The sequence below is a fragment of the Trujillonella humicola genome (genome assembly GCF_046233715.1).
GTDB classification, from domain to species: Bacteria; Actinomycetota; Actinomycetes; order Mycobacteriales; family Geodermatophilaceae; genus Trujillonella; species Trujillonella humicola.
Window position 1 is genome coordinate 1 of sequence record NZ_JBJNRJ010000048.1, and the last position, 41,137, is coordinate 41,137.

A 41,137-nucleotide genomic window follows, 5' to 3' on the forward strand; every position below is an offset into this window, starting at 1 on the left:
CCGCCTGACCCCACACTCCAGCCGACCTCGCCGACTGCCGCCGAGGTCCGCTGCAGCGCGTCCGTCGAGTTCCAGTGCGGGTGACTATTTTCCGGTCAGCCGCTGAGCGCGTTCCGCGACGGGGTGCCCTGGCCGCCGTGCGGCTCCAGCTGATCGGTGGCGGGAGTGGGGACGCGGTGCAGCAGCGCGTCCTGGTGCTCGCCGTACTGGCCGGTCTGCACCAGCGGCGGCGAGTAGGCGTGGATGGTGACCGTCGGGCCGCAGCCGGGTTCCCAGCGCATCCGGTGGATGGCGGTCTCGTCGAAGGCGAACCCCTCCCCGGCCGGCACCGCGCGGCCCTCGGGCCGGGCGCCGAGGCGCAGGTGCTCGTGCCGGATGGCCCCCTCCGCGACGTGCACCGCCCCGCAGGCGCGGTCGTGGTCGTGGAAGCCGGTGTCGTGGTCGGGTCGCATCCACGAGATCGCCCACACGCCGAGGTGCTCGTCGGTGTAGACCTCGTGGTAGGTGCGCTGCGTCCGTTGCCGGTCGAGGCGGGCGCGCCACAGCACGGGGCGCTCGGCCACCGCGCGGGCGATGGAGGCCAGCCGGTCCGGGCCGACCGGCCGCCCGGGGGGATCGAAGGGCACGTGGTCGGCCCGTGTCGGACCGTCGGGAGAGGGGGGCACGGCGACTCCACATCGGAGGGCGGGCCTCGGCTCGGCCACCGATTCCGTACCCGGGCCGGCGTCCGGTCACCCGCCGCGCGGGTCGGGCAGGACCGCCTCGGACCCGGTGCGGCAGGGAGGGCGGCCGGAGGGCCGCGACGATCGCCGGCAGGTCGGCCCGGACGGCGCCCGCGCCGCCGCGTCAGGCCGTGCCGGAGACCAGCGCGAGCAGGCCGGCCTCGTCGAGCAGGTCGACCGGTCGGACCGTCAGGTTGGCCGCGACGTGGTGGAAGCCGGCGCTGACCCGCTCGACCGGGACGCCGGTCAGCCGTGACCAGCCCAGCCGGTAGGCGGCCAGCTGCACCCCCACCGCCGCGAGCTCCGCGCCGCGCGGCGGTGGGCCGGTCTTCCAGTCGATGACCTCGTAGTTCCCCGCCTCGTCGGCGAAGACGGCGTCGATCCGCCCGCGCAGCGTCAGCGGGCCCAGCGGCGTCTCGAACGGGACCTCGACCTCGACCGGCTGCCGGTCGGCCCACTCGCCGGCCAGGAACGCCTCCTGCAGGTCGGCCAGGGAGCTGTCGGGAACGGCGAGCTCGTCTCCGGAGCCGGGCAGCTCGTCGAGGTCGAGCAGCCGGGAGGCGCCGAAGCGCTCCTCCAGCCAGGCGTGGAAGGCGGTGCCCCGGCGGGCCTGCGGGGCCGGTGCGGCCGGCATCGGCCGGCGCAGCCGCCGGGCCAGCTCGGCGGGGTCGCGGCGCAGCGTGACCAGCGCGGAGACCGACAGGTGGGAGGGCAGCGGGACCTCGACCTGCGGGCGGTCGGTGCGAGCCCGCTCGCGCAGCAGCAGGTCGGCGTCGCGCACCCAGGCGTCGACCAGCGGGTCGTCGGCGCCCAGGCGCTCGACCTCCAGCGGGTGCGGTTCGGAGGCGTCGACCAGCTGCGCGGCCGCGGTCAGCGCCCGCCGGCGGGGTTCGGACAGCGGGTCGGCCGGCCAGATGCCGACCGGCCACTCCTCCAGCGCCGGGTTGGTCGCGCCCTCGTCCGGCGGCTCGGCCCAGTGGACGACGACCCCGGCCCCGGCGGCACAGGCGCGGCGGGCGGTGTCCAGCAGCACCGAGGGACCGCAGGGCTTCACGCCGTCGCGCCACCAGCTGCCCGAGCACAGCAGCAGGTGCCGGGCCCGGGTGACCGCGACGTAGCCGATCCGGATCTCCTCGGCGAGGCCGAACTCCTTCCACTCGGCCACGTAGTCCTCGAGCGCGGCCCGGACGACGGCCTGGTCGCCCGAGCCGGGCACCGGCAGCCTCAGGCGGGGCAGCTCGTCGCGGTCGGTGAGCCGCAGGTCGACCGGGAGGGCGCCCGGGTCCTTGATCCAGGAGTCGCTGCTGTCGGTGCGGGCGGGGAACTGGTCGGCGGTCATCCCCGGGACGGCGACGACGTCCCACTCCAGACCCTTCGCCGAGTGCCCGGTGAGCAGCTGGACCGCCTCGGGGTTGACGGCCACCTCGCCGGGCTCGAGGCCGCGCTCGCGCTCCTCGGCGTCGCGCAGGTAGCCCAGGAACGCCGGCAGCGAGGGCAGCTCCGCCAGATCGGTGAACTCGGCGGCCACGGTGTGCAGCGCGTCGAGGTGGGCCCGCGCGCCGGCCGGGCTCACGCCGGGAGCGCTGGCCAGCTCGGTCTCCAGGCCGAGGGTGCGGGCGACCTCGTCGACCAGGTCGGGCAGCGAGTCGGGGAGCCGGCCGCGCAGCCGGTCCAGCTCGGCCCCGAGCCGGCGCAGCCGTCGCCAGGCCGCGGCGGAGTAGGCGGAGGGGTCGCCGAGGTCGTCGAGGGCCTCGACGATGCTGCCGCGCTCGCTCGGCGGCTCCGGCCGCTGCCCCGTGTCCGCGTCCTCGGCAGGGCGCTGCGGCGTGCGGGCGTGCACCAGCGCGCGGGCGCGGGCCTCGAGTGCGGCGAGGTCGCGGGGGCCGATCCGCCAGCGGGCGCCGGTGAGCAGCCGGCCCAGGGCGTCACCGGCGGCGGGGTCGACGAGCACCGTGAGCGTGGCGACGACGTCGGACACCTCCGGCACCTCGAGCAGCCCGCCCAGGCCGACGACCTCCACGGGCAGGTCCCGCTCGCGCAGCGCGGCCGCGATCGCCGGGAGCTGCTTGCGGGTGCGCACCAGGACGGCGACGGTGGGTCGGCCGCCGTCCGGCCGGGGCGGGAACTGCGGGTCGGTGCCGTGCCAGCAGGCGGCGAGCCGGTCGGCCAGCGCGGCGTTCTCCTCGGCCACGGTCTCGTACAGCCCGACGCCGACCGCGCCCGGGCCCGCGGTGGGCGACGGCGCCAGGTCCGGCAGCTCCTGCGGCGGCGGGGGCAGCAGGCCGGAGACCGCGTTGGCGACGGCGAGCACCGCCTCGTCGTTGCGCCAGCTGGTGGCCAGGGTCAGCCGCTGCGCCGGCCGGCCGCGGGCGCCGGGGAAGGTGCGGGCGAAGCGCTCGATGGTGCCGGCCGACGCCCCGCGCCAGCCGTAGATGGACTGCCGGGGATCGCCCACGGCCAGTACCGGGTGGCCGGTGGCGCGCCCGAACAGCGCCTCGAGCATCCGCAGCTGGCCGACGCTGGTGTCCTGGTACTCGTCGAGCAGCACCACCTGCCAGCGGGTGCGCTCGCGCCGGCCGACCTCGGGGGCGGCGACGGCGATGCGCGCCGCGTGGCTCACCTGGTCGGCGTAGTCGATCGCCCCCGCCGCGCGCTTGCGGGCCTCGAAGGCCTCGACCAGCGGCAGCAGCGCGACCCGCGCCCGCTGCCGGGTCAGCACCTCGAGCACCGGGGCGTAGGGCCCCTTCTTGCGCGGCGCGTCCGGGTAGCCGGCGACCCGGTGCTCCAGCGTGGCCGTCCAGGCGCGCAGCGCCGCCGGGGTGACGTCGTGCTCGCCGAGCTCGGCGGCCAGGGCCAGCACGTCCTCGACGGTGGACACCAGCCCGAGGGGGACGTCGTCCATGTCGCCGGTGTAGCCGGTGACGACCGTGGCGGCCTGCCCCCAGCACATGGCCGGCCCGAGCACGCCGGCGCCGGGCTCGACGCCGATCCGCAGCCCGTGCTCGGCGACCAGCGCGGCGGCGTAGCCGTGGTAGGTGGAGACCGTGGGCATGGCGATGGACAGCCGCTCGCGCAGCTCCGGCTCGGTCTCCGGGTGGCGGGCCAGGGCACCCAGCCGCAGCCTGATGCGCTCGTTGAGCTCACTGGCGGCCTTGCGGGTGAAGGTCAGGCCGAGGATCGTCTCGGGCTCGACGACGCGGTTGGCGACCAGCCAGGACACCCGCGCCGCCATCGTCTCGGTCTTGCCCGACCCGGCGCCGGCGACGACGACGAGCGGCCGGTCGGCGGGCGCGGCGACGACGTGGGCCTGCTCGTCGGACGGCGCGTACGACAGGCCGCAGCGGGTGGCGACCTCGGCCGGGGTGAGCACCCGCCGGGGCGCCGGAGCCGGCTCGGGGGCGCCGCCGAACAGGTCGTCGAACGACAGCTGCTCCTCGGGGGCGCTCTGCCGGGACCTCACGACGTCACCTGCCGGCCGCGCTCCTGCAGCGGGCAGGTGCGGCGGGCCGGGCAGCGCGCGCAGTGGCTGCCGGTGCGCACCTCGAACGTCGCCGCGCCCATGCCCTCCCCCACCCGCGCCAGCAGCTCCCCGGCCCAGGTCTGCTCCACCGGGACGCCGGCCGGCAGCGGCTCCTGGTGCTGCTCCTTGGCCTTCGCGCCCGAGCCGACCTGCAGCAGCGCCGCCCCGCCGGGGTCGCTGCCGTGCCCGCCGAACGCCCCGGCGGCGATGGCGACCTGGTAGGCCGCCAGCTGACCGTGGGTCTCGATCTCCCGTGCCGCGCTCTTCCCGGTCTTGAGGTCGACGACGACCAGCCGGCCCTCCCCGTCGCGCTCCAGCCGGTCGACCTGCCCCCGGATGCGCGCCCGGCCGAGGACGACGTCGAAGTCGGCCTCGGCGGCCAGCAGCTCCCGGCGGTTGGCGGCGTGCCAGCGCAGGAACCGGTCGAGCATGTCGTGCGCGGCCACCCGCTGGCGCTGGTCGGACCAGCCCGGCCCCAGGTCCAGCAGGTCGAGCTCGGCGGCCAGCGCGTCCCTCGCCTCGGTGGCCGGCAGCCCGTCGGCCACCCGCTGCGCCACGGCGTGCACCGCCGAGCCGACCGTGCGCGTGGCGTCGGGCGAGGCCTCCGCGCCCACCGCGCCGAGCACCCACCGGAGCGGGCAGCGCTGGAAGGTCTCGATGGCCGAGGGCCGCACACGCACGGTCAGCTCCTCGGGCACCAGCGGGGCGTCGTCGGACAGCGGGGCCAGCCCCCACCAGTCGTCCGGCGAGGCGCCGGGAACCCCCTCCTCGGCCAGCCGCCGCAGCACGGCGGCCGCCGCGGCCCGGCGCGCCGGCGGGGTCTGCGGGTCGGCGACCGCCCGGCGCAGCTCGGCCACCAGCGCGGGGAGGGTGAGCGAGCGCGGCAGCGGGGTCAGCGGCCTGCCGTCCTCCGGCGGCGGGGCGACCAGGTCCAGGAAGCGGGAGGCGGTCGCGCCGGCGTCCGCCCCGTCCAGGGCACCCTCGACCGCGGTGACCAGCAGCCGGCGGCGGGCGCGGGTGCAGGCGACGTAGAACAGCCGGCGTTCCTCGGCCAGCGCGAGCGTGCGCCGGTCGACCGCGGTGCCGTCGATGCCCGCGGCGCGCTCCACCAGGAGCTCGGTGCCCAGCAGCGAGCCGCGGTCGCGCAGGTCGGGCCACAGCCCCTCCTGCACGCCGGCCACGCAGACGACGTCCCACTCCAGCCCCTTGCTGGCGTGCGCGGTGAGCACCCGGACCGCCTGCGGGGTGGCGGCCCGGGCCGCGCCGGTGTCGCCCGGCAGCTCCTGGGCGGCGAGGTGCTCCACGAAGGCGCGCACGTCCGCCGACGGGAGCCGGTCGACGAAGCCGGCGGCGGCGTCGAACAGCGCGACGACCGCGTCCAGGTCGCGGTCGGCCACCGCACCGGCGGCCCCGCCGGCGGCGCTGGCCCGCGACCACCGCCCGGCCAGCCCGCTGCGCTGCCACATCGCCCAGAGGACGTCCTCGGCAGTACCGCCGCCGGCCAGCGACGCCCGGCCGGCGGCGAGCACGCCGGCCACCCGGGCCGCCGGACGGGCCACGTGCTCGGGCAGCTCGGCGAGGAGGAACTCGTCGGTGAGGACGGTGGCCAGGGGCGTTCCCCGCTCGGCGGCGTCCACCCCGCGCCGCGCCAGCGCGATGCGCACCGCACGGCGCAGGCGGCGCAGGTCGAGCACGGTGGCGCCGCCCAGCGGCGAGGCCAGCAGGGCCTCGGCGGCGGGCTCGTCGAGCGGCAGCTCCCCCGCGGGGACGCCGGGCCGCGGCAGGAGCACGGTGAGCGCGCCGAGGAACGGGGCGACCGCCGGCTGCGCGTGCAGCGGCAGGTCGTCGGTCGAGACCGCGACCGGCACCCCGGCGGCGGTCAGCGCGCGCCGCAGCGGGCCCAGCGCGAGCGCCGTGCGCACCACGACCGCCATCTCCGACCACGGGACGCCGTCGAGCAGGTGCGCGCGCCGCAGGGCGTCGGCGACGTACGCCGCCTCGACCGCCGTCGAGCCGAACACGTGCACCTCGGCCGCGCCCGGGGCGGTGCCCCCGCCGGACCGGGGCGTCGTGTCCTCGGCCGGTTGCAGGCGCCGGTGCTCCCAGGGCCCGGGCAGTCCCTCGGCCACCCGGCGGCCGATCGCCAGCAGCTCGGCGCCGGAGCGGCGGCACACGCCCAGCGACAGGCGGGCGGCGGGCCGGCCGTCGGCGTGCCGGAACCGCTCGGGGAACTCGACGATCCCGCGCGGCTCGGCCCCCCGGAAGGCGTAGATGGCCTGGTCGGGGTCGCCGACGGCGACCAGGTCGCCGCCGCCCCCGGCCAGCAGCCCGAGCAGCTCGACCTGCGCGGGGTCGGTGTCCTGGTACTCGTCGACGAACAACCAGCGGGCGCGCTCCCGCTCGGCGCGCAGCAGGTCGGGGTCGGCGGCGAGCTCGGCGATCGCGGCGCGGACCAGCTCGGCCGGGTCGTAACCGGAGGCGTCACCGCGGCCGGCGGTGGAGAAGGCGGTGACCGCCTCGTACTGCTCCTGGAAGGCGGCGGCGTGCACCCACGCGTCGTGGCCGAGCTCCCGCCCCCACGCGGCCAGCACGTCGGCGCCGACGCCGCGCTCGGTCGCGCGCAGCAGCAGCTCGCGCAGCTCGGTGCGGAAGCCCGTCGTGGTGAGCGCCGGGGTCAGCGACTCCGGCCAGCGGACCGCGCCCTCCCCGGCGAGGTCACCGCGCAGCAGCTCGGCGACGACGGCGTCCTGCTCGGCGGCGGTGAGCAGCCGCGGCGGCGCCTCCCCGCGCAGCAGCGCCGCCCGGCGCAGCACCCCGTAGGCGTAGGAGTGGAAGGTGCGGGCCAGCGGCTCGCGGATGGTGCGCCCGACCCGGGCGGTGATGCGGGTGCGGAGCTCGGCGGCGGCCTTGCGGCTGAAGGTCAGGACGAGGATCTGCTCGGGGTCCACGCCGCGGTCGATGCGCGCGGCGACCGCCTCGACGATCGTCGTCGTCTTCCCGGTACCCGGCCCGGCGAGGACGAGCAGCGGGCCGCCGGGGTGGTCGACGACCGCCTGCTGGGTGGGGTCCAGCCGCGGCGGGGCCGCCGGCGGCCCGTCGGCCTGCACGAGCCGGTAGACCGGCTCGACGTCCCCCCGCACTGCCACGTCCCCATGGGACCACGGGGTACCGACGGTTCCCGGGACGCACGGCTCACCCGCCGAGCAGGCCCCACGGCGCGGCGGCGACCTCGTCGGCCTCCGCGCGGGTGAGCACGCCGACGTCCACGAGCCGGTCGAGCACGTGCGCCTGGCGGGCGGCCGCCCGCTCGGGGTGCACCAGCGGGTCGTAGGCGCTCGGCGCCTGCAGGAGGCCGGCCAGCATGCTCGCCTGCGGCCACGAGAGCTGGTCCGGCGCCAGGCCGAAGTAGCCCTGGCTCGCGGCGGTGACCCCCCAGAACCCGTGGCCGAAGTAGGCGGCGTCGAGGTACATCCGCAGCAGCTCCTCCTTGCTCCAGTGCGCGTCCAGCTTCACCGCGAGGACGACGGACCGGACGCGGGCGGGCGGGTCGTTGGCGCCACCCTCGTAGAGGTTCTTGGCCAGCTGCTGCGGCAGCGTCGACCCGCCCAGGTCGCGGCCGGTCACCACCCCCCAGGGGGCCCGCAGCGCACCGCGCCAGTCGACGCCGATGTGCCCGGCGAACCGGCTGTCCTCGGTGGCGAGGACCGCGAGGGTGACCCGCTCCGGCAGCTCGCCGGTCAGGGCCGGGGCCGCGTGCCCGGCCAGCAGCGCGTCGACCCGGTCCCGGGCGTCGCCGACCCCGGGCGTGGCCAGCCACGCGGCGCAGGCCAGGAGCAGCGAGACCAGGAGGCCGGCCAGCGCGGTCGCCCCGGTCCGGCGCAGCAGTCGCCTCCCCCGCGATCGGTGGCTGACGACGGGCGGCTCGAGGAGGGTCGCGTGCATGGCCCCAGTCCATCTCCGCAGGTCACCTCGGCGCGTCGGCCTCCGGGACGATCATCTCCGGCCCGGCGTCAGCCCCCGGGACGACGGTCCGTCAGTCCGGCCAGCCGACCGCGGCCAGGTCCACCCGACCGCCGCGCACCGGCACCCCCTCTCCGGCCAGCAGCTCCAGCTGGCGGGCGCGGACCGGCTCGGCGGCCGTGCCGTCGGCGCGGACCACCCGGAACCAGGGCACCGCGCCCCCGCCGGAGCTCAGCGCGCGGGCCACCCGCCGCGGGCCGACGCCGACGAGCCGGCCGATCGCCCCGTAGGTGCTCACCCGGCCGGTCGGGATGGCCTCGACCGCGTCGTAGACCGCCTCGTCGACGTCGGCGGGGTCGAGGCCCACGGTGCGCGGCCGTCAGCCGTGGAGGTCGGCGGAGAAGCCGGCCACCCGGCCGGCCTCGTCGAACGAGAAGAAGCTCACGCCCTGCTCGTTCAGCGGCAGCCGCTCGGCGCCGTCGGTGCCGAGGGCGACGTGCACCTTCTGGGTGCTCCACTTGGTCACGTCGAGGCAGAGCTCGGCCAGCTCCTCCGCGCCGAGCTGCCCGTGCACGCCGGCGACCACCTCCGCGGTGAGGCCCGAGGGCAGCAGGACGACGGCGTCGGCCACGCGGAGCGCGGCCTTGCTGCGCTCGGCGAGGTCGCTGCTCTCGTACCGGTCGACGGCGGCGGTCATGGCGTCGTCCACGCCGGCCTCGCGGGCGTCGGCGAGCCGCAGGGTCTGGCAGATCCGGCAGCCGTGGGTGCGCGCGCAGCGCAGCCGGACGAGCTCGGTGAGCACCGGGTCGAGGGCCCGCCCCCGGACGGCGGCGTCCTGGAAGTCGGTCGTCGCCGCACGCAGCGCGGTGGAGGGATCGCCGTCGGGCCCGGCGGGCCCCGGTGACCCGGCGAGCAGCGGGCCGTCGAACAGCCGCGCCGACGCCAGCTCGAGGCGGAGCCCGTACTCGACCACGTGGAAGGCCCGCACCAGGTCGGTCAGGGCGGGTCCGCCGAGGTGCCGCCGCAGGCGCTCCCGCTGGACCTCGCCCACCCCGGCGACGTCCAGCACGAACTGCTCGGCGAACTCGACGCAGTCGGCGACCACCGGGTCGTCGGACCGGACCCGCCGGCCGGCCGGGTGCCCCAGCAGAGCGGCCGCCCGGTCCCGCATCGCGGCCAGCGTCGTGCGATCGGCGGCGTCCCAGGCCCGCGCGACCGCCAGGTCGAACAGCGCGGTCGCCTCCGCCCGCAGCGCCCGCAGCGGCGCGGCCAGGCGCACCGCCGCCCCGGGGGGAGTGCTCACACCGCCACCTCCTCGGCTGCAGCCTAGGGGGTGCGGTCAGGCCCGGCGGCCGAAGCGGGCGAGCACCCGCGCCTGCTCCGGAGCACCGGCCGGCACCTGCAGCGGCGGGTCGAACAGCCCGGGCCAGCCCTCGGCCGGCAGCCGGTCGCCCACCACCGCCGCCGCGCGCAGCAGCGCCGGGTCGATCCGCTCGTCACCGCCGGTGGCGCGGGCGAGGTCCCAGCCGTGCACGACGAGGTCGGCGGTCAGCTCCTCGACGTACTCCCGGATCGGCGTCGGGCCGCGGTACAGGTGCACGGTGCCGTGCAGGTCGGTCGCGGCCAGCGCCGCCAGCGCGGCGTCGGCGGCGGTCTCCCAGGCGGTCAGCGGATCGTCGCCGAGCAGGTCGGCGGTCGCGTGGGAGAAGCGGGGCTCGACCAGCTCGACGGGGTCGCCGGCGAGCAGGTCCGGCATCCAGCGGTTCTCGTCGACGAGGTGGGCGACCAGGTCGGCCACGGTCCAGCCGGGCAGGGCCGCGACGTCCCACCGCCCCGACTCGACGGCGTCGACCCGGTCGGTGAACGCGTTCTGCGCGCGCTGGAACAGCTCGAGGAGGGCGGCGTCGTCGGCGGGCACGCCCCCAGTGAACCGCGTACCGCCGACACGACGGAGGGCCCGGCCTTCCCTCGCGGGGAGCCCGGGCCCTCGTGCCGCGCCGGCGCGGCCCCCGTCGTCAGTACGTGGGCAGCGCCTTGTCGATGCGGGTCGCCCAGGCCGTCACGCCACCCTGGACGTGGACGGCGTCGGAGAACCCGGCGTTCTTGACCGCGGCCAGCACCTCGGCGGAGCGGACGCCGGTCTTGCAGTGCAGCACGATCGGCCGGTCCTGCGGCAGCTGCGCCAGCGCGCGGCCCGACAGCAGCTCGTCCTTGGGGATGAGCTTCGCGCCGGGGATCGACACGATCTCGTACTCGTTGGGCTCGCGGACGTCGATGAGCTCGAAGTCCTTGCCGGCGTCCATCATGTCCTTGAGCTCGTCGACGGTGATCGTCGCGCCGGCCGCGGCCTCCTGGGCCTCGGTGGAGACGACGCCGCAGAAGGTCTCGTAGTCGATCAGGCCGGTGATCGGCTCGCCCTCGGGGTCCTTGCGCACCTTGATCGTGCGGAAGGTCATCTCCAGGGCGTCGTAGACCATCAGGCGGCCCAGCAGCGTCTCGCCGATGCCGGTGATGAGCTTGACCGCCTCGGTGGCCTGGATGGCGCCGACGGTCGCGCACAGGACACCGAGCACGCCTCCCTCGGCGCAGCTGGGCACCATGCCGGGCGGCGGCGGCACCGGGTAGAGGTCGCGGTAGTTGGGTCCGTGCTCGTCCCAGAAGACCGACACCTGGCCGTCGAACCGGTAGATCGAGCCCCAGACGTAGGGCTTGCCCAGCAGCACGCAGGCGTCGTTGACCAGGTAGCGCGTGGCGAAGTTGTCGGTGCCGTCGACGATCAGGTCGTACTGGCCGAAGATCTCCAGCACGTTGTCGCTGTCCAGCCGCGTCTCGTGCAGCCGGACGTCGACGTGCGGGTTGATCTCCTCGATGGAGTCCCGCGCGCTCTCGGCCTTGGACCGGCCGACGTCGGAGGCGCCGTGGATGATCTGCCGCTGCAGGTTCGACTCGTCGACCACGTCGAACTCGACGATCCCCAGCGTGCCGACCCCCGCGGCGGCCAGGTACATCAGCACCGGCGAGCCGAGGCCACCCGCGCCGACGGCGAGGACCTTGGCGTTCTTCAGGCGCTTCTGCCCGTCCATGCCGACGTCGGGGATGATCAGGTGCCGGCTGTACCGGCGGACCTCGTCGATCGACAGGTCGGCGGCGGGCTCCACCAGGGGTGGCAGGGACACGCGTGCTCCTCGGGTTCGCGGACAGCGGTCCCTCCCGGGACCGACGTTCCTCCGCACAACAGCGTCCCAGCGGCGGTTCTTCCCGCGGTCGCCGGCGTCCGTGCTGTCAGGGATACGGCCAGGGGTTCTTGACGCAGCCCTGCAGCCCCAGCGTCTGCTGCTGCATCACCGGCGCGAGCTGGCCGGGACCGGGGCAGGGCTGGTGGCCGTTGCCGAGCGCGTGACCGACCTCGTGGTTCACCACGTAGAGGCGGTAGGTGGCGACGTCGCCCTCGTAGTCGGGGACGGCGGTCTCCCACCGGGCGAGGTTGATGACCGCGCGGTCGCCGTACCGGCAGGAGGTGTACCCGCCGGTGCCCACGCCGGGGCAGTACCGCTCCATGCTGCCGGGGCTGATCAGCGTGACCTTGAAGTCGTACGCCCCCGCGGCGGCCTCCTCGACGCCGACGCGCTGGAACGACAGCCGGCCGCCGCTGCCCCAGCCGCGGGGGTCGGCGAGGGTCGCCTCGACCGCGGCGGCGAAGCCGGCGCCCTCCACCTCGATCCCGTCCTCCACCTCGACCACGAAGCGGCGCAGCGGGCCGGACCCGTACACCTGCGAGGAGCCGGGCACGACGGTGACCGTGCCCGCACCCAGCTCGACGTAGGTGCCCACCGCCGGGGGCTCGGCACTCGGCGGGGCCTCCCCCTCGGCCGGTCCGCTCGGGCTCGGCGTCCCCGGCCCGACGGCGGCGGCCGCGGGCGGTGCCGGTGCCTCCGCCGGCGACGAGGCTGCCGCCGGCCCCCCGGCCGACGCCTCCTCCGGCCGGGTCCCCTGGCGGGCGAGGTCGACGAGGGTGAGCAGGGTCGCGACGGTGAGCAGCGGGATCGCGTAGGCCCGCCAGCCGTACCGCCGGACGAAGCGGCGGAGTCGGCCCGGCGGGCGGCCGCCGCGCCGGGCCGGGGCGGCGGGCTCCGGGCGGGCACCGGGGCCCCGGCTGCCGGGGAAGCGGTCCTCGACGCCCGGCACGCGCGGGCGCGCGCCGGCCGGGCGCGCCCTCGGCGGCGGGGGCGGCGGACGGCGTCCGGCGTGCGGCGGGACCCGCGGTGCGCGACGGTCCGTGTCGTCGGCGCCGCGCCGGCTCCCGGACCTGCCGCCGGCCGGCGGTGCTGCCACGGCACGCCCTCCCGCACGTCGTCCGGTCTGCCGGCCGGATACCGGCCACTCACCAGGCTCTCACGATCACCGCCCGTGAGCACCGGGCGCGCGGGACGGTCAGGCGTGTCGGGGACGCGCGTCGCCGGGCCCGGCTGCTCGGTCCCCGGCCGCGGCCCGCGCGGTGTCCTCGGTGGTGTCGCGGGTGGGGCCCCCCGTCGTGTCCTCGATCAGGGCGAGGACGGCGCGGGCGGTCACCTCCGGCGCCTCCAGCATGGCCACGTGACCGACGCCGGGCAGCAGGAGCAGCCGCCCGTCGGGCACCGTGCGGGCCAGGCGCGGGGCGAGCGCCGGATCGACGAGCCGGTCCCGGTCGCCCCAGACCACGAGCGTCGGGACGCGCAGCGCCCGGGCCATCCGCCACGCGTTGGCCGCACCCACGCGCAGGTAGGAGGTCATGAGCCCGCGCATGCTCCGGGCCAGCGCCTGGTGGGCCCAGGCCTGCTCGGTGCGCTCGCGCATCTCGGCCAGGGCCTGCTCGAGGCGCCGCGGCGGGATCCGCGAGGGGTCGCCGAAGCACATCGTGACCATGCCCCGGACCTGCTGCTCGGGCGTCACGCCGGCCAGCCGGCGCTCGGCCACCGACGGCATGCCCGGCAGCAGCAGGAGCAGCAGGGCCGGGCTGAACGCCCGGGGCACCCGGTAGACAGGCATCGCCGGGGAGACCAGCGTCAGCGTGGCCACGAGGTCGGGACGGCGGGCGGCGACCACCAGGGCGACCAGGCCGCCGAGGGAGTTGCCCATCAGGTGCACCGGGCGCCCGGCCCCCTCCCCCGGCTCGGCGACGACGCGCTCCAGCACGTCGACCACCGCCTGCACGTGCCCGCGGATGGAGTACGAGCCGCGCGGCGGGCGGCTGCGGCCGAACCCGGGGAGGTCGACCGCCCACCCCTCGCAGCGGACGGCGAGCAGGCCGGCCAGGTCGGTCCAGTTGGTCGAGGCGCCGCCGAGCCCGTGCACGTAGACGGCGCGCTCGCGCGGCGCGCCGTCGTCCGTGCCGCCACCGGGACCGCTCCACCGGGTGCGACGCACGAAGACCTCGCCGCCCCGCACCGGTACGTGCTCCCCCGGCCACGGCGGCGACTCGCCGTCCAGCGGCGGCAGGGCGGCGGCGGACAGCCGCGCGGACGTCGTCGGGAGGGGGCCGGCGGGTCGGGGCACCGGGGAACGGTATGCCGCCCCACGCCGCGACGCGCACCGGAGTGACCCGTCGGTAACATCCCCCGCGCCATGTCACTGTCGCGCCCGTCACCCGTCCCGGTCCGCCGCACCTCCCGCCTGCCGCGGGGCGCGCGCCGCCTGCAGCTGCTCCAGGCGGCGCAGGAGGTGTTCGTGGCGCAGGGGTTCCACGCCGCCGCGATGGACGACATCGCCGACCGCGCCGGGGTCAGCAAGCCGGTCCTCTACCAGCACTTCCCGGGCAAGCGGGAGCTGTACCTGGCGCTGCTCGAGCTGCAGGTGACCGAGCTGACCGAGCGGGTGCGCCGGGCCATGTCGGGCACGGCCGACAACCGGGAGCGCGTCGACGGCGCGGTGGGCGCCTACTTCGACTTCATCGACGCCGACGGCGAGGCCTTCCGCCTGGTGTTCGAGTCCGACCTGCGCAACGACGAGGACGTCCGGACGCTGGTCGACCGGGGCACCCACGCCTGCGTCGAGGCGATCGCCGAGGTCATCGCCTCCGAGACAGGGGCCGACCGGGAGCGCGCCATGCTGCTGGCCTCCGGGCTGACCGGGCTGGCCGAGACCAGCGCCCGCTGGTGGCTGGCCAGCAAGGGATCGGTCGACCGCGACGAGGCCGTGGCCTTCATGTCCGCGCTGGCCTGGCGCGGCATGTCCGGATTCCCGCGGGTCGAGCCCGGGACCTGATCGCCGGCGGCGCCCGCCGTTCGCTGACGGCGCAGCTGCGGGGCCGGTCGCGTCCGCGGCGCTGGACTAGCGTGGACCGCAGCAGTGCAACTCGAGGAGGCATCCGCGTGGAAGTCAAGATCGGTGTCCAACACTCCCCCCGGGAGCTGGTCATCGACAGCCCCAAGACCCCCGACGAGATCGCTGCCGACGTGGCCGCGGCCATGAGCGGCGCCACGAAGGACGGGCTGCTCACGCTGGTCGACGAGCGCGGCCGCCGCGTCGTCGTCCCGGTCGACCGGATCGCCTACGTGGAGATCGCCCCGGCCGACAAGCCGCGGGTGGGGTTCATCGCCGGCACCAGCGCCTGACGGCGGACCCGCTGCCCCGACGACGCCCGCTCGCCGCGGGCCCGGCAGCGGGGTGCTCACGGGGCGTCCTCTCCTGACGGAGGGGGCGCCCCGTCGGCGTCCCGGCGGGCCCGGAGCCCCGCCCTCAGCGGCCGGCGACCTCGGCCGAGAGCTCCGAGCGCAACGCCACCGCCCGGGCCGGGTGGTTCGTCGTCACCAGCCAGGCGCGGTCGTCGACCAGCCACCGGCGCAGTTCGCGGGGGTTGTCGACGGTCCACACCAGCAGCGGCAGGTCGTGCCGCCGCGCCCAGCGCGCGCCCCACAGCCGGGCCTGGGTCCGGTGGCAGACGGCGAGGTCGGCGTCGCTGGCGCGCAGCCGCCGACCGGGCAGGACCTCCCCCAGCCGCCCGGTGAGCACCTTGCGCAGCCCGCCGGGGCCGACGTCGCGGCTGAGCGACAACCCCACGAGCAGCTGCGGGCAGTGGACGCGCGACCACGCCCGCACCGCCGCGACGGCCTCGTCCTGCAGCCCGGTGACGACGACGTCGTCCGCGCCCATCACGTCGACCACGTGCCGGACGAGGGCGACCTCGTGCTCGGGCGGCACCGGGTCGCCGGCCTCGGGACGGGCCAGCGGCTCGAGGTCCAGGTGCACCTTCGCGCGCCCGCGCAGCGCCGCCGGGGTGTTCTCGCGCTCCCGGTCGTCCCCCGCGCCACCGCGGTGCGCCGAGATCAGGGCGGCGTCCGGCTGCTGGCGGGCTGCTCCGGGCGCACGGCGTGCTCGTGTGCCCGGGCGGCGGCCGGTGACACGGACCTCAGGGGTTCAGGCCGAGGGTGCGCATGCGCTCGGTATGGGTCGAGGTGATGCGCTCGATCAGCCGGCCGATCCCGGACAGGTCACCGGTGCCCTCCATGATCAGCCTGGCCAGCTCGTCGCGCTCGGCGATGACGGCCTGCGACTGGGTGATCGCCTCCCCGACCAGCCGCCGGCCCCACAGCGCCAGCCGGCCGGCGACGGTGCGGTTGGTCGCGATGGCCGCGCGCACCTCCCGGACGGCGAAGTCCGAGTGGCCGGTGTCGGCCATGACCTCGAGGATCAGCCCCCGGTCGGGCTCGGGCAGGAAGACGGCGACCTCCCGGTAGAAGTCCGCCGCGAGCCCGTCACCCACGTAGGCCTTCACCAGGCCCTCCAGCCAGGTCCGCGGGCGGGTGCTGGCGTGGAAGGCGTCGAGCGCGGGCACGAACGGGGTCATCGCCCCGGCCGGGTCGGCGCCCAGTTCGGCCAGCCGCTCGGCGAGCCGGACGTGGTGGCCGAGCTCGGCCGCGGCCATGCGGGCCAGCGCGGCGTGGCCGCCGAGCGTGGGAGCCATCCGGGCGTCCTCGGCGAGCCGGTCGAAGGCGGTCAGCTCGGCGTAGGCCAGCGCGCCGAGCAGATCGACGACGGCGCGGGTCTCGACCGTGGTCACGGCAGGGCTCCTCGGGTTCCGGGATGGGCCGCCGACTGCCCCGGGCGGGGGAGCCGACACGCGGCGGGAGGGAGGCTAGCCGCCCCCCGCGCTAGCATGGAGGTCGGTGGGCCCGCCGGCCCGCCTGATCCACGTGCGCTGACACGTCTTGGACGACCCCCTGCACAGCCCGGCACGGTCCGGGCCGGGGAGGTCTCCCGGGCTCCTTCGCAGGGCCCGGTCCGCTGGTCGCGTCGGCGCTGCAGAGAGATCCGCGACCCCCGACCGCGGAGCGGACCGCTGCGACGTCACCGTCGCCGGTGCCCGCTCCCCCAGCAGACCGAGGCGAGACCACTGACGTCCACCGAGAACACCCCCACCACTCCCGAGCTCGAGCACGCCGAGACCGGCGCCCCCGCCCCCGAGCAGATCGAGCAGTCCGTCGAGGAGCTCGGCGGCGCGCCGGTCGCCCCCGACAGCCCGCTCTTCAGCGACTTCGACGTCCACCCCGACATCATCGCCGCGCTGGCCGACGTCGGGATCACCCGCACGTTCGCGATCCAGGAGCTCACCCTCCCGCTGGCGCTGGCCGGCAACGACCTGATCGGCCAGGCGCGCACCGGCACCGGCAAGACCCTGGGCTTCGGGGTGCCGCTGCTGCAGCGCGTCGCGCCCCCGGCCGAGGGCGGGGACGGCGTCCCGCAGGCCCTGGTCGTCGTCCCCACCCGTGAGCTGTGCGTGCAGGTCGCCCGCGACCTGGCCGCCGCCGGCGCCCGCCGCGGCATCCGCGTGCAGGCCATCTACGGCGGCCGCGCCTTCGAGCCCCAGATCGAGTCGCTGCAGAAGGGCGTCGAGGTCGTCGTCGGCACGCCGGGCCGGCTGCTGGACCTCGCCCAGCGCGGCGACCTGGTCCTGGGCAAGGTCCGCGCGCTCGTGCTCGACGAGGCCGACGAGATGCTCGACCTGGGCTTCCTGCCCGACATCGAGCGGATCCTCGCGATGGTCCCGGAGAAGCGCCAGACGATGCTCTTCTCGGCGACCATGCCCGGCCCCATCGTCACCCTCTCCCGGTCGTTCATGACCCAGCCGACGCACATCCGCGCGCACGGCAACGACGAGGGCAGCACCGTCCCGCAGACGACCCAGTTCGTCTACCGGGCGCACAACCTGGACAAGCCGGAGCTGCTCGCCCGCGTGCTGCAGTCCCGCGACCGCGGCCTGGTGATGGTCTTCTGCCGCACCAAGCGCACCGCGCAGAAGGTCGCCGACGAACTGGTCGATCGCGGCTTCGCGGCCGCCGCCGTCCACGGCGACCTCGGCCAGGGCGCGCGCGAGCAGGCGCTGCGCGCGTTCCGCAGCGGCAAGGTCGACGTGCTGGTCGCGACCGACGTCGCCGCCCGCGGCATCGACGTCACCGGCGTCAGCCACGTCGTCAACTACCAGTGCCCCGAGGACGAGAAGACCTACGTGCACCGGATCGGCCGCACCGGCCGCGCCGGCAGCACCGGTGTCGCGGTCACCCTCGTCGACTGGGACGACATCCCCCGCTGGCAGCTGATCAACAAGGCGCTGGACCTCGGCTTCGACGACCCGCCGGAGACCTACTCCACGTCGCCGTGGGTCTACACCGACCTCGACGTGCCCGAGGGCGCCAGGGGCCGGCTGCCGCGCTCGCAGCGCACCCGCGAGGGTCTGGACGCCGAGACCCTCGAGGACCTCGGGGAGACCGGTAGGCGCAACCGTCCCGCCGGCCGCGGCCCGGGCCGGGACGGCGGCTCCGACGCGGGTGCCGGCGGCGACGCCGAGCGCCCCGCCGGTCCCCGCACGAGCCGCCCGCGCCGGCGGACCCGCGGTGGCGGCGCCGCGGCGGCGGCCGCCGCCGAGACGCCCCGGCCCTCCGCCGAGGAGCTGACCGGCTCGGCCGACGCCTCCGGCGGCACCGTGCCCGAGGCCGCCTCCGGCACCGCGTCCGACAGCTCGTCCGACACCGCGTCCAAGCCGCGCCGCCGGCGCCGTCGCCGGGGCGGCTCGGGGCGCGGCGGATCCGGGGGCGGCGGCTCCGAGTCCGCCGCCTGATGGAGGGCCACCCTCCCCCCCACGCCTCGCCCGCTCGGCGCGAGGCCCGGGAGGGTGGCCGGCGCCGACCGGGCCTGCCGCCCCCGCGCGTGTGGGTGTGGACCGCGGCCGCCCTCGCCCTGGTGGTGGTGGCCGCCCTGCTGTGGCGCGGATCGGACGCCGCGGCGACCGAGAGCACGACCGCCGCGCCGGCCGACGTCCCCGAGGGGGCGCCGGCCGGCGCCGTCTCCGCGGCCTGGGACGCCGCGGCCGGCCCGCTGCCCGAGGCGGTGGTGCAGGGCGGCCGCGTCCTGGTCGGCGGGGAGCACGGCGTGCGGGCGCTCGACGCGGTCTCCGGCGAGGAGGCCTGGCACTACACCCGGTCCAACGCGCGGATGTGCGACGTGACCGCCGTCGACGGACGGGTCGTCGCGGTGTTCGCCACGGCCGGCCGCTGCGACGAGGCGGTGGCCCTGGACGCGGGCACCGGGGTGCGGCAGTGGACCCGCAACCTGAGCCTGCGGCCGGACATCACGCTGACCAGCTCCCCCGGCATGGTCCTGGCGACCGCGCCGTCCGGCGTGGTCGTCGTCGACCCGGGCAGCAACACCCTGCGCTGGCGGGCCGACGCCTCCGACGGCTGCCGGATCTCCTCCGGGGCCGTCGGCAGCACGGCCGTCGTCCTGCTGGAGACCTGCGACGGGACCGCGCGGCTGCGCGGGCTCGACCGGGGAGAGGGCGACGGGGTGTGGAGCCGGGACGTGCCGCTGCCCGACGACGCGACGCCCGTCGCCCTCGTCGGCGCCTCGCGGCTGGTCGCGTTCGCGGTGGGCGACGAGCTGCAGCTCGTCCGGGCCCAGGACGGCGTCCCGCTGCTGCCCGTGCCGCTGCCGCCCGCCGGCCCCGACGACGCCGACGGCCTCCCGCCCGTGGCCGTCGAGAGCGGCGGCACGCTGCTCGTCTGGGCCCGGGGCACCGCGCTGGCCCTCGACCAGGCGACCGGCCGGCTGCTGTGGTCGGTGCCGGCGCGCGGGCTGCCCGCCGTCGGCGCCGACAAGGGCCTGGAGCTCGTCGCCGCGCCGGTCGTCGTCCCGGAGGACGGCGCGCTGGTCACCCGCGACTCGCGCACCGGCGAGGAGCTCGGCCGCAGCACGGTGGCCGGTGAGCTGCCCGCCGGCGGGCGGGCCGCCACGATCGGGCCGGTCGTCGTCTACCGGCTGGCCGACCGGGTGCTCGCCTTCCGCTGAGCGCGGAGCTCCCGCCCCGCTGCGGGGCCGCGCGGCACGCCCGGCCGGCGCGCGGTTCACTGGGGACATGGTCATGCCCGGCGGCCCCGACGACCGCTCCACCCTCTCCATCGCCCCCGACGACCTGCGCCAGCTCGCCGAGCACGACGCCGAGCCCCGCAGCTTCGCCGGGGGCGCCGGACCGCTGGCCGCGCTGGACACCGGAGGCGACGGCGAGCGGGGCACCGTCCTCATGGTGGCCGGCTACACCGGGAGCAAGGAGGACTTCGCCCCGCTGCTGCGGCCGCTGTGCGCCGCCGGCTACCGCGTCGTCGCGATCGACCAGCGTGGCCAGTACGAGTCCCCCGGACCCGCCGACCCCGCGCGGTACTCGGTGGCCGAGCTCGGCGACGACCTGCTCGGCGTGGCCCGGCAGCTCGCCGGCGAGACCGGCGTGCCGCACCTGCTCGGGCACAGCTTCGGCGGGCTGGTCGCCCGCGCCGCCGTCCTCGCCGAGCCGGCGGCGGTCCGCTCGCTGGCGCTGCTCGGCTCCGGCCCCTCGCGGCTGGTCGGCCCGCGCGCCGACCTCCTGGAGCACCTCGGTCCGCTGCTGGAGGCCGGCGGCGTGCCCCTGGTGCACGAGACCCTCGAGCAGCTGGCGATGACCGATCCCCGGGCGCAGGCCGTGCCCGCCCCGACCCGCGCGTTCTACGCCCGCCGCTTCCTGGCCAACAGCGCCGCCGGGCTGCGCGGCATGGCCGACGCGATGACCTCCGAGCCGGACCGGGTGGCCGAGCTCGCGACGACCGGCGTGCCGGTGCTGGTCGCCCACGGCGTGGCCGACGACGCCTGGACCCCGGCCGCCCAGGCCGACATGGCCCGCCGCCTGGGTGCACGCCACGCGGTGATCGCCGGCTCCATCCACTCCCCCGCCGTCGAGAACCCGCCACGGACCCTCGAGGTCCTGCTGGAGTTCTGGGCGTCGGTCTCGGTCTCCGCCGCGGACGAGGCCGACGACGAGGACGCCGGCTCAGCCGCTGCGGGCCGCGCGTGACCGGCTACCGGACCCCGCTGCCCGGCCCGGCGTCCTGGACGCCGGAGGAGGACCACCGGGGGTTCTTCGGCCCCGGCAGCGTCACCTGGCGGATCCACGCCGACCCCAGCTACTCCGCGGGCGGGCTGCGGGCGCTGATGCTGCAGGCGCTGCACCCGGTCGCCATGGACGGCGTCGCCCGCAACTCCGCCGCGTTCCGCGACGAGCCGTGGCAGCGGCTGATCCGGACCGGCCAGTACGTGGAGACGCTGACCTTCGGCACGCGCACCGAGGCGCACCGGGCGGTCACCCGCGTCCGCGGCCTGCACCACCGCCTCGGCGGCGTCGAGCAGAGCAGCGGCCGCGCCTACCGGGTGGACGACCCCGACCTGCTGCTGTGGGTGCACAACTGCGAGGTGGAGTCGCTGCTGTCGACCGCCCGCCGCGCCGGCGTGCCGCTGACCGGTGAGGACGCCGACCGGTACGTGGCCGAGCAGGTCACCGCCGCCGTGCTGGTCGGCGTCCCGGAGGACGAGGTGCCGCGCACGGTCGCCGGGCTGCAGGCGTACTTCGCCGACGTGCGGCCGCTGCTGGCCGCCACACCCGCCGCGCGCGACGCCGTCCGGCTGCTGCTCCTGCCGCCGATGCCCACGTGGGTCCAGCTGCTCACCCCGGCCCGGCCGGCGTGGGGCGGGCTCGCCGGCCTCGGCTTCGCGTTGCTGCCGGCCTGGGCGCGGCAGATGTTCTCGATGCCCGGCCTCGGCCTCACCGACGCCGCCGCGACCGCCGCGCTCCGCGCGTTCCGGCAGACGCTGCTCGCGCTGCCGGTTCGGGTGCGGCAGTCCCCGATCGTGCGGGCCGGCGTCGAGCGGACGGCGGAGCCCCTCAGCGCGTGACCGCGGGCTCCTCCTCGGCGAGGAAGGCCCACGTCTCCGGCAGGGGACCGGCCGCCCGGCCCGGCGCGCAGGAGGAGCGGAAGTCGCACCAGCCGCACTGCCGCCCGGGGACGGCGGGGAACGCGGCGTCGGCGTCCTCCCCGGCGTGCAGCGCCGCGGTGGCCCGCTCGATGTCCTCGGCGGTGTCCTCGGCCCGGCGCACGTGGTTGGCCAGCGACCGCTCGGTGTGCTCGAAGGCCGCGACCGTGCCCGAGGGCAGGTGGTGCAGCTCGACCCGGCTGCAGGGTCGGCGGAGCGTGCGGCGGACCCCGAGCACGTAGGCGGCCAGCGCGGCCGAGCCGCGCGCCTCGTCGTCGGTGCTCGGCACCCGGCCGGTCTTGTAGTCGACGACCACCAGGTCGTCCCCGCGCTGGTCGATCCGGTCCACCCGGCCGGACAGGGCCAGGCGCTCCGTCGTGGCCGCGACCTGGCGCTCGGTGCCCACCGGCTCCTCGGCCGGGTCCAGCGTGGTCACGTAGTCGGTCAGCCAGCCGGCGGCGCGCGAGCGCCAGCGCTGCGCCTGCTCGGCGTCGCGGAACCCGGCGGCCGACCAGACGCCGTGCAGCAGCTGGCGGGCGGCGGCCGGCGTCCGCTCCCGGACCGGCAGCTCCCACCACGACCGCAGCGCCGCGTGCACGGCCGAGCCGACGGAGTTGTGCGCCCACGCAGGACCCTTGGGCGGGGTCGGCCGGTCGAGGTAGGCGTGCCGGTAGCGGCGCGGGCAGTCGGTGAAGGTGGCCAGCTTGCTCGGTGTGGCCGGGAACAGCCGGCGGGGCATGCCCGGCATCTCCAGCTGTCCGCCCGCCATGCCTCCACGCTAGCCGCAGGCGCCGACGGTCCCGGATCAGTCGGTGTACGGCGCGCTGCCGGTCCCGGCGGCCAGCAGCGCCTCGAGCTGGTCGGGGGCGGTGGTGCAGGCGGCGATCGGCGTCGTCTTGTTGCTGCCGTGGTAGTCGCTGGACCCGGTGACGAGCAGCCCGAGGTCGGCGGCGAGCCCGCGCAGGTGCGCCCGCTCGGACACGCTGTGGTCGGGGTGGTCGACCTCGAGGCCGAGCAGCCCGGCGTCCACCATCTGCGCGATCGCGTCGTCGTCGACGACCCGGCCGCGCTTGGTGGCCAGGCCGTGGGCGAACACCGGCACGCCGCCGGCCGCCCGGACCAGCCGGATGCCGTCGAGGACGTCGGTGTCGGCCTTGGCCACGTAGTAGGGGCTGCGGTGGTGCAGCAGGTCGGCGAACGCCTCGTCCACCGAGCCGACGACGCCGGCGTCGACCAGCGCGCGGGCCACGTGCGGGCGGCCCACCACCCCGCCCTGGGAGGACTCGACGATGCGCGCCCACTCGACGGGGTAGCCGGCCTCGGCCAGTGCCGTGACGATCTGCTCGCCGCGGCCCAGCCGCTCGGCGCGCAGCCGCGCGCGCTCGGCGGCCAGGGCGGGGTGCTCCGGGTCGAACAGGTAGGCCAGCAGGTGGAGGCTGATCGGGTTGCCCTGCCCGCGCAACCAGCGGCAGGAGAGCTCCATACCCGGGACGACGGTCAGCCCGCGCGGACGGGCCTCGACCGCGGCGGCCCAGCCGTCGGTGGTGTCGTGGTCGGTGAGGGCGACGACGTCGAGCCCGGCGTCGCGGGCGGCGGCCAGCAGCTCGGCCGGGGTCTGGGTCCCGTCGGACACCGACGAGTGGGTGTGGAGGTCGATCCGCATCACCGGTCAGCCTGCCGTACGCGGAACCGGGCCGGTCAGGTGACCTGCGGCGGCCGCGGGATCGGCTGGGTGTCCCGCCGGGCGCGGTCCGGTCCCGGGCTCTGCGGCGCCACCGGTCCCACCCCGCCCTCGTCCTCGCCGTCGACCAGTTCGTCGCCGCCGAACAGCAGCTGGCTGACCCGCCGGTAGAGGACGTCGGCCTGCGGGAGGTAGGTGATCTCCGACAGCGCCTGCTGCTGACCGGCGGACTCGAAGCGGAAGGTGCCGTACCCGAGGACCTGACCCAGGAGGGTCTCCTTCCAGGTCAGGTCGGTGATCCGGCGCAGCGGCAGCAGGGCGACGGTGCGGACGACGATGCCGCTGGTGAGCAGCACCCGCCGGTTGGTGACGATGAAGTGGCGCATCCACCACTCGCCGACCCGCAGCGCGAGGACGACCAGCGCCGCGGCGACCACCAGCAGCCCGGCGGTGCCGGTGAGCCGGTTGCCCGGATCCAGCACGAGCAGCCAGCCGCCGAGCACCAGGACCGGCAGGGCCTTGAGCGCGGGGCTGATCAGCACCGCCCAGTGCCGCCGGGTCGCCACGACCGGCGGCAGCTCGCCGGGCAGCAGGTACTTGGCTGCGTCCTTGCGCCACCGCTCGGGGCGGTGGTCGGTGACCGGGCCGGTCATGCCGGCCTAGAGCAGCGACCCGACGAACTCGCCCAGCGAGGAGGCGGCGTCCCCCAGGGTCTCCCCCGCGGTCTTGACGATCTGCGCGGACTTCTCCGGCGCCTGGATGACGTAGAAGATGACGAAGGCGACGGCCAGCCAGGTGATGACCTTCTTGAGGTTCACGCCACCTCCGGGTGGTGCTCGGCCCACCCGCGGTCAGCGCCGCCGGGGGGTGGCCCGGACGGGCCGGGTCCATGCGTAACACGCGCCCCTGGGGCCCCGACCGCAACACGCCGCCGGGGATGCGAGGCGCTGCGGTCCGCTACTGCCCGGGCAGCAGGTGCTCGCTGGGCGGGCCCAGCGGGAGATCGGGGTAGAGCCGGTCGCGCAGGTCCAGCAGCTCCAGCTGCTCGGCGAGCAGCCAGGCCGCCGACATCGGCCACATCACCAGCCACAGCCAGACGCCGTACGCCTCGCCGACGAAGGCCGCCCGGTCGTCGGTGGTCGGGACCGCCCACAGCGGGGCGTGCTGGCCGGCCGCCTCGACGGTGGCCCAGGAGGGACCGCTGATGACGTCACCGGGGTCGGGTCCCGGCAGCCCGGCGTACCCGCAGCCCACGCCGGTGCCGGGCTCCTCGGCGACGAGCACGAGTTCGGCCGAGCCGCCCAGCGGCGCCGGGCCGGCGCAGTCGACGACGATGGCCCGGGCGCCCGGTTCGCCACCCCACGCCAGGCCGGTGACCGACCAGCCGGCCGGCATCGGGTCGGGGACCCACGCGGGGACGCGGGCGTCGGCGGTCACCGCGGCGATGGCGTCGTGCGCGATGAGCGCCGTGTGGTGCAGCGGGGTGACGGCTCCGTGGACGTGGCACCACGCCTGAGCGGAGTCCCCGGGGCGGACGGCGAGTCGCTCGCCGCAGCGCGGGCAGACCGGTGAGGCGCTCATCGTCGTTACCGTCCTGTGGCCGTGGGTGTTCGTCAAGCGCAGCCTCCGCAGCGGGCGTAGCGTCCGGCGCCGTGCCCACCCAGGACGCGCCCGCCGGGGATGACCCGCCGCGCGTCGTCCCCTGCGTGGGAGCGGTCGTGCACGACGCCGGCGGGCGGCTGCTGCTGATCCGCCGGGGCGCCGACCCCGGGCGCGGGCTGTGGTCGGTGCCCGGCGGCCGGGTGGAGCCCGGCGAGACGCCGGCCGAGGCGGTCGAGCGGGAGGTGCGCGAGGAGACCGGGCTGCAGGTGCGGGCAGGTGCGGTGGTGGGACGGCTGCGCATCCCCGGTCCGGGCGTGGTCTACGACGTCACGGACCTGGCGTGCACGCTGCTCGACCCCGCCGCGGTGCCCGTCGCCGGCGACGACGCCGACGCGGTCGCCTTCGCCGACGCCGCCGCGCTCGCGGACCTGCCCTGCACCGAGGGCCTCCTGGAGCACCTGGGCGGGTGGGGCGTGCTGCCCCGCTGACCGGGGACCGGCCCGACCGGGGCACAGCGCGCTCCCGGCCGCCGCCGCCGGACCGCCCCGCGGACCGCCGTCGGCCCTGCACCGGCGGCCCTGCACCGGCGGCCCTGCGTCTTCGGACCTGCGTCGTCGGCTGCCCGACGCCGTCGGCCCGCGCTCAGCGCGGGCGGGGCTCCGGGCGGCCGGGCTGCTCGCCGCCGCGCGCCTCTCCGTAGCTGCGCTTGGGCACCATGACCTTGCGCCGGAAGGTGCAGACGACGGTGCCGTCCTGCTTGTAGCCGATCGTCTCGACGTGGACGACGCCCCGGTCGTCCTTGGACCGGGACTCGGTCTTGTCCAGGACGGTGGTCTCGCCGTAGATGGTGTCGCCGTGGAAGGTCGGCGCCACGTGCCGCAGCGACTCGATCTCCAGGTTCGCGATGGCCTTGCCCGAGACGTCGGGGACGCTCATGCCCAGCAGCAGCGAGTAGATGTAGTTGCCGACGACCACGTTCTTGCCGAAGTCGGTCGTCTCCCCCGCGTAGTGCGTGTCCAGGTGCAGCGGGTGGTGGTTCATCGTGATCAAGCAGAACAGGTGGTCGTCGTACTCGGTCACCGTCTTGCCGGGCCAGTGCTTGTAGACCGCCCCGACCTCGAACTCCTCGTAGTACCGACCGAACTGCATGTGCGGGCTCCCGGCGTCGTGGCTGGTGTGGGCACCGGTGCCGGCGGGACAGCCGCTTCCCGGCGGGCCGGTGCGCTGCCCGGGCACGCGTCGGTGACCCCTGTGGACGGGCGCCGATCCTACGATGCCCGGGTGTCCCCGCTCCCCACGGCCGAGGGCAGCACCGGCACGGACGTGGTCCCCCTTCCGCGCTCGTCGCGCCGGGTGCGGCTGGCCGTCACCGCCGTGCTCTTCGCCCTGGTCATGACCGGGACCGTCTGGGGTGACGACGCGGACTTCCCCTTCGGTCCCTTCCGCATGTACTCCACCCGCGCCGACCCGGACGCCGCGGTCGTCTCGACCCGCGTCGTCGGGCTGACCGAGAGCGGGCAGGAGGTCCGGCTCTCCGGTGGCGAGGTGGGGCTGCGCCGCGCGGAGTTCGAGGGCCAGCTCCCGCGGATGCAGGACGAGCCCGACCTGCTGGCACTGCTCGCCGCCACCTACGCCGAGCGCCACCCCGCCGCCGATCCCCTGGTCGAGATCCGGGTCGTGCAGCGGCGGTTCGAGCTGGTCGACGGTCAGCGCACCGGCGAGTACACCGACACGGTCGTCGTCGACCACGACGTCGCGGGCACCGACCCGGGGGGCGCCCCGTGAGCCGCCCGGGCGCCCCCACCCCCGGCCCGCCGCCCTCCGGCGACACCGCTCCCGGACGGGGCCCGTTCCCGTTGAGCAGCACCTGGTGGTTCCGCCCCGTGCCGCTCCGCCGCGTCGCGGTCGTGCGGGTGATCGCCTACCTCTTCATCTGGGTGGACGTCTGGCTGACGACCGCCTGGGTCAGGGCGCACGCCGACGTCCCGACCGAGTGGTACGCGCCCCTGACCGTCGGCACGGTGCTCGGCCTGCCCACGCCCACCCACACGGTCGTCACGGTCGTGCAGTGGGCCCTCCTGGTCACGGCCCTGGCGGCGGCGACCGGCCGGGCGCCCCGGATCCTCGGCACCGCGGTGTTCCTCCTCTACTTCGAGTGGATGGTCATCGCGATGAGCTACGGGAAGGTGGACCACGACCGCATCGCCTTCCTGGTGCTCCTGGCGGTGCTGCCCACCGTGGGTGCGGCCCGCTGGAGCGACCGCCGCCGGTCGGAGGCCGCCGGGTTCGCCATGGCCGCGGTGCTGGTCACGATCATGCTCACCTACTTCCTGGCGGCCTGGGCGAAGATCCGCTTCGGCGGCTGGGACTGGCCCACCGGCGCGACCCTTGCCCGCGCCGTCATCCGGCGCGGCACCCCGCTGTCGGACTGGACGCTGGACTTCCCGGGGCTGCTCGTGGCGATGCAGTGGGCGATGGTCGTCCTGGAGGCGCTCGCGCCGCTCATGCTGCTGGTGTGGCGCGACCGGGCCCGGATCGCCCTCGTGGCGCTGCTGATCGGCTTCCACCTGATGGTGTTCGCCGGCGTGACCATCGTCTTCCTGCCGCACTGCGTGGCGATCCTGTCCCTGCTGCCCTGGGAGCGGGCGCCGGAGCTGCGGGACCGCTTGCGCCACCGCACCCCGCAGCGCGCCGACCCGGCCGGCGCCGCCCCCGCGACCCGCTGACACCCGCTGACACCAGCGGCGCCGGTCGGTCAGAGCAGGGCACCGATGCGCGCGGCCATCTCGGTCTCGTGCTGCTGGTAGGAGTCCGCCACCCCGGACAGCAGGCCGCCCATGCCGGTCAGCGCGTCGGCCACCCCCTGCGCGGCCAGGCGCCACTGCTCGTACAGCTCGGTGAAGCGGACCGCGGCCTGGCTGTCGGTCCAGCCGTCGAGCACCGAGCTGTTGACGCTGCTCGACAGCGCGGCGTGCCGCGCCGTCGTGTCCGCTGCCTCGGCCCGGCACTGTCCCGCCATCGACTGCAGGGTGGTGATGTCGACCTTCACGGTGTCCTCCTCGTCCTCCGGGGCTCTCCCGGTGAGCGCGCACGCTAGGCCGACCGAGGCCGACCGCGTCTGCGCCGTCCACATCGGCACGGTCGATCCACAGCCGGGTTCCGGTCGGCTCCGCCGCACCGCGGCTCCTCGCACGATCACGACGTGCGCACCACCGCTCCCGGCCGCCCGGCCACCCGCTGCTGGACGCTGGTCACCGTCGGTGGCTCCCACGACGTCGAGGTCTCGGCCCTCGACGGAGCGCGGCTCGCGGAGCTGCTCCCCGGCCTGGCCGACCTCGTCGGCGAGGCGGCCGGCGGGCTGTGGAGCGGTTCGACGCGGCTGCCGCCCGACACCGACCTGCGCTCACCGGCGCTGGTCCACGGGGCCGTCCTCGGTGCCGGGCGGCCCGGTCCCCGACCGGGGGCGCAGGCTGCCGCCAGCGCCCTCTGCCTGGACGTCGTGGGCGGCCCCGACGCCGGCCGCAGCGTGCCGCTGTCGCAGGGGAGGCACCTGGTCGGCCGGGGCAGCACCGCCCAGATAGCGGTGGCCGACCCCGACGTCTCCCGCAGGCACGTCGTCGTGACGGTCGCCGCCGGGCGGGTGACCGCGCAGGACGCCGGGTCGGCGAACGGCAGCAGGATCGACGGCACGGCACTGGACGGGGAGCCGCGCGAGCTGCCACCGGGGGCCCTGCTGGGGATCGGATCCACGACCCTGGCGGTGCGGGCGGCGCGGGGCGCGCGCCTCACCGGCCGGCCGGCTGCGGGCGGCCGGGTCCTCCTGCAGCCGGTCGCCGCCCCTCCTGCCCGCCGGCCGGACGTCGAGGTGCGGTTCCCCGCCCCGCCGGCCCCGCCGGTCGGGCGCCGGCTCGCGTGGGCCGCGATCGCGTTGCCGGCCCTCGCCGGGGTGGTGGGCGCGTGGCTCTTCGGGTCGCCGACCTTCCTCTTCTTCGCCGCGCTCGGCCCGCTCGTCGCGCTGGGCACGTGGTCGGGCGACCGGTGGTCCGGACGCCGTCGGCACCGGCGGGACACCGCCGGGCACACCGCGGCCCTGGCCGCCGCCCGGACGCGGCTCGACGCCGCGGTGGCGACCGACCGGCGCTCCGGTGACCAGGCGGCACCGGACCTCGCCCAGCTGGTGACGGCGGTCCGGCGCCGGTCGACGCCCCTCTGGGAGCGCCGGGGTGGTGATCCGGGCGCGCTCGCGGTCCGGCTCGGCCGGGGGCCGGGCGCCACGCGGGTCACCCGGGTCGAGTCCGACGGCACCCGGACCACGGAGCCGTGCGAGGACCTCCCCGTCACCGCGGACCTGGCGCTGACCGGCGGGCTGGCGGTCTGCGGTCCCCGCCCGCGTGCCCTCGGGGTGGTGCGAGCCGTCCTGGTCCAGGCGTGCGCGCTGGTACCGCCCGGTGACCTGGCCGTCGCGGTGCTCACGACGGCCGACCGGCTGGCCGACTGGCGGTGGCTGCGGTGGCTGCCGCACGTCGACCCGGCCGACGTGCGCGTCCGGCCCTCCGGGACGGCGGACGAGGGGGGTGACGTGACCTGGCTCGAGGCGGTCGTCGCGCGCCGCACCGGTCGGCCGCTCGCCACGGGACGGCCCGGTGCGCCCGCGACGGTCCGGCTCGTGGTGGTGCTCGACCGGCTGCCGGGCCGGCGGCTGACCGTGGCCCTCCGCGACGCCCGGGACGCCGGCGTCCTCGCGCTGGCACCCACCGGCCGGGCGCAGGAGGGGCCGGCCGCCGTGCTTCGCGTGGTGGGCGAGACCGGTCAGGCCGGTGTGCTCGACGCGACCGGCGCCGCGCCCAGGCCGCTCGTCGTCGACCACCTCTCCGCGGCCGCGGCGGCCGGGCTGGCCCGCGACCTGGCGCCGCTCGCCACGCCGGCCGGCGGGGAACCGGCCCTGCCGGCCGCCGTCCGGCTGCTCGACCTGCTGCCGCCGGGCGCGGCCGCGGACGGTGGCCAGGGCTGGTCCCGGCGACGGGACCGGCTGGTGGCGGTCCTCGGCCGGTCCGCCGACGGCGTGGTCGCCGTCGACCTGTGCCGGGACGGTCCGCACGCCCTCGTCGCCGGGACGACCGGCTCCGGCAAGTCGGAGCTGCTGCAGAGCCTGATCGCGGGGCTGGCGCTGGACTCCTCGCCCGACCGCTGCTCCTTCCTGCTCGTCGACTACAAGGGTGGTGCGGCGTTCGCCGAGGCCGCGCACCTGCCGCACACCGTGGGGCTCCTGACCGACCTCGACGCGCAGACCACGGTGCGGGCGCTGCGGTCGCTGGGCGCCGAGCTCACCCGCCGGGAAGCGGTGCTGGCGGCGGCCGGCGTCGCCGACGTCACGGCGCTGCCGGACGAGGTCGACCTGGCCCGGCTGGTGATCGTCGTGGACGAGTTCGCCGGGCTCGCCGAGGAGCTCCCCGACTTCGTGCCCGGGCTGGTGGCCATCGCGCAGCGGGGGCGGTCGCTGGGCGTGCACCTGGTGCTGGCCACCCAGCGGCCGGCGGGAGTGGTGAGCCCGGAGATCCGCGCCAACTGCAGCCTGCGGCTGTGCCTGCGCACCACCGACGAGTCCGACTCCCGCGACGTCCTGGGCACGGGCGTCGCGGCGTCCCTGCCGGCGCACCGCCCCGGCCGCGCCTACCTGCGACTGGGGGCCGCCGACCCCGTGCTGCTGCAGGTGGCCCGCGTGTCCGGGCGGCCGTCGCCCGGGCCGGCGCAGCCCCGGGTCCGCCGCTGGGAGTGGCCGTCGACCGGCCCGGAGACCGCTGCGGACACCGGGACGGGGCCCACCGACCTCGCCCGTGTCGCCGCCGCACTGGCCGCGCGGGCCGACCGGTCCGGGCTGCGCCGTCCGCACCGCCCCTGGTGCCCCCCGCTGCCCGACCGCCTCCCGGCCGCGCAGCTCACCGGGGATCCGGCCGGTCGCGGTCCGGTGCTCGCCCTGGGGCTCGTCGACCGGCCGGACAGGCAGACGCAGGACGTCCTCGCGCTCGACCTGGCCCGCGGGGGCGGGTGGCTGGCCGTGGGCGGGCCGGCCAGCGGCCGCACGACCCTCCTGCGGACGGTCCTGGCCGAGGCGGTGGCGGTCGCCGCCCCCGACCTGCTCCACGTGCACGTCCTCGACCACGACGGCGGCGCGCTCGCCCGCGCCGCCGCCGTGCTCCCGCACACCGGGACCACGGTCGGCGCGGACGACCCGCTGCGCACCGTCCGGCTGGTCGACCGGCTGGGGGCCGAGGTGGCGGCCCGGCGGGCGTCCGGGCGGACGACGCCCCACCTCCTGGTCCTGGTCGACGGCGTGGAGGCTCTGTCGGCGCAGCTGGACGACGCCGACCCGGGACGTGGCTCGACGGCGCTCGTCCGGCTGGTCCGTGAGGGCGGAGCGGCCGGCCTGACATGCGTCCTCACGGCAGATCGCGCCGTCCCGGGCGGGCGGCTGGCCGCCGCGGTCGGCACCCGGCTGGTGCTCCCGCTGCCCGACCGGGCCGACTACGGCATCGCCGGCGTCCCCGCGCGAGCCGTTCCCGGGCACCGGCCCCCCGGGCGGGCGCTGATGGGCGAGGCGGCCGTGGAGTGCCAGCTCGCCCTCCCCCGTCCCCTGCCCGCGGGCGCCGCTCGGCCCGGGGGGCCGCGGTCGGCGGCCCTGCGCATCCCCGAGCTCGCGCCCGATCCGCAGGTGGCGCTGCCGCGGCACCGGACGGGCGCGTGCGCGCTGCGCGTTCCGCTCGGCCCGGGCGGCGACGAGGGGCACGTCCTGACCGTGGACCTCGCGCGGTCGGGAGGGCTGCTGGTGGCCGGCCCCCCGGCCAGCGGCCGCTCGGCCGTGCTGGCGGCGCTCACCACCCACCTGTCCGCGGCCGGGGTCCCGGTGCTGCACGTGACGGGTCGAGGGCGCGCGACCGCGGGAGGGGATGCCCAGCGGGCGGAGGGCGCAGGCGCGGACGGTCGCCGGCCCGAGGACCTCCGCGCCGACGACGCGGCCGGCTGGGCGGCCTGGGTGGACCGGCTGGCCGGAGAGCCGGGCGTCGTCGCCGTCGACGACCACGCCACGGTCGCCGACTCCCCCGTCCTCGTCGCGCTGGGCACCGCACCGCCGCGGTCGGTCGCGCTGGTGGTGGCGGGCGCCGCCGGCGACCTGGCGGGCGCCTACCGCGGACCGGTGGCGGCGCTGCGCCGACGGCGCAGCGGCCTGCTCCTCTGCCCCGGCCCCGGGGACGGGGACCTGCTGGGGGTCCGGTTGCCCCGCACCCCCGTCCCGGTGCGCCCCGGGTCGGGGTGGCTGGTGGAGTCCGGCGTGCCGCAGCGGGTGCAGGTCGCGCTGCGGCGCACGGCGGAGGACCCGTCGTGATGCGACCGGTCGGTCGCTCGACGCCTGCTCAGGTGGGATCGGTCGGCGTCATCGTGATCGTGATCAGGTCGGGCCGGCCGTGCTGCGGGCTGGCCGTGCTCGGGTCGGGCGGCCCGCGGTCGGGGCGGCCTGCTCGCGGCGGCCCGCTCGCGGCGGCCCCGAGCTGCGCGACGGCGGTGGTCGCCGCGGATCAGAGCAGATCGAGCAGCGGGCCGACCTCCTGCGTCGCGTACCACGCCAGCTCGTGCCCCTCGGCCTGGTCGACGACGAACTGCGCGTCGTCGCTGCCCAGGTCCGCCTCGAGCACCACACCGACCGCGGCCCGGACGTCGTCCTCGGCGTCCACCCCGTCGACGTGGACGCTGGCGACGTCGCGCACGGCGATGTCCGCGGTGACGCGGACCGCGCCGGCCTCGATGTGCGGCTCGTCGAGCGGGGTGACCACCTCGTCGGCGACGTCCGCCGCGACGACCGCGCGCCGGCGCGCCGCCAGGGGGTCGAGGTCGAGCAGGCGCAGGCTCGCGCGCGCCGCGGCCAGCAGGGCGGCGTACTCCAGTTCCTCGGTGTCGGACCCCGCGTCGCTGACCGCGTAGTGCTCGCGCAGCATCTCGGTGACGGCGAACGCCGTGTGCGGTCCCGGGAGTCGCCCCTCGTCCACGAGGGTCCGCAGGACCGTCGTCGTCGCCGGCAGGTACACGCGCACCCGGGTCGCTCCCTCCATCGGTGGAGCGACGACCGTATCCCGGCCGAGCGCCGACCCCGGCCGGTGACCGGGCCTCGCGGTCAGCCGGAGGCCTCCACGAGCTCGCCCAGCTCCTGCTCCACGAGGTCGGCGAGCAGGTCGACGTCGCCGACGGTCTCGCGGTCGGCGTTGAGGCAGATGTAGACCCGCCCGTCGTAGCTGGTCATCCCGATCGACAGCCCCTGCCCCCGCACGAGCGGCACCACCGGGAAGACCTCGAGCATGCGCGAGCCTGCCGCGTACAGGGGCACCTGCGGACCCGGCACGTTGGTGATGACCAGGTTGAACATGCGCCGGGACAGCCCTCGCGCGGCCCGTGCCCCCATCGCGTGCAGCGTCGGCGGCGCGAAGCCGGTGAGGGCGATCAGCGCATCGGCACCCACCGAGCGGCCGGACCGGGCGACCCCGCGCATGGCGTAGCTGAGCCGGGCCAGGCGCACGCGGGGGTTCGGCTCCCCCACCGGCAGGTCGACCAGGTAGCTGGCGACGCGGTTGCCCGGAGACTCCTGCTCGTCACCCTGCACCGACACCGGGACCAGCGCCCGTACCGACGTGGAGGCGACCACCGCCACCCCGCGCGAGAGCAGCCAGTCCCGCAGGGCCCCGGTGACGACCGTCAGCAGGACGTCGTTGACGGTTCCGCCGTGGGCCCGCCGCACGGCGCGCAGGTCCTCCAGGTCCGCACGCGCGAACGCCACGCGCCGCTGCCGGCCGTGCGTGGCGTTCAGCGGGCTGTGCGGCGCCGGGAACACCGCCGACCGGGCCGCCCGCACGAAGCCCGACGCCGCCCCGCCCAGCCGCGCCAGCGTGGCCCGGACGTCGGTGACCGCCGCGCCGAGGGTCTCCACGGCCGCCGAGGGCCGCTGCACGTACTCACCCAGCGCGTCGCGGAGCAACTCCACCCCTCCGGGCAGGGGGCGCGGACGCCAGGGCTCGGCCTCGGGCACCGGGGCGTCCGGGGACGGGTCGAGCAGCACCTGCGCGATGTCGACCGCGCCCAGGCCGTCGACCAGCGCGGGATGCGTCTTGGTGATGACCGCGACCCGGCCGTCGCCCAGCCCCTCGACGAGGTACAGCTCCCACAGCGGACGGCGGTGGTCCAGCGGGCGGGAGGTCAGCCGCGAGACCAGGTCGACGAGCTGCGCCCCGGTCCCCGGCCTGGGCAGTGCCGACCGGCGCACGTGGTAGGCCGCGTCGAAGTCGGGATCGTCGGCCCAGACCGGGTCCGCGAGCCGGCCCGGCACCTCCAGCACCCGCTGCCGGTACCGCGGCACCAGCGGCAGCCGCGCCTCGACCAGCGCCGCCAGCGCGTCCAGGCCACCGGCCGGGGGCTCGAGCAGCAGGACCCCGGCGACGTGCATCGGGGCGTCGGGCTCCTCCAGGTAGAGGAACGACGCGTCGATCGTCGTCAGGCGTTCCAGCATCGGCTCCCTCCCGTCCGGCGACCCACGCTACGGCCGGCGGCGTCCCCACCGCACAGGCGTTCGCGCGCCGGCACGAGCGAGGTCCTCATCCGGCGGCCCGGCGGGTCCGGCGCCGGCGACGCCGGGCCGCCTCGGCGGGCACCCCCGTCACCCGGCCCGCGAGCGCCCGCAACTCCGCGCGCAGCGGCGATCCGGGAGCCACCTCGGCGAGCGTGCGGCCCGAGGCGAGCGCGGCGTCGGTCGCGCCGCGGTCCGCGGGCAGGAAGCAGTCGGCAGCGCGCCCGGTGAACCGCTCCAGCGCCTCGGCGATCTCCCGCCGGGGGTCTCCGGGGACGGGCCCGCGCCGCACCTGGTTGACCACCAGCAGGGGCTCGGCACCGGGCACCGCGTCCGCCAGGTCCCCCAGGGCCCTGATGCAGCGCTGCAGCGCGACCGGATCGGCGCCGCCGACGCAGACGACGACGTCGGCGGCCTCCAGGACGGCGAGCGTGGCCCCGTTGCGGCGCGGTGCCGCGGTGTCGAACGACAGCTCCTCGTCCTCCTCCAGGCTGAACCCGCAGTCGACCACCGTCAGGGCCGCCAGGCCCCGCGCCTCGTCGAGCACCCGGACGACCGCCGAGGGCCGCAGCTCGGGCCAGCGGTCGGCCCGCGCGAGGCCGGTCAGCACACCCAGCCCGGGCCGCACCTCCCACGCCAGCCGGCGCAGCGCCACCGTGTCGAGGCCGCCGGCCGCGGCGCGGCGTGCCGCTGCGGCCAGGCCCGGTGACTCGTCCAGCAGGCCGAGCACCTGGGCGACCACGCCGCCGTACACGTCGGCGTCCACGAGCAGCGTCTCCACGCCCAGACGGGCCGCCTCGTCGGCCAGTCCGACGGCGACGGTGGTCCGCCCGGGCGCTCCCGTCGGCCCCCAGACCGCGACCACGAGACCCTCGCCGCCGGCCCGATCCGCCTCGTCCCCGGCCGCCGTCCCGATCCCGGGCGGGACGGGACCGGGCAGGGCGGCGCGCGGGTCGGCGACGTCCCGCCCCGGTGCCCGTCCGCCGGCCACGGCCTCGCGGAGGGCGGTCGCGATCGCCCCGGGGTCGGCGTCGGCGGGCAGCACGTGGACGACACCCCAGGCGTGCAGCCGGCTCGCGGCCCGCTCGTCCCCCGGCTCGACCAGCCCCACGACCGCCACGCCCGCGGCGGCGAGCCGGGCGACCGCGTCCCCGTCCAGCCGGCGCAGGTCGGCGGAGAGCAGCGCCGCGTGACCGGTCCCGGTCGCCGCGGCGGCCAGGAGCTCGGCCACGTCGACGCAGCGGCGGACGACCGTCACCCCGTGGTCGGCGCGGTCGAGCGCCCCGACCAGCGCGGACTCCCAGGCGGCCCCGGTGACCGCGGTGAAGACCTGCAGCGCCATCAGCTCGGAGGCCCCTCGGCGCCCGTCGACGGGGCCGACTCCGCGGGAGCAGGCGGGGCGGAGGGAACCGGCACGGCCGACGACGGCGCCGGCGGCACCGATCCGGCCGACGGAGCCGGCGCGTCGACGGATCCGTGCACGACCACGACGAGCGGCCGGCCACCGATGGCCGCCAGCACGTCAGGGGCGCTGCCCGCCGCCACGGAGACGACCACCTGCACCGTGGTCGACGCGCTCGACAGGACGCCGTCGGTCCGCCCGGACAGCGCCTGCACCGGAGCCGCACCGACGACGAGGTCGACCGCGCCGTCGGCCCGGCCGGTCGCCCCTGCCGCCGGGTCGGCCACGGCGTAGACGTCGACCACCTGCCCGCGGCCCAGTCCCGGCGGCACGTAACCCGCCTGCACCGGCAGCGCCAGCTGCACCAGGTCCGGCACGTCCTCGAGCACCGAGCGCGGCAGCAGCTCGCCGTCCCGCACGGCGCGGGCCAGGGTGCGCCCCTCCGGCCGGGTGCTGGTGGCCAGGTAGCGGTCGGCCGCGTCGTCGAGCCGGACGTCGACCGCGACGAGGTCACCGGCCGACAGCACGGTGCCCGCGGCGAGGTCGCCCGATGCCACCCAGACCGGCACGGTCGCGTCGGCCGCGCCCACCACGCGGGCGCCGGCCAGCACCGATCCGAGGACGAGCAGGACGCCGAGCACCAGGCGCAGGTCCAGCCAGCGCGGTGCGCGCACCCGGCGCGGCACCGGGGCGCGCAGCCGGCCGGTCGGGGCGGGGTCGGCCGGGGCCGGCGGAGGTGCCGTCCGCACATCGGTCACCGCGCCGCCTCCGTCCCCGTCGGCGGCCTGCGCCACCGGCGTCCCCGCCGCCGCCGTCCGGCGGTCGGACGCAGATGATGCGCGACGGCACCGGTGGCGTGCACCCGTTGTCCACACGTTCGTGTGTGGAGGGACCGGCCGATCCCTCCGGAGGGCTGACAGACTGACCCCGACCCCGGATGAGAGACCGCCGATGCCCACACCGCGTTTCCTGACCCTCGCCGACGTGGCGGAGATCCTGAACGTCTCCTGGCGGCAGGTGTACGCGCTCGTGCGGCGCAAGGAGCTGATCGCGATCCAGATCGGCGGCCGCGGCCAGTGGCGGGTCGAGGTCGACGAGCTGGAGCGCTTCATCCAGCAGCGCTACGCCGAGGCGCGCGCAGGTGACGTGCCGGAGCTCGAGCCCGAGCCGGGCGAGGCCCGGGCGGGGGCGGAGGGCTCCTAGCCCGCTCCCCGCCCCTAGCCGGGCCCGGGCGCCAGCCGCCGGACCGCGGTGACGGCGTCCAGCGCGATCGCGCGCACGCCCTGGACCGCCGCACTGCGGCGCGGCTGGTCGGCCGGGTGCTCGGCCAGTTCCAGGAAGTCGGCACCCACCCGGTCCACGGTGCCGGTCAGCGCCCCGCCGTCGTCGAGCAGGACCTGCACCGGGCTGCGGTCCCGGGCCAGGCCGCGCACCGCCCATCGCAGGTCCAGCCTGCGGGCCACCTCGCCCTGCTCGGCCGCGGCCGTCCCGCGGTCCAGCCCCGCGACGGTGCGCACCGCAGCGACCGCCACGAGCAGCTCCCGCTCCCCGGGCTCGCTCAGCAGCACCCACCCCTCCCCCACCCCGGTGAGGACGCCGCGCAGCTCGCCGGCGCCTCGGCAGCGCAGCGCCACCGCCCGGCCCACCGCCCCGCCGAGCCGCTCCGCCAGCCGGACGGCGCCGGTCTCCAGGCGGATGCGCGAGGGGTCCTGGGCCCGCTCGGCCGCAGCCTCGCCCGCCTCCCACTCCGCCTCGAGGTCGGCGAACAACCGCTGCCAGCGCACGACGGCGAGCGTACCTCCGTGCACATCTCTTGCGTTTGAGCACGTTTGCTTGCTCTAGTAGACGAGGAGTTGCGAGGAGGTCCGATGTCACTGCGTCGCCTGACCGCCACGACCGCCGCCATGGCGGCCGCGGCGGTGCTGCTGGTCGCCCTCACCCCGGCACTGCCCGATCCGGCGTCGCTGGTGGCGGACCCGCAGGCGTACATCGACGCCGCGGGGCCGGAGTCGCTGGTCCTCGCCGCGGCAGCGCTGCTGGCGTGGCTGGCGTGGGCGTGGGGCGCGCTGGGTCTGCTCCTGACCGGCCTGTCCGCGGTTCCCGGGATCGTGGGGGTCCTCGCCCGGGGGGCCACCCGCTCGCTGCTCCCCGCCGATGCGCGACGCGCGGCCGCGGTGGCCCTCGGCCTCGGCCTCGCCGTCGCCTCGCCGACGCTGTCGGCCTGCTCGACCGCACCCCCGGCACCGGCCGCCGCGGCGTCGCTGCCGCAGGCGGCGCCGGTTCCCGACTGGCCGGCGGCCCCGGCCGCGGCCAGCCCCGCCGCACCGGAGTCGCCCGCGCCTCTCGCTGCACCGGGCACCGACCCACCTCCGGTCCCCGCTCCTACCGGGGCGGACCCGGTCCCCGGGTGGCCGGCCACCGAGCACGTCGTCGTCCGCGGCGACTCGCTCTGGCGCATCGCCGCCGCCGACCTGCGCGCCCGGACCGGAGGGGAACCGGCCGCGGCCGACGTCGTCCGTGCCGTCGCGGCCTGGTGGTCGGCCAACGCCGAGGTGATCGGGCCCGACCCCGACCTGCTGCTCCCCGGCCAGGTGCTGCGCGTCCCCGTCCCCGTCCCCGTCGAGAGCGAGCCCGCCCCATGACCGCCCCGCCGACCCCCGCGCTCGACACCGCATCCGAGCGGCCCGCACCGGCTGCTGCCGCGGCGCTGCGGACCTTCCGGCTGACGGTCGTCGCGACGCCGCAGCCCCCGCTGACCGAACTCGTGGCCCTGCCCCTGGTCCGGCAGGGCGTCGCGCCGCCGCGGGCACCGCACCGCCCGGGGCCACGGCCACGCGAGCGCCACCAGCGGCTGGCCGACTTCGGGCCGCGCTGGTCGTCCCGCGGCGACCTCCCCGACCCCCGGCTGGCCGGCCGGCGCGTCTTCACGCTCGCCCTCGAGGGGATGGCCGGTCTGCGACCGCTCGCGCAGGTCCAGAACCTGACCGCGCCCGGCCTGTACGCGGCACTGGCGGCCCGCCGGCCGGGCTGGTGCTCCGGCGGAACCGCGCCGGTGCTGCTGGGGCCGGTGCACGTGTGCGAGCCGGTCGACGGGGTGGCGGAGGTCAGCGCGGTGGCGCGGCGGTCGGGACGTGCGCACGCCGTGGCGGCCCGGCTCGAGGGCATCGACGGCCGCTGGCGCTGCACCGCGCTGCAGATCGGCTGACCGCGAGCCGGCCGGGTCCACGGGACCGGCCGCCGGCTGCGCGCCGCGAGCCGGCCGCCCGCCTCGTGGCCCGATCCACCGGGCCGGCGGCCACGGGGCGGCCGACGGGACCCCCCGGGTGACCACCGGATCGGTAGCCTCGCTGCACCAGGCAGACGATCACGGAGGCGGCATGCCCAGCGTCGAGGACAACCGCGCTCAGTGGGCGAACTACGACTGGACCGATCAGGGAGACGAGTGGTCGGTCGGCTTCGGCGGCACCGAGGCCATGTGGGCCTGGATCCTGCAGCCCCGGGTCGGCCCGTTCCTGCCGTCCGCGCACACGCTGGAGATCGCGCCTGGCTTCGGCCGGATCACCCAGTTCCTCGTGCCCGCCAGCGCGAAGCTGACCCTGGTCGACCTCGCGGAGCCGTGCATCGAGGCCTGCCGTCGACGCTTCGCCGAGCACGACCACATCGACTACCACGTCAACGACGGCCGCTCGCTCGACATGATCGAGGACGGCTCCCTCGACCTGGTGGTCAGCTGGGACTCCCTCGTCCACGCCGAGGCCGACGTGCTGGAGTCCTACCTGACCCAGCTCGGGCGCAAGCTCCGGCCGGGGGGCACCGGCCTGTTCCACCACTCCAACATCGACGCCTACCGCGACCCCGGTACCGGGGAGCTCACCGTCGCCAACGAGCACTGGCGGGCACCCACCATGTCCGCGGCCAAGTTCCGGCAGTTCGCCGACGCGGCCGGGCTGCGTTGCGTGGTCCAGGAGCTGATCCCCTGGGGCGGCACGGACTTCTCCGACTGCCTGTCGGTGTTCCGTCGCGACGCCGTGCGCCCGCTGCGCCCCCTGCGCCGCACCGAGGTCGCGCACAACAGCCGGTTCTTCGCCCAGGTCCAGGAGCGGTTGGCCGGTGAGGTGCGCGACGTCACCGCGCTCTACCGGACCGGCCGGCCGGCACCGGCAGACCCGGCCCGGACGCCCGGGGCGCGGCTGGCCACCCTGGTCCGCGAGGGCTCCACGCTGGCGCGCAGGACCGCCGCGCCGGTGCAGCGAGGGATCTCGCGGATGCGCGCGCGCGGCTGACCCGCCCGTCCGCGGGCCCGCCGGACGGCGTCCGGACCGTCCGGCGGTCAGCCCGGTGCGCCCACCTGTGCGACTACTTCGCCGCGCCGTGGCAGAACTTGTACTTACGCCCGGGGGCGGCCAAGCAAGCATCTGACCTGCGATTTATGCCTGATGCATCTCGGTAGTCCGCACGGAGTCCGCAACAGCCCCCAGGACTGCGTCGACAGCATCGCGCGTCCGGTCGTCCGAGTCGGGCCACAAATGGGAGTAGACGTCGAGTGTCTGCGCGGCCGACGAGTGCCCGAGGCGGGCCTGCACCGTCTTGACCGATTCGCCGTGTCGGATCAGGAGGCTGGCGTAGTAGTGGCGCAGGGCGTGGAACGTCACTGAGTAGTCCAGTCCGGCGGCCTTCACAGCTGGACGCCACACCGAGCCCGACCACGCCGACCGCATCATCGGACGCTCGTCGTCGCTGGCAAAGACGTAGTCGGTCGGCTCAGCCGGGAACTCGGCCAGGTGCTCGGCCAGGGCGGCGATCACGGTTGCAGGCAGCGGGATGGTGCGCACGGACGCCCGCGTTTTCACGGGTGCCAACTGCGGCGCCTGCCCGGGCAGGTTGATCAACTGCCGGTCAACCACCATCTGCCGACGGAGGAAGTCGATGCGGTCGACGGTCAGGCCCAGCAGCTCGCCCTGGCGGACGCCGGTACCAGCGCCGAGCACCACTGCCGTCCGCCAGCGCAGCGGCATCGCGTCGCGCAGGGCGACCACCGCCGACGTCGGCAGCGGTTGGACGCGGTGCTTGTGGATCTCCGGCAACCGGACGCCGGCGCAAGGGTTCGCGACCAGGCGGCGGTCGCGGACTGCCGACTTGAACACCGCGGAGGTGACGCTGATGGTCACGCGAACCGTGCGAGGGGCCAATGCCGAGCGCCCTTCAGCCTCCGTGGCGAGCCAGGCGACCAGGCCCTGCATCTCGCTAGCCCGGGGCTTTCACCGCGCATGATCTAAAGACCGGTCCGGGAGCACGAAAGGTGCCTCTGACCTGCAAGGATGCTGCTTGCTGAGGGCAATATCCA

At 77.1% G+C, this 41,137-nt stretch carries 39 protein-coding genes; 14 read left to right on the forward strand and 25 right to left on the reverse strand.

Annotated features, from left to right (window positions below):
* Positions 1-95 precede the first annotated feature (95 nt).
* From ACK586_RS19420 to ACK586_RS19465, 10 genes are all read right to left on the reverse strand, one after another.
* Positions 96-665: a cysteine dioxygenase gene (locus tag ACK586_RS19420; protein WP_409332148.1), complete on the reverse strand. Its 570-nt coding sequence runs from the start codon at positions 663-665 to the stop codon at positions 96-98.
* Positions 666-846: 181 nt separating this feature from the next.
* Complete coding sequence (locus ACK586_RS19425) at positions 847-4,182, reverse strand: ATP-dependent helicase (RefSeq protein WP_409332149.1); 3,336 nt, start codon at positions 4,180-4,182, stop codon at positions 847-849.
* Positions 4,179-7,388, reverse strand: a complete 3,210-nt coding sequence (locus ACK586_RS19430; protein WP_409332150.1) for an ATP-dependent helicase — start codon at positions 7,386-7,388, stop codon at positions 4,179-4,181. Before ACK586_RS19430 ends, ACK586_RS19425 begins: the two co-directional genes overlap by 4 nt.
* 46 nt (positions 7,389-7,434) lie before the next feature.
* A complete protein-coding gene (locus tag ACK586_RS19435; RefSeq protein ID WP_409332151.1) occupies positions 7,435-8,184 on the reverse strand; it encodes a biosynthetic peptidoglycan transglycosylase in 750 nt (249 codons plus the stop codon).
* 91 nt (positions 8,185-8,275) lie between these two features.
* Positions 8,276-8,569 (reverse strand): MGMT family protein, encoded by a 294-nt coding sequence (locus ACK586_RS19440; RefSeq protein WP_409332152.1) that lies wholly within the window; start codon positions 8,567-8,569, stop codon positions 8,276-8,278.
* Between the two features lie 12 nt (positions 8,570-8,581).
* The gene (locus ACK586_RS19445) at positions 8,582-9,505 is read right to left on the reverse strand and encodes a carboxymuconolactone decarboxylase family protein (RefSeq protein WP_409332153.1); all 924 of its coding nucleotides are present in this window, start codon (positions 9,503-9,505) and stop codon (positions 8,582-8,584) included.
* Positions 9,506-9,541: 36 nt separating this feature from the next.
* The gene (locus ACK586_RS19450; protein ID WP_409332154.1) at positions 9,542-10,120 is read right to left on the reverse strand and encodes a TIGR03086 family metal-binding protein; all 579 of its coding nucleotides are present in this window, start codon (positions 10,118-10,120) and stop codon (positions 9,542-9,544) included.
* A gap of 97 nt (positions 10,121-10,217) precedes the next feature.
* Positions 10,218-11,378 (reverse strand): adenylyltransferase/sulfurtransferase MoeZ, encoded by a 1,161-nt coding sequence (gene moeZ, locus ACK586_RS19455; protein ID WP_409332155.1) that lies wholly within the window; start codon positions 11,376-11,378, stop codon positions 10,218-10,220.
* Positions 11,379-11,484: 106 nt separating this feature from the next.
* Positions 11,485-12,387, reverse strand: coding sequence for a DUF3152 domain-containing protein (locus tag ACK586_RS19460; RefSeq protein WP_409332156.1), 903 nt, complete (start codon positions 12,385-12,387; stop codon positions 11,485-11,487).
* A 246-nt stretch (positions 12,388-12,633) separates the two neighbouring features.
* Positions 12,634-13,734, reverse strand: a complete 1,101-nt coding sequence (locus ACK586_RS19465) for an alpha/beta fold hydrolase (RefSeq protein ID WP_409332157.1) — start codon at positions 13,732-13,734, stop codon at positions 12,634-12,636.
* Between the two features lie 69 nt (positions 13,735-13,803).
* Between ACK586_RS19465 and ACK586_RS19470 the strand changes: the two genes are divergently transcribed.
* Both ACK586_RS19470 and ACK586_RS19475 read left to right on the forward strand, forming a co-directional pair.
* Complete coding sequence (locus ACK586_RS19470; RefSeq protein WP_409332158.1) at positions 13,804-14,442, forward strand: TetR/AcrR family transcriptional regulator; 639 nt, start codon at positions 13,804-13,806, stop codon at positions 14,440-14,442.
* Between the two features lie 107 nt (positions 14,443-14,549).
* Positions 14,550-14,792, forward strand: coding sequence for a DUF3107 domain-containing protein (locus tag ACK586_RS19475; RefSeq protein ID WP_409332159.1), 243 nt, complete (start codon positions 14,550-14,552; stop codon positions 14,790-14,792).
* A gap of 124 nt (positions 14,793-14,916) precedes the next feature.
* Here the strand turns inward: ACK586_RS19475 and ACK586_RS19480 are convergent, their stop codons facing one another.
* The gene (locus ACK586_RS19480; RefSeq protein WP_409332160.1) at positions 14,917-15,426 is read right to left on the reverse strand and encodes a hypothetical protein; all 510 of its coding nucleotides are present in this window, start codon (positions 15,424-15,426) and stop codon (positions 14,917-14,919) included.
* Between the two features lie 160 nt (positions 15,427-15,586).
* Positions 15,587-16,237, reverse strand: coding sequence for a ferritin-like fold-containing protein (locus ACK586_RS19485; protein WP_409332161.1), 651 nt, complete (start codon positions 16,235-16,237; stop codon positions 15,587-15,589).
* 96 nt (positions 16,238-16,333) lie between these two features.
* Here ACK586_RS19485 and ACK586_RS19490 point away from each other — a divergent pair, with 96 nt between their 5' ends.
* The 4 genes from ACK586_RS19490 to ACK586_RS19505 all read left to right on the forward strand — a co-directional run bounded on the left by ACK586_RS19490 (position 16,334) and on the right by ACK586_RS19505 (position 21,426).
* Complete coding sequence (locus tag ACK586_RS19490) at positions 16,334-18,292, forward strand: DEAD/DEAH box helicase (RefSeq protein ID WP_409332162.1); 1,959 nt, start codon at positions 16,334-16,336, stop codon at positions 18,290-18,292.
* Positions 18,293-18,381: 89 nt separating this feature from the next.
* Positions 18,382-19,518: an outer membrane protein assembly factor BamB family protein gene (locus ACK586_RS19495; RefSeq protein ID WP_409332163.1), complete on the forward strand. Its 1,137-nt coding sequence runs from the start codon at positions 18,382-18,384 to the stop codon at positions 19,516-19,518.
* Positions 19,519-19,585: 67 nt separating this feature from the next.
* On the forward strand, positions 19,586-20,551 hold the full coding sequence (locus tag ACK586_RS19500) for an alpha/beta fold hydrolase (protein ID WP_409332164.1): 966 nt from the start codon (positions 19,586-19,588) through the stop codon (positions 20,549-20,551).
* On the forward strand, positions 20,548-21,426 hold the full coding sequence (locus tag ACK586_RS19505) for an oxygenase MpaB family protein (protein WP_409332165.1): 879 nt from the start codon (positions 20,548-20,550) through the stop codon (positions 21,424-21,426). Before ACK586_RS19500 ends, ACK586_RS19505 begins: the two co-directional genes overlap by 4 nt.
* Here ACK586_RS19505 and ACK586_RS19510 read toward each other — a convergent pair.
* The 5 genes from ACK586_RS19510 to ACK586_RS19530 form a co-directional block, all read right to left on the reverse strand.
* Positions 21,416-22,273, reverse strand: a complete 858-nt coding sequence (locus ACK586_RS19510) for a RecB family exonuclease (RefSeq protein WP_409332166.1) — start codon at positions 22,271-22,273, stop codon at positions 21,416-21,418. The two genes, ACK586_RS19505 and ACK586_RS19510, sit on opposite strands and share 11 nt — an antisense overlap.
* A 36-nt stretch (positions 22,274-22,309) precedes the next feature.
* Positions 22,310-23,167: a PHP domain-containing protein gene (locus ACK586_RS19515; RefSeq protein WP_409332167.1), complete on the reverse strand. Its 858-nt coding sequence runs from the start codon at positions 23,165-23,167 to the stop codon at positions 22,310-22,312.
* Positions 23,168-23,202: 35 nt separating this feature from the next.
* The gene (locus tag ACK586_RS19520) at positions 23,203-23,838 is read right to left on the reverse strand and encodes a PH domain-containing protein (protein ID WP_409332168.1); all 636 of its coding nucleotides are present in this window, start codon (positions 23,836-23,838) and stop codon (positions 23,203-23,205) included.
* A gap of 6 nt (positions 23,839-23,844) precedes the next feature.
* The gene (locus ACK586_RS19525; RefSeq protein ID WP_409332169.1) at positions 23,845-24,003 is read right to left on the reverse strand and encodes a hypothetical protein; all 159 of its coding nucleotides are present in this window, start codon (positions 24,001-24,003) and stop codon (positions 23,845-23,847) included.
* A gap of 139 nt (positions 24,004-24,142) precedes the next feature.
* A complete protein-coding gene (locus ACK586_RS19530) occupies positions 24,143-24,766 on the reverse strand; it encodes a DUF6758 family protein (protein ID WP_409332170.1) in 624 nt (207 codons plus the stop codon).
* 71 nt (positions 24,767-24,837) lie between these two features.
* Between ACK586_RS19530 and ACK586_RS19535 the strand changes: the two genes are divergently transcribed.
* Positions 24,838-25,275: an NUDIX hydrolase gene (locus tag ACK586_RS19535; RefSeq protein WP_409332171.1), complete on the forward strand. Its 438-nt coding sequence runs from the start codon at positions 24,838-24,840 to the stop codon at positions 25,273-25,275.
* Positions 25,276-25,429: 154 nt separating this feature from the next.
* Here ACK586_RS19535 and ACK586_RS19540 read toward each other — a convergent pair whose 3' ends face one another.
* Positions 25,430-25,936 carry a MaoC family dehydratase gene (locus tag ACK586_RS19540; protein ID WP_409332172.1) on the reverse strand — a complete coding sequence of 169 codons (507 nt, stop codon included), beginning with the start codon at positions 25,934-25,936 and terminating at the stop codon, positions 25,430-25,432.
* 132 nt (positions 25,937-26,068) lie between these two features.
* Here ACK586_RS19540 and ACK586_RS19545 point away from each other — a divergent pair, with 132 nt between their 5' ends.
* Positions 26,069-26,572, forward strand: a complete 504-nt coding sequence (locus ACK586_RS19545; RefSeq protein ID WP_409332173.1) for a hypothetical protein — start codon at positions 26,069-26,071, stop codon at positions 26,570-26,572.
* A gap of 98 nt (positions 26,573-26,670) precedes the next feature.
* On the forward strand, positions 26,671-27,513 hold the full coding sequence (locus tag ACK586_RS19550; RefSeq protein ID WP_409332174.1) for an MFS transporter permease: 843 nt from the start codon (positions 26,671-26,673) through the stop codon (positions 27,511-27,513).
* 29 nt (positions 27,514-27,542) lie between these two features.
* Here the strand turns inward: ACK586_RS19550 and ACK586_RS19555 are convergent, their stop codons facing one another.
* Positions 27,543-27,836, reverse strand: coding sequence for a WXG100 family type VII secretion target (locus tag ACK586_RS19555; protein WP_409332175.1), 294 nt, complete (start codon positions 27,834-27,836; stop codon positions 27,543-27,545).
* A 153-nt stretch (positions 27,837-27,989) separates the two neighbouring features.
* Here ACK586_RS19555 and ACK586_RS19560 point away from each other — a divergent pair, with 153 nt between their 5' ends.
* Positions 27,990-32,168 (forward strand): FtsK/SpoIIIE domain-containing protein, encoded by a 4,179-nt coding sequence (locus ACK586_RS19560; RefSeq protein WP_409332176.1) that lies wholly within the window; start codon positions 27,990-27,992, stop codon positions 32,166-32,168.
* A gap of 190 nt (positions 32,169-32,358) precedes the next feature.
* Here the strand turns inward: ACK586_RS19560 and ACK586_RS19565 are convergent, their stop codons facing one another.
* From ACK586_RS19565 to ACK586_RS19580, 4 genes are all read right to left on the reverse strand, one after another.
* A complete protein-coding gene (locus tag ACK586_RS19565; protein ID WP_409332177.1) occupies positions 32,359-32,889 on the reverse strand; it encodes a DUF6912 family protein in 531 nt (176 codons plus the stop codon).
* A 62-nt stretch (positions 32,890-32,951) separates the two neighbouring features.
* A complete protein-coding gene (locus ACK586_RS19570; protein WP_409332178.1) occupies positions 32,952-34,334 on the reverse strand; it encodes a WS/DGAT/MGAT family O-acyltransferase in 1,383 nt (460 codons plus the stop codon).
* A gap of 85 nt (positions 34,335-34,419) precedes the next feature.
* Complete coding sequence (locus tag ACK586_RS19575; RefSeq protein ID WP_409332179.1) at positions 34,420-35,733, reverse strand: CpaE/TadZ family protein; 1,314 nt, start codon at positions 35,731-35,733, stop codon at positions 34,420-34,422.
* A complete protein-coding gene (locus ACK586_RS19580) occupies positions 35,733-36,551 on the reverse strand; it encodes an SAF domain-containing protein (RefSeq protein WP_409332180.1) in 819 nt (272 codons plus the stop codon). Before ACK586_RS19580 ends, ACK586_RS19575 begins: the two co-directional genes overlap by 1 nt.
* 193 nt (positions 36,552-36,744) lie before the next feature.
* Between ACK586_RS19580 and ACK586_RS19585 the strand changes: the two genes are divergently transcribed.
* The gene (locus ACK586_RS19585) at positions 36,745-36,996 is read left to right on the forward strand and encodes a helix-turn-helix domain-containing protein (protein WP_409332181.1); all 252 of its coding nucleotides are present in this window, start codon (positions 36,745-36,747) and stop codon (positions 36,994-36,996) included.
* 14 nt (positions 36,997-37,010) lie between these two features.
* Here ACK586_RS19585 and ACK586_RS19590 read toward each other — a convergent pair whose 3' ends face one another.
* Positions 37,011-37,577: a hypothetical protein gene (locus ACK586_RS19590; protein ID WP_409332182.1), complete on the reverse strand. Its 567-nt coding sequence runs from the start codon at positions 37,575-37,577 to the stop codon at positions 37,011-37,013.
* A gap of 84 nt (positions 37,578-37,661) precedes the next feature.
* On the opposite strand from ACK586_RS19590, the gene ACK586_RS19595 reads away from it, so the two are divergent.
* The 3 genes from ACK586_RS19595 to ACK586_RS19605 all read left to right on the forward strand — a co-directional run bounded on the left by ACK586_RS19595 (position 37,662) and on the right by ACK586_RS19605 (position 40,076).
* Positions 37,662-38,435, forward strand: coding sequence for a LysM peptidoglycan-binding domain-containing protein (locus tag ACK586_RS19595; RefSeq protein ID WP_409332183.1), 774 nt, complete (start codon positions 37,662-37,664; stop codon positions 38,433-38,435).
* Positions 38,432-38,998, forward strand: coding sequence for an Rv3235 family protein (locus ACK586_RS19600; protein ID WP_409332184.1), 567 nt, complete (start codon positions 38,432-38,434; stop codon positions 38,996-38,998). Before ACK586_RS19595 ends, ACK586_RS19600 begins: the two co-directional genes overlap by 4 nt.
* A gap of 172 nt (positions 38,999-39,170) precedes the next feature.
* The gene (locus ACK586_RS19605; protein ID WP_409332185.1) at positions 39,171-40,076 is read left to right on the forward strand and encodes a class I SAM-dependent methyltransferase; all 906 of its coding nucleotides are present in this window, start codon (positions 39,171-39,173) and stop codon (positions 40,074-40,076) included.
* Positions 40,077-40,220: 144 nt separating this feature from the next.
* Here ACK586_RS19605 and ACK586_RS19610 read toward each other — a convergent pair whose 3' ends face one another.
* Entirely contained in the window at positions 40,221-40,961 is a 741-nt protein-coding gene (locus ACK586_RS19610; protein ID WP_409332186.1) for a tyrosine-type recombinase/integrase, read from the reverse strand.
* Between the last annotated feature and the right edge of the window lie 176 nt (positions 40,962-41,137).

Excerpts from the sequence above, each read along its gene's own strand:
- ACK586_RS19470 (WP_409332158.1), top strand. The coding sequence starts at position 13,804 with ATGTCACTGTCGCGCCCGTCACCCGTCCCGGTCCGCCGCACCTCCCGC.
- ACK586_RS19600 (WP_409332184.1), top strand. The coding sequence starts at position 38,432 with ATGACCGCCCCGCCGACCCCCGCGCTCGACACCGCATCCGAGCGGCCC.
- ACK586_RS19520 (WP_409332168.1), bottom strand. The coding sequence starts at position 23,838 with ATGACCGGCCCGGTCACCGACCACCGCCCCGAGCGGTGGCGCAAGGAC.
- ACK586_RS19595 (WP_409332183.1), top strand. The coding sequence starts at position 37,662 with ATGTCACTGCGTCGCCTGACCGCCACGACCGCCGCCATGGCGGCCGCG.
- ACK586_RS19540 (WP_409332172.1), bottom strand. The coding sequence starts at position 25,936 with ATGCAGTTCGGTCGGTACTACGAGGAGTTCGAGGTCGGGGCGGTCTAC.
- ACK586_RS19515 (WP_409332167.1), bottom strand. The coding sequence starts at position 23,167 with ATGCGGATCGACCTCCACACCCACTCGTCGGTGTCCGACGGGACCCAG.
- ACK586_RS19575 (WP_409332179.1), bottom strand. The coding sequence starts at position 35,733 with ATGGCGCTGCAGGTCTTCACCGCGGTCACCGGGGCCGCCTGGGAGTCC.
- ACK586_RS19570 (WP_409332178.1), bottom strand. The coding sequence starts at position 34,334 with ATGCTGGAACGCCTGACGACGATCGACGCGTCGTTCCTCTACCTGGAG.
- ACK586_RS19500 (WP_409332164.1), top strand. The coding sequence starts at position 19,586 with ATGGTCATGCCCGGCGGCCCCGACGACCGCTCCACCCTCTCCATCGCC.
- ACK586_RS19510 (WP_409332166.1), bottom strand. The coding sequence starts at position 22,273 with ATGGCGGGCGGACAGCTGGAGATGCCGGGCATGCCCCGCCGGCTGTTC.
- ACK586_RS19490 (WP_409332162.1), top strand. The coding sequence starts at position 16,334 with ATGGAGGTCGGTGGGCCCGCCGGCCCGCCTGATCCACGTGCGCTGACA.
- ACK586_RS19435 (WP_409332151.1), bottom strand. The coding sequence starts at position 8,184 with ATGCACGCGACCCTCCTCGAGCCGCCCGTCGTCAGCCACCGATCGCGG.
- ACK586_RS19605 (WP_409332185.1), top strand. The coding sequence starts at position 39,171 with ATGCCCAGCGTCGAGGACAACCGCGCTCAGTGGGCGAACTACGACTGG.
- ACK586_RS19530 (WP_409332170.1), bottom strand. The coding sequence starts at position 24,766 with ATGAGCGCCTCACCGGTCTGCCCGCGCTGCGGCGAGCGACTCGCCGTC.
- ACK586_RS19585 (WP_409332181.1), top strand. The coding sequence starts at position 36,745 with ATGCCCACACCGCGTTTCCTGACCCTCGCCGACGTGGCGGAGATCCTG.
- ACK586_RS19565 (WP_409332177.1), bottom strand. The coding sequence starts at position 32,889 with ATGGAGGGAGCGACCCGGGTGCGCGTGTACCTGCCGGCGACGACGACG.